We start from the raw sequence: 57,671 nt of genomic DNA, 5'->3' as shown, positions 1-57,671 counted from the left end.
GCACTGGTGGGATTCACCGGCTCCGGTGTGAAGGTGCGGTCCAACCGCGGCGTGGCGGGTATCGACGGAACGGTGTCGACAGCGATCGGAGCCGCCTTGGCTTTTGAACGCGAAACGGCGGTTGAGGGCGGAGGAGTTGGACGGACCATCGCGCTGATCGGCGACTTGACCTTCGTGCACGACAGCTCGGGTCTGCTGATCGGGCCGACGGAACCGACGCCGCGCAATCTCACGATCGTGGTGTCAAACGACAATGGCGGTGGCATCTTCGAACTGCTCGAGCAGGGCGACCCGCGGTTCACCGACGTGTCCTCGCGCATCTTTGGCACGCCACACGATGTCGATGTCGGTGCCCTGTGCCGCGCCTACCATGTCGAGAGCCGGCAGATTGAGGCCGGTGACCTGGCCGGAGCTCTGGGCGAGCCGTTCGAAGGCATGCGGGTGCTGGAGGTCAAGGCTGACAGATCGTCCTTGCGGGCGCTGCACGCTTCGATAAAGGCATCCCTGTGAGCGAAGCGAACGAATCTTCTCCTGTGAGCGAAGCGAGAATCGCGGCTGCTTGGTCTGCACTACTCGATCGCCTGAAAGTGCTGTGGCGCATCGTAGTTCCCCACCTCTCCGGACTGCCCGGTGAGAGTCGTGGCGGCAGGATCGTGCGTCGGATCCGGATCGGCATCGTGGTGGTGGCATGTCTGGTGACGTTGCAATCGGTACTGCTGGTGCTCGGCGCGTGGCGCAACGATCGTCAGATCGAACGTCACCTCGGGGTGGCTCAAGCCAATGTGCTGGACGCGGGTCCGCGGCGTTCGACCATCGAGTTCGTCACGCCAGACCGGGTGACATACCGCCCGGTGCTCGGCGTGCTGTACCCGTCGGAACTTGACACTGGCATGCGGATTTATGTCGAGTACGACACCAATGATCCTGACCTGGTGCGCGTGCAGGGCCGCAACGCCGCGCTGGCGATCATCCCCGCGGGTTCGATCGCCGTACTCGGGTGGCTGGTGGCCGGGGCCGCGCTCGGCGCATCCGGGTGGGTTGAGCGACGCCTCGATCAGCGGGCGAGCATGGCGTGATTCAAGGCTGGACGAGTTTGTCCAGCCAGTCGCCGTCGTCGACGTCGAGTTTCTCGTCGGCTTCCAGGTCATAGACCGTTGGCGTGCCGATCTGCATCGGGTCGATCTCGAAGAGGAGCTCAAAATTGACCTCTTCCATGTCGAAGATGTCGACGGCCTCGTCTTGGCGTGCGATGTTGTCGGCGACGGGGCCGGGTAGTCCGGCGTTGACTGCCATGTCGTGGAGTTCCTCTCCGGTGAAGTCAGGTCCGCCGGCCTGTTGGTTGACCCAGAGGTCCTCGACGAAGCGCTGGAACTGCGCGCCGGTGGCAGCCGCCCCGCCAGCGGGTTCCGCTGCCAGGAACAGAGCATTGGCGACCTTCGATGAGTATCCGTCGTAGTCGTCGTCCAGGAATGTCAGCGGTCGGTAGGTGACCTGGAGTCTGCCGACGGTGACGTAGTGCGCCAGTTGGTCGCCGAAGTCGTATTGCAGTTCGCCGCAGTGCGTGCACTGCGGCTCGGCGAAGATCTCGATCTGGACGGGAGCGTCGTCGAAGCCCGCGACTATCCCGTACCCGTCCGCGCTCAGGACGAGCGGCGCCTTGGCGGGGTCGGGAAGGGCGGTGCCGATGACCTTTTGGGAGCAGCCGACGGTGGCCAGGAGCAGTCCCAGGAACCCAACGAACAGCGCCGTCTTGGAAATCCGCATATCGAAGAATAACTCTCCGCACCCGGCAATTCGTGTGGCATATCCCTGTCGGCAACCTCGCCGTCAGGTGGCGATGTCACTGTCGCGTCATGAGGGTCGCGATCGTCGCGGAATCATTCCTTCCGAATGTCAACGGCGTCACCAATTCGGTGCTCCAAGTGATCGAGCATTTGCGTCGCACCGGTCACGAGACTCTGGTCATCGCCCCGGATACGCCGCGCGGGCAGCCCGCCGCCGACCGGGTGTACGAGGGGATCCGGGTGCACCGGGTGCCGTCGAGGATGCTCCCAAAGGTGACGTCGCTGCCGCTGGGTGTGCCCCGTCCGCGGATGGTCAGCGTGCTAAGAGGTTTCGAACCCGACGTGGTTCATCTGGCTTCCCCGGCGCTGCTGGGGTACGGAGGGCTGCACGCCGCGCGGTACCTGGATGTTCCTACGGTCGCGGTGTTCCAGACCGATATTGCGGGCTTTGCGAGTAGCTACGGCATGGGGATTGCCTCGCGTGCGGCGTGGGGGTGGACCCGGCAGCTACACAAGCGCGCGGACCGTACCCTGGCGCCGTCCACTTCGGCCATGGAAAACCTTTCTGCGCAGGGCATCCCACGAGTCCACAAGTGGGCGCGCGGGGTGGACCTCAATGGTTTCGCGCCCTCGGCCCGGGACCTTCGGCTGCGCCGGTCATGGTCGCCCGACGGTAAGCCGATCGTCGGGTTCGTCGGGCGCCTGGCCCCAGAGAAGCATGTCGAGCGGCTCGCGGTGCTCGGTAGCCGCGACGACCTCCAGCTCGTGATCGTCGGCGCGGGGGTGGATCGGTCCAAACTCGAATCAGCGCTGCCTCGGGCAGTTTTCACCGGCGCCCTCTACGGAGAGGCACTGTCGACTGCGTACGCCAGCATGGACGTCTTTGTTCATCCCGGCGAGCATGAAACGTTCTGTCAGGCCGTTCAGGAAGCGATGGCGTCGGGGCTGCCGGTGATCGCGCCCGATGCGGGTGGCCCGCGTGACCTGCTCGCGCCCTATCGCACGGGCCTGCTGTTACCCGTCGACCAGTTCGAACGTCGGCTGCCGGAATCCGTCGACCATCTGCTGGCCGAACGCCGCCGCTATTCGGTGGCGGCGCGCCGTGCCGTGCTGGGTCGAACGTGGCCGGCGATCTGCGCTGAGCTTCTCGGCCACTACGACGCCGTGGTCGGTGCCCGCCGACTGCGGGCCGCCTGATTGCAGTCCTCGATATCGCCTTGCAGTCCTGGGTATCGCCGCGCCTCGGCCGACGCAGCGATGCCGCGGCCGCAGTCCTGATACGTTCGGCTGCGTGAATCGCGCTTCGCTGGAGAAGAATCCCCATGAGGTGGCGTCGATGTTCGACGGTGTCGCGCGCCGCTACGACTTGACCAACACCGTGCTCTCGCTGGGGCAGGACCGCTTCTGGCGTCGCGCCACGCGCGAGGCGCTGCGGATCGGGGCCGGCGACAAGGTGCTCGACCTGGCGGCCGGGACCGCGGTGTCGACCGAGGAGTTGGCCGCCTCCGAAGCGTGGTGCGTGGCTGCCGATTTTTCTGTCGGCATGCTGGCCGCGGGCGCGGGCCGCGACGTGCCGAAGGTGGCGGGCGACGCGACCCGGCTACCGTTCGCCGACGGCGTGTTCGATGCGGTGACCATCAGCTTCGGTCTGCGCAACGTGGTCGATCACCGAGCGGGTCTGCGCGAGATGGCGCGGGTGACGCGCCCGGGCGGACGGCTGGTGGTTTGTGAGTTCTCGACGCCCACCAACGCGCTGTTTGCCACCTTGTACAAGGAGTACCTGATGCAGGCGCTCCCGCGGCTCGCTCTTGCGGTGTCGTCCAACCCGGACGCGTATGTGTATCTGGCGGAGTCGATCCGAGCGTGGCCGGATCAGCCGGATCTGGCGCGGCGTATCGGGGAGTCAGGCTGGACTGACGTGGCGTGGCGCAACCTGTCCGGCGGCATCGTCGCTCTGCATGCCGCCACCAAGTAGGTTCCCAGGAGCGCGCGTGTGCCCGCCCGGCGTCGTGCACTTGCGCGCTCGCAGCACCTGAAACCGGCGTTTCTGCATACGAAGGGGCACTACGGTCACAACCATGGGCTACGGACGTCACGCTGATCCCGATTCGACGCTGGGCACCGACCCGCGAGCAGATCCACGGATGGTTCAGGCTTTCGCCAGGTTCGGACTGGAAGGCCGGATGCCTTCGAGCGGACTGACGGTCGACTCGCCACTGTCGGAGCGGCACGCGTTCGCAGCTATGAGCGAAGAAGGTATCGGCGCGATCTTCGACACGCTTGTCGGCGAGGTCGCCGCGCCGGCCGGGGTTTCGTCTACCACGACGAACATCATCGGCGTCGATGGAAACGACATCACGCTCTACATCACCCGCCCCGCCGCCACCGAGCCGATGCCTGCGGTGGTGCATCTGCACGGTGGCGGGATGGCGATCAACACCGCGGCCGACCTCTGCTACATCCGGTTGCGCGAGCATCTCGCGGCGACAGGGCTCGTTGTGGTCGGCGTCGAATTCCGCAACTCCAGTGCCGCATTGGGCGCGTACCCGTATCCGGCCGGGCTCAATGACTGCGCGTCGGCCACCCGATGGGTCAGTGCCAACCGTGACGAACTCGGCGTCACCCACCTCGTCGCCGCCGGGGAGTCCGGCGGCGGAAATCTCACATTGACGTTGGCGCACAAGGCGAAACGGGAAGGGTGGATCGACGAGATCGCCGGGTTCTATGCGCAGTGCCCGTTCATCTCGAACCGGTGGCTGGAACACTGCGACGATCTGCCTTCGCTTGAGGAGAACGACGGTTACTTCATCAGTCGGGAACAGGCGGCGTTGCTCGGATCGCTTTACGACCCCGACGGTGCGCACGCTGGCGACCCGACGTGCTGGGCCGCGATGGCCACCGATGAAGAACTGTGCGGCCTTCCGCCACATGTGATTTCGGTCAATGAACTGGATCCCCTGCGAGACGAGGGCCTGCTGTACTTCCGCAGGTTGTTGCGTGCGGGTGTGCCCACCATGGGTCGCGTGGTGGCCGGCACCTGTCATGGTGGGGATCTGCTGTTCGGCAGCGCGATGCCAGAGGTGTTTGGTGCCAGTATCCGCGACGTCAGCGGGTTCGCCTACTCGCTGGCCTGACCGAAACGTTCGTCCCGCTCGGCGCGGGCCAGCGGGCGGATTTGCACACCGGATTCCGGCGCGCCGCTGCACAGACACGCGCGCTCGGCGAAAGAACGCGCGGGTCAGCTGAATGGGCGGCGGTCGTCGATGCGGCCCGACAGCCGGCCTGCGACGCGCCAGGCCCGAGCCACCATGTCCTCGTCCTCGTCGGTGACGAAGTTGCCCATCACCCGCACCGCCACCCGCATCAGCGCCGATGACCGCATCGCCAACGGTCCGGTCGCCGGAAGGAACCGCGGGAACGTCAGCAACAGCCCCAGCCGGCGGGCAATGGAGAAGCCGCGGGCGTAGTGCTCGTGCAACACGGCCGGCCAGGCGCGCGAATAGTCGTCAAGCCCCAACAGCTCGGCGGCCAGCCTGCCGGTCTCCAACCCGTAGTCGATGCCCTCGCCATTCAACGGATTGACGCATGCCGCAGCATCGCCGATCAGCATCCAGTTGGGGCCGGCCACTCCCGATGCGGCACCGCCCATCGGCAGCAGCGCCGACAGCCCGGCCCGCGGTTCGCCCTGGAAGTCCCACTCGTCGCGACGCAGCGCGGTGTAGTGGTTCATCAATGGACGCAGGGCGGCGTCGGAGGGACGCTTGTCGGTCGCCAGTGCCCCGACGCCGATGTTCACCTCACCATTGCCCAGCGGGAAGATCCAGCCGTACCCGGGCAGCACCGCGCCTTCGGGCGAGCGCAGTTCCAGGTGCGAGGTGATCCACGGTTCGCTGCTGCGCGGGGTGGCGATGTAGCCGCGGATGGCGACCCCGTAGACGGTCTCCCGGTGCCATTGCCGACCCAGCGCGCGACCCAGTGGCGAGCGGGCGCCGTCGGCGACGATCAGTTTCTCGCACCGGATCGTCTCGCCGGACTTCAGCACCACCGCCGAGACTCGGCCCGACGAATCATGTTGTACATCAACGGCCTTGGTGCCAAGCTGCATTTTCACGCCGTCGTCGACGGCCACCAGACGGATACGTTCGTCGAGTTCGGTGCGGGGCACCGCGCTGCTGGTCGGCGGGAAGGAAGGCCCTGGCCACGCCACCTCGACGTCAGCTCCGAACCCCGACATCCGCAACCCGCGGTGCGCGATCCTGCCCTCGATCCAGGGCCCCAGCCCGAGGCGCCTGAGCTCGGCGATCGCGCGCGGTGTCAGCCCGTCGCCGCATGCCTTGTCCCGGGGGAACCGGGCCGAGTCGATGACCAGTACGTCGCGACCGGAGCGCGCAGCCCACGCCGCCGCCGACGATCCGGCGGGCCCGGCCCCGATGACAACGACGTCAGCGCTGTTGGAGCCCTGCCCCTCGGGCGTGGGCCCACCTCTCCCCGAACCATCCATGTCTCCCAGTATGTTGGCAGTGTGAGGACACCGGCGAACGTGGTGGCGGGAGTGGACTTCGGGGACGCCCAATTCGCCCAGCATGTCCGGGACGAAGTGGCCCGCATCGAGGCACTGATATCCGAGGAGCTGGGTCGAGCAGACTCCCTGATGTCCGAAGCCGTCCAGCATCTGTTCCAGGCGGGCGGAAAGCGGTTTCGGCCACTGTTCACGGTGCTGTCTGCCCAGTTGGGGCCCGAACCGGACGCGTGGGAGGTGGCAGTCGCGGGCTCGGTGATCGAACTGGTGCACTTGGCGACGCTGTACCACGACGACGTGATGGACGAGGCGCAGATGCGTCGCGGTGCCCCCAGCGCCAATGCGCGCTGGGGCAATAACATCGCGATCCTGGCGGGCGACTATCTCTTCGCGACGGCGTCACGGCTGGTGTCGAGTCTGGGTCCGGAAGCGGTGCGGATCATCTCCGATACGTTCGCGCTGCTGGTGACCGGCCAGATGCGGGAGACGCGCGGAGCGGTTGACCAGGTCGACTCGGTGGATCACTACCTCAAGGTCGTCTACGAGAAGACGGCCTGTCTGATCGCAGCCTCGGGCCGGTTCGGTGCGACCTTCTCGGGCGCGGATGACGAGCAGATCGAGCGGTTGGCTCGGCTGGGCGGCATCGTGGGTACGGCTTTCCAGATCTCCGACGACATCATCGACATCGACAGCGATGCTGATGAGTCGGGCAAGGTGCCGGGGACTGATCTGCGCGAAGGTGTGCATACGCTGCCGGTGCTGTATGCGCTGCGTGAGACCGGACCGGGCGCCGAACGGTTGCGCGAGTTGTTGGCGGGTCCGGTCGAGGACGACGACGACCTGGCCGAAGCGTTGCTGTTGCTACGCGCCTCGCAGGGCATCGAGAAGGCCAAGGAGACGCTGGCCGAGTATGCCCGGCAGGCCGAGCGGGAGCTTGCCCAGCTGCCTGACGGGCCCGGGCGCCAGGCGTTGGCCACGCTGGTCAACTACACCGTCACCCGGGATGGCTGAGTTTTCCCCAGGGGCCAGGAACCTGCGCGGCCGGCCCGGGCGTTGGCTAGAGCGATGACCCTTTCAGGTTTGGTGAGTCGGCAGCTTGTTCAAGTCGGCAGCTCTTCAAGGAGGTGAGCCACGATGACTTGGCACCCGCATGCCAACAGGGCCAAGACGTTCCTGTTGTTGATGGTGTTCTCGGGTCTGATCGTCGGTGTCGGCGCTATGTTCGGGCGCAGCATCATGTTCCTGGCGGTGCTGTTCGCCATAGGCATGAACGCTTATATTTACTTCAACAGCGACAAGATGGCCCTGCGGGCGATGCACGCCCAGCCCGTCACCGAGATGCAGGCCCCGCTGATGTACAAGATCGTGCGCGAACTCGCCACCACGGCACGTCAGCCCATGCCCCGGCTCTACATCAGCGATACTGCAGCGCCCAACGCGTTCGCCACCGGCCGCAACCCGCGAAACGCCGCGGTGTGCTGCACGACGGGCATCCTGGGAATCCTCAACGATCGTGAGCTTCGGGCCGTGCTCGGCCATGAGCTGTCTCATGTGTATAACCGCGACATCCTGATCTCCTGCGTTGCCGGCGCGATGGCCTCGGTGATCACCGCCCTGGCCAATCTGGCGTTTTTCGCGAGCATGTTCGGCGGAAACCGAAGCGGCGGCGCTAATCCTCTCGCAATTCTGTTGGTTTCGTTACTGGGCCCGATTGCCGCTACGGTCATCCGGCTCGCGGTGTCACGATCGCGCGAGTACCAGGCCGATCAGTCCGGGGCCGAGTTGACCGGCGACCCGCTGGCGTTGGCCAGCGCGCTGCGCAAGATCAGCGGAGGGGTTCAGCAGGCGCCGCTGCCGCCGGAGCCGCAGTTGGCCGACCAGGCGCACCTGATGATTGCCAACCCGTTCCGCGCCGGGGAGAAGATCGGCAAGCTGTTCTCCACGCATCCGCCGATGGCCGAGCGCATCGCGCGGCTTGAGGAGATGGCGGGTCGCGGCCCCGGCCTGTATTAGATGCGGCCCCGGCCTGTATTAGATGCGGCCCCGGCCTGTATTAGATGCGGCCCGGCCGGCATACGGCCCCGGGGCTGTGTGTACTGCACCTCCGAGAGGTACCGCTTAAGGTGTGGTCCGTGCTGATCAGAATTCTCGCCGGGGTGGCCGCCGCGGCGGCAGGTCTGGCCCTGCCCGGCATCGCGGCGGCCGACCCGCCGCCATTGCCCGACGTCAATGCGCTGCCGCCGGTGAACCCCATGGACTTCGCTGTCCCGGACGGTGCTTGGTACTCGTTCGGCGCCCCGCACGGTCTGACGTGCGTGATGGACCGGCAGACCGGCGGCTACGGCTGCAGCGGCCCATTGCCCGGGGCGCCGGGTGGCGCCAACTTGGTGACGGGCTGGGCGGGCGGAAGCCCGGGGTTCGGCCACTCCGATCGCCCGCTGTATGGCGCTGTCGAGAATCCACGCGCACTTCCGCCCAACACGCGGATGAGCTTCAGCACCGTCAGCTGTGGCACCGATGGGGTCGTGACCTCGTGTATCAACACCGCCGACCAGTCCGGCTTTGTCATCAGCCCGGGTGGCAGCTTCACCTTTTGAAACAATGCCGACCGTTGTGACGACATCTAGTCTGTGATGGTGCTGAGCAGAATTCTCGTCGGCAGACTTATCGGCTCTGCGTGCCTGGCCGCAGCCGGCGTCCTCACTGTGTCGGGGCTAGCTGCGGCCCAGCCCCCTCCGCCACCCCCTCCGCCGCCGGTTCCTGACATCAACGCGTTGACGCCGGCCAACCCGCAGAACTACGCGGTTCACGACGGCTCAGCCTACGTCTTCGGCTCATCGGGGCTGACGTGCATGCTGCAGCGCTCCGGTGGCTACGGCTGCAATGGTCCGATCCCCGGGGGGCCGGACGGCGCGAACCTGGTCGGCGGCACCGCAGGTGGAGTGCCGGTGTTCGGGGTTTCGCCCGCCCCGATGTACACCGGCCCGGTCAACGAACTGCCGCCCAACAGCCGCCTCAGCTTCGGCACAGTGAGCTGCGGTGGCGACGGCATGATGACTGCCTGCGTCGACAGTCGAAACTTGTCGGGGTTCGTCGTCAGCCCCGCGGGCTCCTACGTCCTCAATGAGCTCAACCCGCTGCTCGCCCGGCCTGAGGGGACCAGTCCCTACATCAACTGACCGGACGGGCCCCGCTGGCTGGTCTGGTCTTCGCTCAGAAACCGGAACCGTGAACTTCGTGGCCGGGCTTCTCGGCGACCAGCCCGCGGTAGGCCTGCTCCACGGTCGACCCGTGGTTGACCACGCCATCCACCTCCCGGGCGATGGGCATCGTGATCCCGAACTTGTCGGCGAACTCCATGATCACGCTGGCCGCCTTGACGCCCTCGGCCACCTGGTTCATCGCCGCGATGATCTCGTCGATGGACTTGCCCGAGCCGAGCTGTTCTCCGACGTGACGGTTGCGGCTGCGCTGGCTGGTGCAGGTGACGATCAGGTCGCCCATGCCGGCCAGCCCTGCGAACGTGTCCCGGTTGCCGCCCATGGCCACCCCGAGCTTGGACATCTCGGCCACGGCGCGGGTCATCACCATTGCCCGGGTGTTCTCGCCGATGCCGAGCGAATAGCCCATGCCGACGGCGATCGCGTAAACGTTCTTCAGCGCCCCCGCCATCTCAACGCCCAAGACGTCGTCAGTGGTGTAGGTCCGGAACCGTTTGGTGCGGAAGAGCTGTGCGAGATTGGCCGCCAGACTCTGGTCGGGCATCGCCAGGACGGCGGCGGCGGCGTAGCCTTCGGCGACCTCACGGGCGATGTTGGGTCCGGCCAGGATGCCGGACGGATGGCCGGGCAGCAGTTCGTCGACGATCTGGCTCATCCGATAGTTGGTGCCCTGTTCCAGGCCCTTCACCAGTGACACCACCGGAACCCACGGCCTCAGCTCCTTGGCCAGCTCGGTGAGCACCCCACGGAAACCGTGCGAAGGAACGCCCATGACGATCACGTCGGCGCACGCCGCGGCCTCGGAGAAGTCGTTGGTGGCCTTCAATGAGTGCGCGAGCTCGACCTCGTCGCCCAGGTACCTGGAGTTGCGGTGGTGCTCGTTGATGTCGGCAGCGGTTTCCTCGGAACGAACCCATTGCAGGGTCGGCCCGCGCCGGGCGCAGATCGAGGCGACGGTGGTGCCCCAGGACCCGCCCCCGAGGACGACGACTTTGGGATCACGTTGCGCAATTGCCATGCAAATCACATTAGGTCGATGCCCTCGGCTCGAGGGCCGGTTTGGCAATGGTTGACCATCCGAGTTGGGGGACCGGTTTCACCATCCGAGTTGGGTAACGCCGCGGCGGAAAATCGGCATGCGTGCCGCCGTGACGTTACGCAGATCCGAGGAGCCCTCAGCGATAGTTGACGAACTGCAGCGCGACGTCGAGATCGGCGCCTCGCAGCAGTGCCTGAATGGCCTGCAGATCGTCGCGTTTCTTGGAGCTGACGCGGATCTCCTCGCCCTGGATCTGCGCCTTGACGCCCTTGGGGCCCTCGTCCCGGATGAGCTTGGTGACCTTCTTGGCGTCCTCGCTGCTGATGCCCTGCTTGATGCTGCCGATCACCTTGTAGGTCTTGCCGGATGGCTGCGCATCGCCGGTGTCGAACGCCTTCATGGAGATGTCCCGGCGGATCAGTTTCTGCTTGAAGACGTCGACGGCGGCCTGCACTCGCTCCTCGGTGGAAGAGGTCAGGATGATGCCCTCCTCGCCCTGCCAAGCGATCGTGGTGTCGGTGCCGCGGAAGTCGAAGCGGGTGGCCAGTTCCTTGGCGGCTTGGTTGAGTGCATTGTCGACCTCCTGGCGGTCGACCTTGCTGACGACGTCAAACGATGAATCCGCCATGGGACTCGTTCCTCCTCGGGTGGTGTTCGTGCTTGGCTCCATCTTCGCCGCAGGTCGCGGTGAGAGCCAAACCGCCCCGGGCTGGGGCTCAACCCCCCGCCGGTTTGTGCCCGAGGCCTGTCCTCGTTGTATCCTGCTGAGCGCCACATGCAGCACCCAGGCAGGTTGCCCGAGCGGCCAATGGGAGCGGACTGTAAATCCGTCGGCTTACGCCTACACAGGTTCGAATCCTGTACCTGCCACGCACGTCAGAGCGCTATAGAGAAGTTCAGCGTCAGCGATGCGCGAGCACCGCGGTGGCCCCGAGCTCTGAGCTACTCGCCGAAGGGGTTGGGGTGTCTTGGGGTGGCGTTGTCGCCATGCGTCCGGTCGGGCGGCGCGTCTCATCCGGTCGCGCGGCGGGTCATGGCGATCTTGACGGTGTAAGCAACCGCGCTGACCGCGAACATCGCCGCGGTGAGCAACAGCCACCGACCGAGGAACACCTCCTGAGTCTGTCCCGTCGCGTTGAAATAGGTCCGAGCGCCCTGCTCGATGATGCCGGGAAGGAACACCACCAGCGTCAGAGCCGAACCCATCAGTGGAACGCGCAGGTAGTTGAGCACCGGCACGCTTGGCGAGGCGGGTTTGGGCTCGCGTCGAGTTGACGTGAGCAGTCGGTCGACAAGCGAGTAGGCCGGGAACAACACCAAGTCGTGAATGATGATCGCTGCCGCGAACCAGACAGCGATCGACTGCCACCAGACGCTGGTATTCCACAGCGTGGCCGGCTTGATGGTGACGATGATGTACCCGAACAACGCGAAGCAGGCGATCAACGCCAGCAGGTGCAACGGGTGTGACCCGTAGATGCGGCGGAACCTTTCAACCCCGGACCCCATGTCAGTTCGCCCGAAAGTCGATGGAGGAAACCCACTTGGTGTTGTGCACACCGGGTAGGGCCGGGACGATGATCCGCGCCGGATAGCCGTGGTCAAGTGACAGCTCCGCGTCGTTGACTCGGAGCGCCAGCAGGGAATCGGGGTCGGTGACCTGATTGCTTTGCAGGGTGGCGCGGTTGAAGGCTCCGTAACGCTCCACCGATTTCACTTTCGCCGATGTGGGTGATGGAACCCCGGCGATTTCGGCCAGGTCTCGTAGCCGCACACCAGTCCAGTTCTCGGTGGTGGACCAGCCTTCCACGCATGCGATCGGCAGCCGTGCGGTGTGCTGGGGCAGGGCCTGCAGCGCGGCCCGATCGAAAGTCACCGGTGACGGGCCGCCGAGTAGCGTCAGCCGCCAGTTCTCGCCGGTGTCTTCGGGGGTGATGCGGGCGGCCGCCGCGGTGCGGTTGACCTGAAAATCGTTGGGCCCGTCGCCGCGGCTGCGGCCGCGGGGCAGCAGCAAGGCCGCCTGCCGGGTGACCCCGCCGATCGTCTGGCCTGCCGTGAGGACGGCCATCAGCACGGTTCCCCCGCCAACCAGTGCGAGCGCCCCGCGCCGGCTGATCGTCGGACGGTCGGGGTTGGCTGCGACCAAACCGTCGGGCTCGAATGGTTCAGGCTTGGTGTCGGCCCGCCCGGTGCGCAGCACACTGCGCATGGACATCGACCGCAGACCCGTCCACATCTTTGGCAACTTGATGGCGACGTGGATGACGAAGCCTGCGATGAACACCCACGCGCCGTAGTAGTGAGCTGTGTAAAAGCTGAAGCCGAATATGTAGTCGTATTGGATGTTCAGAACACCGGTGACGATCTCGAACAGAATGCCGCCGACCAGCATCAGCAGCGAAACCCGTTCCAGCACCTGCGCGATTGACCGCGACGGCGGCCAGGAGAACAGACGTGGAATCACCGACCACAGCTTGGCCAGGACCACGGGGATCAGCACCAGGCCCAGCCCGACGTGCAGGCCCTGGGTGAGCCGGTACAGCCAGGACGGGTTGGTGGGCCAATCGAAGGTGGGCAGTTTGAGCCAGCCGACATCGCCCGGGATGGCCTGGCCGAACTGCGGGCCGTAGGCGATGTAGGACAGCAGCCCGGTGATGATCACGATGGGCAGAGTGACCAGCAGCACGAAGCCGAACACCGAGGTCAGCCACGGCCCACGCAGCGGGCTGCGCCAGCGCTGGAGTTGCTCGACGCCGGGCGGCGGATGTTTGTCGAGACCGCGCCACAGCCGGGCTGGGAAGCCGTAACCGGCATCAGCTGGTTGCTCTTCCCCGGCTGGCTCGCGGGTGCTCGGTTCCATAGTTTTCCATCAGAACACGGACGGTGCCGGTATGTGTTTCGTTTACCCGTGTTTGTCGGCGGACCGACGTACCCGTATTCGGGACCACCCTCGTCGTTGCGAACACGTTCCGATTCCGGCAACTCCAGCGGTAGACGGGCCCATTGTCAATGCGCGGGAATTGGACGCCATCGTTGCGTGGCGAACTTCGTCGCGTCCAACATGTCGCGTTCTACGCGTCGTGTCCTACACTGCGTCCATCGTGCGGCGTCTACCGACGGGGGATTGATCGCCATGGCGAACGGTGTCGCAGCCACTACGCAAGATTCGCACGATTCCACGGATGGACCGGAGCGCGCCAGTGGCCGGCGTATCGTCGCCGGCCTCGCGCTATCGCTGCTGAGTGCCGTTCTGCTGGTGGTGATTTGGCAACCGTTCGGAAACCTGTGGTGGCTGACCGTCGTCGCGTTTGTTCCCATGTACGTCGCCCAGTACCGCGTCCTACCGCGGCGCTGGAGTGCGGTTCCAGTGGCCCTGGCCTTCACGGGCTACTACCTGGCGCTGTGGCTGCTGACGGCCTCGGTGATATCGACGGGTGTCATCATTGCGGCGGTAATCGGCTGCGGGGTAATCGGCTTCGCGATTGGAGTGTTTCTTCGGCCATTCGCGGAACGGACCGGCTACCGATGGTTTGTTGTCCAATTTCCGTTGATTTGGGTGGCCCTTGACCTCCTGCTGCAGAACAACGAGATTCTCGGGACCAACTCGTGGATCGGCTACCGACTCGGCGGGGTACCGCAACTTGTCCAACCGGTCAGCATCACCGGTACACCGGCTCTGAATCTGCTTCTCCTGGTCATTAACTCGGTGATAGCGCTGGTGGTCCTCGCGCTGCTGGACCGGCGTCGCCCGGGGCCGGCCGATGTGCCCGTGCCCCGGCGGGTGCTGCTGTGGTCGGTGGTCATTCCCGTTGCGGTGACGGCAATCTGGATTGCGTGCAGCCTTTGCATCTTCAACGACGTCTCGGCGCGGATGGGACCCAGCGTGCGCGTCGCAGCGGTGCAACCCGGCCTGGACAACGCAACACCCGGGACCCTCATCTCCGCGGGCAACACCTCGCCCGAGCGCAGTGAAGACCAGCGCGTCCAGGACCAGATCGATCAGCTGAGCGGCATGACTCGTCAGGCCGCCGGTCAAGGTGCGCAGGTCGTCGTGTGGCCGGAGGAGACGCTCAACTACGACCCTCGGACGAAACACACAGAGTGGATTCCCGCCCTTGTACGTGAGACGGGTGTGTATCTGGTCATGGGCTTCACGCCCGATGCGTCAAACGGCACGGCGCCCAACACTGCTCTGCTCTGGAGCCCGGACGGGAAAGTCGCCGCGCTTTACCTCAAGACCAAGCGAGTATTTGCCGAGGGGGAAGCCTTCACGCCCGGCACCGTCTACCCGACCGTGAGGACGCCAGTGGGCGTGCTGGGCATGATCATCTGCTTCGACATCGACTTCCCGGACGGGCCGGCGCGGCGGGAAGTGCTCAATGGCGCCCAACTGATCCTTGCGCCTAGTATCGACTTCGCCTCGATCGCCGACGTCCGTAGCGCCTCGACGGTCTTTCGGGCCATCGAGAACCGGGTCGCCATGGTGAAAGCCGACGTCGCCTGGGACTCCGTGCTGGTGGCTCCGAACGGCCGGATGCTCACCCGCACCGCCATCCCTTCCGAACGCGGTGGTCAGGCGCTCCTGGTCGGCGACGTGCCGCTCGGCCCGGTCAACGCACCGTTCACCCTGTACGGGAACACCCCGTTCCAGTGGCTGGTCTATGCAGCAACGCTGGTGATGATCGGCGCCGCGGCCAGCTCGTGGCGCCGCCGGGTGACCGCGGGAAAGCGGACCGCAACGTAGTGTCTCTGGGTCAGTTTCGCCGGGGTTGGTTTCCCGGATCAGTTTCCTGCGTCAGTTCCCCGGGCCAGCTTCGCGAACTTGCCCGAACTCGAGACGTCCCTTCTCGGTTGTAGGGCCAGATTTCAGGCTTGGGGCCGGATCCGGCCTCCCACTCCGCCACCGGCGGCGGCAGGCGTGATCGCGGGTGTGTCACGATGTTGGCTGTGGAACGCCTGTTCAATGCTGTCCTGACCCTCAAAGAGCGCGGCCTTCTCCCCGATGCTGTCCTGCGGATGCTGATCCGGTGGATGTGCGCCAATTGGGTCACGACGTTCGAATGTGGAGGCGACGCCGAAAAGCAGGCGTTGTACAAGAAGAAGTATTTCGACAAGCTGCGCAACAGCGCCGGCGCCACGCACCAGGCCGATGCCAATATCCAGCACTACGAAGTGCCCACCACCTTCTTCGAACTGATGCTGGGACCGCACCTCAAGTACTCGTGCTGCCTGTTTCCGGAGCCCTCGACGAGCCTCCCCGACGCCGAAGTCGGCATGCTGGACGCTTTTCTCGAAGAACATCTGAAACTCAGTGAGCTCGTCAAGGAGCGCGGGCCGATTCGGCTGCTGGACCTTGGCTGCGGCTGGGGTTCCCACGGCGGCCACATCCTGGACAACTATCCAGAAGTGCACGTCACCTTCCTGTCCAACAGCGACACGCAACAGGACTTCATCAGAGCGCGAAATCACAGGCACGCAGGCAGATTCACCAATATCAAGGCGGACGCAAGCACATTCGACGACGCCTCGTTCCGCGGCGCCTTCGATGTCATCGTCTCGTGCGAAATGCTCGAGCACATGAAGAACTACGAGATGGTTCTGGGGAAGCTGAGCTCGTGGCTGAAACCCGACGGTCGAATGATGGTGCAGATCCTCGGCAATCGTCGGTTCGCCTACGACTTCAAGACCACGGACTGGATGGGGAAGTACTTCTTCGCCGGCGGCACCATGCCGAGCAGGGACTTGCTTGAGCACTTCCTTCCGGCGGATTTGAAGCAGACCGCTGTCTGGGACATCAACGGGCGCGATTACAGCAGAACTCTGGAAGCGTGGCTTGCCAAGCTCGACGCGAACACCGAGGACTGCCTGCGCGCCCTGGAAGGTGGCCCGACATCCGCGTCGGTGGCTCTCCAGCGCTGGAGGATGTTCCTGCTGTTCTGTTCGGAGGTCTTCGGTTACGGCGACGGCAATGAGTGGATGGTCTTTCACTATCTGTTCGAGAAGGCTCCCGAGACAGTGTCGTCCGACACACCGCCAGATTTTTCACCGACGGCGCCGCAGGGGTAAACTAAAGTCACAACTCGCCTGAGCGCGCTGTCGCCATAGCCTGCGCAGGCCTTATGAGCACCCGCTCGATATGAGTAGCCGCTCGATCGCATCGATGCGATGGCATGGAATTCGTTCCACAGCCCCGGCCTATGGCCACCGTCACACTATTGTCCGTTGGGAGTCCGCATGCGTGCCTTTTCAGCCGCTGAACCATCCCTCGAATCGCGCTGGCCCGCTGACATGATGACAGTGCTCTACGGCGCGTTGGCCGCGCTCGTTGCCGGCCTTGCCCTTGCTGCGGCGACTAGTTGGTCCGTGCCGACCATTCTTTCGTCCGCGCTCGCCTTCGGCGTGCTGGTCGCTGTGTCGGTTCGGCTCACCGCCCGTGGACCGATCCGCGGTTGGCGGGCCGTCAGCGGGCGGGCCGCGATTGCGGTTGCGGTCGGAGTCCTCGTCGGAGAGATCGCCGCACTCGCTGTGTTCGCCGGAGCGATCGACCGCAGTTTGGACGACGCAGCGGCAAGATCTGCCGACGCCGTACCGGCAGTCGCGCAGGCAGCGGACGATCTGAGCCAGAGTCGCACCGCTCGAACCGACCTCGACGTCGCGGTTGAACAGTCCCGGGCAAGGCTCGACGAGGCGCTGGTGGTGGCTCGTTGTGAGTACAACCCGACCTCGGCCTGCCCGCAGACCCGCATCACCGGAACGCCCGGACTTGGGCCCGAAACCCGAACCGCGAACGAGCTTCTCGCCGATGCGCGCCAGGATCTCGACGATTCTCTGGGCGCGCGTGAGCGCCGGGCACCAGAATTGGACGCGGCCATTGCTGTCGATGAACTCGAGCTCGCGAACGCGCGTACAGCCGCCACCACCAACGCAGATCGAGGCCTGGGCGCTCGGTGGGTCGCGATGAATGACCATACGTTGGCCAGCCCTGACCCGTTCGTACTGCGACTGTTCACGATCGCCTTCTCGGTGCTGTTGAGTCTGCTGCCGCTGATCCTCACACTGTGGCGCGGCGAGACTGCCCAGGATCGGCGCGCCTCCGCACGCGCGGAGCGTGAAGATGCCGAACTCAAGGCTGACACTGCGATCGCCGTCAAGCGCAGCGAGGTTCGGCAGACCGCCGAGATTCTCTGGGCTGAACAACAACTGGCCAGCGCGCGGCTCGCTGTCGAGGCTCAGCATGAGATCGACCGAGCGCATCATCGCCGTCGCGTCACGCAGGCCCTCACGGGTGGCATCCCTCCGGCACTGCAACCAGGGGAGGCACTGCAACAAGAGGAGATCGCGGGCCCGGTTGGCGGGCAGCTGTCCGAACCAAAAGCGTTGGACGCCAGAGCGGCGGCGCTGCCGTCCGGCGAAGAAAAACCTCTGCCGGCCCGCGTCGAGTCCGAGGTCGCCAAGCGTGGTCAGCCGCCGGTGATCCCCTCCCTGCCCGACCTCGGTAGGTCAGCCGCTCGCTGGATTCGCCCGCTCGTACCCCCGATCGTGGCCAAAGCTATCGACACCACCACTCACCCCGTGCGTACCGCGCGCCAGGTGTTCGAAGAGGTCGAGGAGATCCACTTCTCGCTGCGGCGCACGCACTCAGTGAGCGTGCATTCCACGGACAGCCCACCCGACGGCCCGCCCGACAGCGCCCAGTCGCCGCAAGCGCTCGACTTCAGCGGAGACGATGAGCGCACGAGGGGACGGGTCGAGTCCGCGGTCATCCGCGATGATCTCGCCGGTACGTCCGGCGAAGGTCCCGCGGCTGGGCTTTCGAGTGGTGCACGGGACATTCCGCTTGGGGCCAGAGACAGCCGCGCGCTGGCCGAACCCGCAGGCTCGCGACAGCTTCCGTCTGCGGATTAGCCGCCTAAGCTCGGGTTCTCCCGCTAGGTACCGCTTGATTCGGGCCGGAGTCTTTCGCGCGGTTCAGTGAGCTGCCGCTCGCCTTCAATGACGGCAGCCACCGCGTTGATCAGCGACAGGTGCGTGAAGGCCTGCGGGAAGTTACCCAGATGGCGCCCACTGCGGGGGTCGATCTCCTCGGCGTAGAGCTGGAGTTGGCTCGCGGCCCCCAGGAGCTTGCCGCACAGGGCGCGGGCCCTGGGCAACTCGCCGATCGCCACCAGGGCAGATACCAGCCAGAACGAGCAGATGGTGAAGGTGCCTTCCTCGCCGTCCAGGCCGTCCTCGGTGTCCTCGACTCGGTACCGCAGCACCATGTCGTCTTCGGTCAGTTCGTCGATGATCGCGTGCACGGTGTTGCGCACTCGTTCATCGTTGCCGGGGAGAAAGCCCAATAGCGGGATGAGCAGCACCGAGGCATCGAGGGCCTTCGTGTCGTAGTGCTGGGTGAAGACGCCGCGCTCGTCGAGGGCATTGGAGAGCACGTCGTCCCTGATCTCCTCGGCAGCGGCGCGCCACCGCGTGGACAGCGCGTCCTCTCCGCGTCGATCCGCGATCCGTGCACCGGCGTCGGCGGCCATCCAGCAGGCGACCTTTGACGACGTGAAGTGCTGGGCGCCGGAGCGGACCTCCCAGATGCCCTGGTCGGGCTCCCGCCAATGCTCCAGGGCGCACTCGACCTGAGTCTGCACAATGCGCCACAGGCGATCCTCGACACGGTGGGCTCCGGTGTGCAGGTCGATCGCCCTGACGATCGCACCCCACACGTCGTGTTGGCGCTGACTGTAGGCCCCGTTGCCGACCCGTACGGGTCGAGCACCCTCGTAGCCGGACAAGTGATCCAGCGTCGTCTCGGTGAGAATCCGCTCCCCACCGACGCCGTACATCAGCTGCAGATGTCCGCCCGCAGCGTCGGCTATGTCGGCGATGAAGTTGAAGAAATCGTTGGCCTCCCAGTCCAGTCGCAGAGTGTTGAACGCCCACAGGGTTGCGACAGTGTCGCGGATCCAGGTGTATCGGTAGTCCCAGTTGCGTTCACCGCCAGGGGTTTCGGGCAACGACGTTGTCGCGGCGGCCGCAATGGCGCCCGTCGGAGCGAATGACAGACCCTTGAGCGTCAGCGCACTGCGCTGTAGGTGTCCGCGCCACCGATGGTCGGGAAACCTGCCGCGATCCAGCCAGTGCTGCCAGTGATGACAGGTCCATCGCAAGGCGTCGGAAGCCTCGGCAAGAGTCCGGGGGGGCTCGTGGTCGCTCCAGGACAGCGCGACGAAGCGGCGGTCTCCCTCTTTGAGTAACGTCCGCGCGGTGGCCGACGTGCCCTCGAACCCGACGTTGAGGTCGGTCGTCAACCGCAGTTGGAGATCGTTGGCCTCGACCTGGACGGCATCGGAGCTTCTCCGTGACCTCTGGGTGGCCGTAGCGACGGCCGCGGTGTATCCAGCGTTGGAATACGCCCACTCCACCGGGGTTCGGCCGTAATCGAACACCGGACTGCACTCCATGTTGACCTGAACCTTGCCGTTCACGCAATGGATCTCACGGAGCAGCACATGGGACGCCTCGTAGTCGGTCGGAGCGCGATGATGTCCCGGCGACCGCTCGGTGGTGTGGTGCCAGGGGCCGATCAACAAGACGTCGGTAACGACGAGCCAGCCGCCGGTGGTCCACCAACTGGTCTCTGTCACCAAGGTCCCCGGGATGTATCGGCGGGCAGCGGGAACCGACACACCGGAAGGGGCCACCCGAAACCGGCCGGCATCACGATCCAGCAGTGCACCGAAGACGCTCGGCGAATCCATCCGCGGCAGGCACAACCATTCCACTCCGCCGTCGGGCGCGACCAAGGCCGTTGTGTCGCAGTCGGAAAGAAACGCGTAATCCTCGATAGGCGGGAAATGGCTGTATTCGGGCGCGTCACCCGCACCAGGGGATTCGATCACGTGATTCACCGACTCCTAAACTCGCTGAACCGCAAATGCTTCGCTAGTTCGCGCGGCAAGTCAATGGACAGCACCCTGGGACAACGCGAATGCGGTGTCGTACGCGTCGAAGACCGCCTGACGCGAGTATTTTTCGGAGAAATGAGCCCGGGCGTCCGACGACGTCTCGGCGTTGCGTGCCTGATCGGTCAACGCACACAGCAGGTCGGTGATCTCGCTGGGTTCGTCACCGACCAGGATTCCGGTCCCCGGCCCGCTGGCGATACCTTCCGCGCCAACGGTTGTGGACACCACGGGAACGCCCCGTCCCAACGCCTCGATCACCTTGATTTTAATGCCTGAACCGAAGCGAAGCGGGTTGAGCACCGCAGTCGCCCGACCGAGTGCCTCACCAAGGTCCGGTACGTACCCGTCGACAGTGACGCTGTCGGACAGTTTGGCGCTCAATGCCAGCACTTCGGCTCCCGGGTCGCATCCGATCACCCTCAGGCGGGCGTCCGGACGCCGGATCAGCATCGTCGGCCAGATGCTGCGCAGGAACCATCGCAGTCCGTCGTCGTTGTGCGGCAGCGACAACAGGCCGAGGAACACGAAGTTCGGCGTCGCCTGGTTCAGTCGCTGCGGCGGGGAAGGGGCAGCCAGCAGCGGTGGTACGCACGTAACGCGTCCAGGCGCCACGGCAGCCCGCCGCGTCAGTGAGGCTGCCTCCTCGGCGTTGAGCAGCAGGCACCGGCGGAAAGCGCGCGCCGCCCGGTCCTCACTACGCTGCACCAGCGACCGTTCGAGGCGCAGCAATGCGGTCTGGCTCCAGCGATTGGCCCCCAACGGCTGAAGTTGCGTCGGGATATGTTCGGCGAATGCACCCAGCGGACTGCTGTTGACGTCGGGAAAGCGCTTGACCGCCTGCAACATCCGATCGTAGCGCTCCGAAAACAGATCGTCGAGATAGCAGATCTGTTGTGCGGCAACGTGGGTGGGCGCGTATTGCGCCATTCGGATGGTGTCGTACACCTGCAGCTCTGGTCGGATGACAGCCATGACGCGGGTGATCTCGGCCGCGGTACGCCGGGAACCCAGGAACGCCTCCTGCAGGGTGGCTCGGCCGGTCAGCACTTTCGTAGCGATGTTGGTGAGCACCTCGACCCGACTGGGGCCGGGAACCACGCTCAGGGGCACCGGAAATTCGTGCTTCGGCGCGGCACCAACCTTGATGTAGTGCACCTCGTCTGGACCGTAGCGCTCGGCGAAGTAGTCGAGGAAACCGGCAAGAACGATCTTCTTGCCAGAGTCGGTCGGGTATGGATCGACGGCACTGACGAGCGCGACTGACATCTGATCTTCCTTCCAGCCGGTGCTCAATGCCGTGCCCGACGCTAGCCAGCGGGTTTGAAGTTACCACCGGGGACCGCGCGCAGCGCAGACTTGGCGATCCGCGCAGCCTGGAAAGTTGGCGGTTTGCGCTGTGCCGGCGATGGGGTCGGCGTTGACGATGCTTCGTCACTTGTCTCAACCGTGTCACGGCCGGGACTGTGTCGAACTCCTGCTACTAGTCTTTAGCGCAGCGCGACTCCGCACGTCTGCGTCCGAGACGCTGTGGAGCCGAGGGTTCCGGGCAGCCTCGATGGCAGCGAGAGCGAGAGAAGGAAGGGAGGACCATGACCAGGGGCCGACTGATCGTTCTCCTTGTGGCACTGGTCGGTGCAGTCATCGGTGCGGTGCTCGGCGCGCTCCTGACCCCGCACTCGAGCCGCTATGAGGCCTGGGCGAATGTCGTGCTCGTTCCGCCGACCAATTTATCTTCGGGCGAAGCGTCCAGTTTCTGGGAGGTGCTTTCCAACGGACAGATCAGCCGCACGGCGGCCATCCTCTACTACGACGAGCGTTGGCTGCCCTCGGCGGCCGAAGCTGCCAATATCCCGAAGAGCGAGCTGACCGTCTCCGCTTACGCGCTGCCGGAGACCACGATGCTGACGGTCTTGGTTGAGGCGAGCTCTTCGGCTGCTGCCGAGTCGGCACTGAACGACGTGTTGACCACGGCCACTCCGGAAGTGAGCTCGGTTCTGGCGCCGTACTTCGTCAAAGTGCTGTGGCCAGAGAAGGGTAGTCCGGTGCCGGTCGCCGGCCCCGGAAAGACGCAGTTCGCGGCCGCCGGAGGTTTGGGTGGCCTGTTGGTCTGCGGGGGCTTGGCTTGGCTATTGCTACGACGGCGTCAAAGGCAGGCCGAGGACCCGGGAGCCGAGGACCCGGGAGCCGAGAACCCGGGCGAAGCCGAGAACCCGGGAGAAATCGACCCGGGAGAAATAGCCGAAGAGACCCTGCCCCGGTGATCGTCGGGGCGGCTCGGCCCACGAAGCCGGCCAATGAGGGCCCCGGCCTCCTTGTCGGCGCCGGAATCGCCACTCTCGGTGCACTCCTCATGCTGGGGTCGCGTAACCCCGCCCTACTGTTAGTCGCGCCACTTGGCGGAGTCGGACTGGTTTTCGCCGCACGGCGTCCGCTTCTCGCGGTGATCATCATGGTGGTCATCGAGGTCAGCAATGCCTCCGGGGTGCTTGGGCCCCGGGGAATCCCCTTGTTCCAAGCCTCGATGTTGCTCGGTGTGCTGGCCGTGGGATTCGCCCTGCGCGATCCGCAGGCCAGGAGCCGGCTGAACGCCTGGACTGGAATCTGCGCCGGCTTGTTTGCGTTCTACATGGCCACGCAGGCGGTGGCCATGATCGGAACTGTCGACATGGCGGCGTCGATGGCCGGCATGTATCGCCAGAGTGTCGACATCGTCTTCATAATGGTGTTGCTGGTACTGACACAGATGACGGCGCGGCCCTGGGCGGTGGCGGCCGCCGTCGTCATTCCCCTGGCGGCGCTGTCCGTACTCACGGTCATCAACGAGGTTGTCTACGGCGGCGCAGCGTCATTCGGCGGTTTCTCCACCGTGACAACCGCTTCCGGGGAGCTCATCACCACGTTGCGCTATGGCGGTCCGACGCCCGACTCGAACTTTTGGGGCCGCCACCTGATTCTCGGGCTGCCGTTTGCCTCCGCGCTGCTGGTTCGTGCGCGGCGATCGGGCCGCCGGCTGGACACGACGGTGTGGGCGCTGGCGATTCTGTGCCTGACTGCGGGCACCTATATGACCCAGTCTCGCGGAACCTTCATCGCCGCCGGACTTGCCTTTGCCGTCTGGATCATTTGCTCCGGGAGGTCGTTCCGGCGCAAGAGCTTGGCCTATTTGCCGCTTGCTCTTGCGCTCTTCGCGGTACCCGGTGTCGGAAATCGTCTGGTGGCGACGGTCCAGGACCTGACGCAGGCCGCTGTGAACTACGGTATCGACCCTTCGGTCCTCGGGCGACTCGCGGCGCAGCAGCAGGCGTGGACGATGTTCCGCGAGCGACCGTACTTCGGATTCGGTCCAGCGACCTTCGAGGGACAGGTGATCGAATTCGCCGGCCGGGTGCCCGTCGCTGTCCGGATTCCCACCGACTCGCCGCACAATCTTTATGCCGAGTTCGCGGCGGAATCCGGGTTGTTCGGACTGTTCGGCTGGGCGGTAGTGATCCTGGGATTCTTGACTGTCGCAGTGATGCGGATCGTCGAGCATCCCAGCTCCGGCGACCGGGTCTTGGCCGCCGCGGCCTGCGCGGCGATCGTTGCCTGGTCGTTCGCCAGCATCGCGCTGCACCTGGCCTACTTCCGCACGTTCGGCGTCGTCTTGGCGCTGGCCGGGGCGTCGTCGTGCTGGCCGGTATCGGCTAGGGCCATTCGAACTTTCCGACGGGGTGTCGCAGTCTGGTTCACAGCGATGGTTCTCGGGTTCTCGGTGTTCTGGGTTTGCCAGTCCGTGATCGGCTGGCCGGCGGTTACCGCCACCCAGAAAATGACGCTGGTCCCGGTGGGACCATACGACGGTTGGTATGCCTACGCACTGGATGTGCGATCCCGAACGGAGGTTTTGCCCACCTTCGCGACGTTCATGACGACTCGGGGGTCGCCTGTTGAGATCACGGCCGACCCGGTCCGCGGAGTACTGACCTTCACCAGCACAGCAGATGTCGCAGACGAAGCACGCGACGGGCTGCAGCTTGCCGTCGCGCGCGCCGACACGGCACTCACCTCAACTGTCGGCTACCAGCAGTACTCGTTGCAGCCGGTGGGCAGCATGAGTATTGTGCCGTGGCATCAGCAACCGTGGTGGGCCAAGTTTTTCTCCGGCGGTGCCGGCGCCGGAACTGTACTGTTCGTTGGCCTGGTGCTTCCTCGGGTGGTTTGGAGGCGGCGCGCCGAAGGCCCCCCGCACCGGCCCTCGATACCGGAGTTGACGTCGGTCTGAAAGCCGCTGACCCGGGAGCTGAGCTGCCGTCCGAGTATGATGGCGGTGAGTTGGTGCGGAACCCTTGACTCGGTGCCAGGGACGCGTCGGCGGTTGGTCGAGCCAGCTGAGTCACGGGCTGGACGCGGCGGTACCGAGAGAATCATCAGGTCGGTGCCGCGCCGAAATACATTCAGGCGACGTGACCGAAAGACGTGACCGAAATAAGGGAACCGATGGCTACTACCGGCAAGCGCGGGCGGGTGCGAACCCCGCGCTGGACGTGGCGGATCGGTGTGGTGCTTGTCGGCGTCACCGCCATGGTCGTCGGAGCGCTGGCCGCAGCGGGCCAACCGTCGCACGTCAAGATGCTGGCCAACCCGTTTGCAGAGACCAGCCCATGGCGGACATCCATTTCGCCGAACCCAACGATCGATCCCAACAGCGCGTCGATGATCGCGGCTGTGCAACCCGAGCGCGCCCTGTTTGCCAACCTGGTGGAATTCGGGATACCGATTCACCACAAACGTTGGGACACGCCAGCTCACGATGTGGGCTGCGTCGATTTCGACTGGGGCACCTGTCCGTTTGACCTTCAACCGGTGTTCATTCCGGACGGCGCGCATCCCAATTCCGGTTCAGATGGCGTGCTGGTGATCGTAGATCAGGGCAGTGGCAAGATTTTCGAGTTCTGGCAGGCGGTGAAGGGCGCGGATGAATGGTCGACGAGCTGGGGCGCGGTCAACAACCTCTATGACTCAGGCTGGGGCGGCGCGGCAACCGGCGCAGGTGCCTCCCGGCTGGCCGGCGTTATCCGCGTTGCGGAGATCGCCGCGGGTGAAATCCCGCACGCGTTGGCGCTGCAGACGAACAATGCGTGCCCGACGTTCCGACCGCCTGCAACGAAGAGCGATGGAAGGTCGACGCGTGATGACTGCATCCCCGAGGGCGCCCTCCTTCAGCTGGACCCTTCGCTGGATTTGGGCGAGCTGGGTCTGACGCCGGGCGAGCTCGCGGTGGCGACCGCGATGCAGCGCTACGGCGGCTACGTCATGGATGTGGGGGGTGCGCCGCTGAGCGTCAGTTTCGAACTCGACAGCCAGGCCGCCCCGGGCACGGTGGGAGCCATCTATGAGGCCGCGGGCTTCCGCTGGGATTACGATGCGATGGAGCATATTCCGTGGGAAAAGCTCAGAGTGTTGAAGTGAAGCGATGCCCTCGCGCGCTTGTCGAATTCCGCCGTAGAGCCAGGTAGTTCAGCACAGATCATCGGTCCGGCTGCGGCCAAGCTACTGCTATCTTGCAGAAATGAGCTTTAAGCACACCGCCTTCGACGCCGTCAACCGAAGGCCGGCTCGTCGGCTCATCGGCCTGGCCGCCTCCGCGGTTGCATCCGTTGCGGGTGAACGTGCCCGGATCACCTACGATTCCGCATCTGGCGGTTGGCTGAAGCGAACCCCCGGCGGCGCCATGCTCATGCCATACCCGCGCGGCATGGGTGTCGAACAGTGCGTTGATTTCACCCGAGACGTGTTCCTGCGCGAATATGCCCCTGGCCCAGGCGATGTGGCGCTCGACATCGGGGCGGGAATCGGGACGGAGACCCTTCCGTTCTCCGGCATGGTGGGGGATTCGGGCAAGGTCGTCGCTGTGGAGGCTCACCCCGCGACATTCGACATGCTCGAGCGGACGTGTCGGCTGAACGACCTACGCAACGTCGAGTTGATCCACGCCGCGGTGATGGACTCCGACCAACCGGTCATGATCAGCGACCTGCGGGAAGGGTTCTGTCAGGAAAACCGGATCGGCGCCGGGGGGATCGAGGTCCCTGCCGTCACGATCTCCGATCTGGTAGCCAAGCTGGAGTTGAAGCGTATCGACTTCCTGAAGATGAATATCGAAGGGGCCGAGGTCGGCGCGCTCCGCGGAGCGCTCGACGTGTTGCCCATCGTCGGACATGCCGCGATCGGGTGCCACGACTTTCTCGCCGATGAAACAGGCGACGAGTCCTACCGCACGATGGACGCGGTTCATGATCTTCTGGTGGATGCAGATTTCACCGTGACTCGGAATGCTGAAGACCCACGTCCATGGGCTGCCCATTACCTCTTTGCTTCCCGCTGAGATTTGCTTCCCGCTAGGTCGTTGCAGCCGCATACGTCCTCTCGCCATGGCAGTCGCGTGAACTGAGGCACTGAGTCTGCGCGATGCGTTTATCATGTCCCAGGAATCGCATCATTCCCGGGAGTTCCAGATCACGCGGTTTTCATCGGACGAGAGTTCACACGTGACCGCAGATCGCCACCAACCCGCCGACGGGGAGTCCCCCTCCGTGCTGTCTGCGCGGGAGAGCGCAGCGGACTCGCCTCCCTCGACGGGGCGTCAAGCCGCATGGAACTATCTGGTTTTCGGGCTGAGTAAGAGCTCGACGTTGATCATGACAGTCGTCGTGGCGCGGTTGCTCGTGCCCGCCGATTTCGGGCTGTTCGCTCTGGCATTGCTGGTCGTCAACCTGTTCGACTATATGAAGGATCTCGGGGTAGGAGCTGCGCTTGTTCAGCATCCCGGGAAATGGAATCGACTCGCGCCAACCGGCTTGACCCTCTCGGTGATATTCGGCGTGGTGTTCGGCGTCGCGCTCGCTGCTGCCGCGCCCCTGGGCGCCGAGCTGCTGGACCAACCTCAGCTGACGCCGCTGATTCGGGTGCTGGCCATCGGGCTGGCCATTTCAGCACTCGGCGTGATCCCGGCTGCTCGATTGCGCCGTGATCTCGACTTCCGGAAACGAATCTGGCCGGAGTTCCTGGGTGCTGCCGTCAAAGCCGCACTCACCATCGGGTTGGCCACTCAAGGCGTCGGGGTGTGGAGTCTGGTCTACGGTCAGCTTGCCGGGACCGTCGTCACCACCGTGCTGTATTGGCGGGTGGCTCGCACCCGCGTCGAATTCGGTTTCGACAGGCACGAAGCACGGGGCCTCGTCCGCTTCGGAGTCGCGCTCACCGCAGCCGCGTTGTTGGGCTTCGCGATCTCGAATATCGACTACCTTTTCATCGGGATCCGGCTGGGAGACGAGCAACTCGGCTATTACACGCTCGCCTATCGTCTCCCCGAGTTGCTCGTGCTCAATCTGTGCATCGTGATCAGTGAGGTGCTGTTCAGTTCGCTGTCGCGACTGCAGCACTCTCGCCAGTTGCTGGCCGACCAATACCTCAAGGTAACCACTGCGGCGGTGGCACTGAGCGCTCCGATCGGCGTTACCCTGGCCGCTGCCGCACCCGCGGTGATCGGCACCATGTACGGGGATCAGTACGCCGATGCGGCGCCGGTACTTGCGATCTTGTCGATCTATACGTTGGTCTACTCGGCATCGTGGCATGCCGGCGATGTGTTCAAGGCCATGGGACGAGCATCGCTGATGATAGCGACAACCGTGGGACACCTGGGCCTGATGATCGCTCCGATCTGGTTCGCGGCGGGCCACAGCATCGTCATGGTGGCCCTGGTACTGCTGGCGGTCGAGACCGTGCCCTTCGTCGCGAACATGTTGATCGTGCGGTCGGTGGCGGGGATTCCCGCGGCTTCGCTGGCGAGGGCGGTGCTTCGTCCGATGCCGGCGGCGGCGTTCATGGCGGTGGTGATGCTCGGCTTGGGCAGACTGGTGGGCGGGCTACCCGACCCGCTGATACTCCTACTCACCGGCTCGGCCGGGCTGCTGGCCTACATCGCCGCGCTTCGAGTGACCGCGTCCGAACTGTTCGCTGCGGGGTTGGCGGCAGTACGTTCCGCGCGCGGCCGAGTCGCTGATCCATCGACGGCCGACGAGGATTCTGTGGAAGAGCCCTCCCCGGCCGCCGACGCCGGAGGTATGACCTTCGAGGGAAACGGTTCGCCGCGCTCCCGTTTCGGAGCGACTACCCTCGCCATGATCGGCGTGTCGCTCGGCGTTGTCCTCGCGTATTGCCTTGGCAGGCTGCGGCGGACGTCCCGCCGTGGCGACACCGCCGACGATCCGTCCGGAATCGGGCCTGCGGAGTTGAGTCAAACACCGGAGCAGCGATGAAAGGGCAAGACAACATGTCCGATCCGACCCGGGTGCTGATGATCCTGGACTCGTTCAACTTCGGTGGAGCCGAGAACCTGATCGCCGAGTTGGGCCGTTATCACCCAGCAGCACTGGATGTTTCAGTAGCGAGTCTGGCGTCAGCGAGCCAGGACCGAAACGCCATGCTCGACCGGCTCACCGAAGCGGGTCTGCAACCTGAGTACCTGTCGGTGGACAAACTCCTCGACCCGGCGGGGTTCTTCGGGCTGGTGCGAACGTTGCGGCGCGCTCGGGTGGATGTTGTGCATGCCCACCTGGGCTACGCCGCTACCCTGGTCCCAGTTGCCGCGCGACTAGCCGGCAAGCCAGTGGTAGCGACCCTGCACCTGAGCCCCCAGCGGCACTCCAGCCGCCGCGAGTGGTTCAAGGAGCGCCTTTCGGTGCGGATCCCGGCCCGGCTGGGCCGGCTGGTGCTCGTCTCACAGCATGCGTTCGACCAGTACGCGCTCGTGCATGGACCGGCGCGTGCGAGCTGGCGGATGATTCCCAACGGGGTCGATGTGGAGCGGTATACCGTGCGTGCTGGTGCCCGCGCATCCGAGCCCCCGGTGTGGGCTGTCGTCGCCGCGCTGCGCCCAGACAAGAACCATGTGGACCTGATTCGGGCGTGGATCGACGTCGTGGCGGTTCACCCCGGTGCGATCCTGTTGGTGATCGGTGACGGCCCGAGTCGCAGTGATATCGAACAAGCTGTGACGGCAGCAGGATTGGGCGAATCGGTAGAGTTCCTCGGTCGCCGCGAAGACGTGGCCGAAATCCTTCGTCGCGTCGACGGCGTCGTATCGGCATCTGTGGACGAAGCACTGCCGACGGCGCTGATCGAGGCAGGTGCTTCGGGGCTTCCGGTCGTGGCTACCGACGCGGGCGGAACCCGTGAGATCGTGGTCGACGGGATCACCGGCCGCTTGGTTCCGATCCGCGACGTCCCCGCCCTCACCGACGCGCTCTTGGACACGATCGGCGATCGCGCGCGGGCGGCGGCATACGGCGCCGCGGGGCGCGCCCAGGCTCAGAAAAAGTACTCCATGGCCAAGTGGGTAGACCGACTTGGACTGCTGTACCAGGAGGCGATCAGCGGCACCCCGTCAGCGTCGCTGACCGTAGCCCATGTCATCCATTCCCTAGGCCCGGGTGGAGCTGAGGGGCTGCTCGTCGAGTTGGCCAGGGCCGCAACGGCGGCGGGGATTCGTTTGATCGTCATCGGCCTGTCCGATGAGCAATGCGCTGCCGGGGTGGACAACCGGGCGGTACCACCGCTGCGCGCTCTCGGCGCGACGGTGTACGAAATGCACACGGGTCGTTACGACGTCACCGCGGTCTGGCGGCTGGCCGGCTTGCTTCGGGACGAGCACGTCCACATTGTGCATACCCATCTCAAGCACGCAGATGTGGTCGGCGGTATCGCGGCGCGGTTGGTGGGTGTTCCGTCGGTCTCGACGCTGCATGTGATCGACATCCCGACCTCGCGGATGCATCGGGCGCGGGTCAAGATTGGTCTGTTCGCGCGTCGGCACTTGTCCAGCACGGTGATCGCCCTCTCCACTGCTCAACGTCGTTGGTATGCCCAGTACTCCGGTGATGATTCATCAATTATCGTGTTGCCCAATGGGATTGGTGATCCAGAGGTAGTGGACGATTCGTCGGCGATTCGCGCTGAGTTGCGGGTGCCCGACGGGGCGTTGTTGGCGTCGTGCGTAAGCCTGATGCGGCCGGAGAAGGGGCACGCGGACCTATTGGAAGCCGTCCGCCTGCTCCCCGCCGACCTCCCTCTGGTGTTGGCTCTGGCCGGTGACGGACCGCTGCTGGAGAGTTTTCGCTCCACTGTCGACTCCGACTCCGCGCTGCGTGAACGGGTCCGTGTCCTGGGTTTCCGTAGTGATGCGGCGGACCTGATCGCCGCTTCCGACTTCGTCGTCCATCCTTCCCTGGAGGACGCCCTGCCGACCGCGCTGCTCTCGGCGTTGGCCGGTGCCCGACCGATCGTCGCGACGGATGTCGGGGGCATCCCTGACATCGTGGCGCCAGACTGCGGATTGTTGGTCGAAGCCGGCCGCCCTGCTGAGCTCAGTGCCGGCATCGCGAAGATGGCCTCGATCGCCATCGATGACCCGGCTGCCTTTGCCGAAATGCGCCGAGCCGCGCGAGTGCGATACGAGAGTCATTTCAGCTCCGACATCTGGGTCAAGAATCTGGGCGCGGTATACGAACGGGCCATCGCTGCCCGAAAGGAACGAGGCAGGCCACATCACCGGGACCCACGGGGTGATCTGACGGAGAAAGGCGTCGTTGTGCGTCCGCGACGAATCGCACTCGTGGAGTTCGCCCCCTCCGGAGGGCTGTTCCAATTCTCTCTTCAGCTCGGCGAGGCGCTCGCCCGATCCGGTGTGGACGTCGAACTGATCACTGGCCCCTCACCCGAGCTGACCTCTCGGGAGCCCGGGTGCCGGGTGCGCGCCGTCTTACCGACCTGGCATCCCGCCGCCGGGGCAGACGCCCCCCAGTGGTGGCGCCGGGCCCGCCGGGGGGTTCGGGCCGGGCAGTACAGCTTGGCCTGGGCAGTCCTACTGGCGCATCTCCTCCGTACTCGACCCGACGCGGTCATCTGGTCAGCGTGGCGGTTCCCGATCGACGGCTGGGGAGTGCATTTGGTACGCAAAGCCCTCCCGAACGCGGTCCTGGCGGCTGTCGCGCACGAGCCGCGTCCGGTGGTCGAACAGCCTGGCCAAGATTCCCTGTACAAGACCTCTAGCACCACCGACCGCGCACTGAGCACCGCGTACGCCGACCTGGATGTCGCATTCGTCCTCGGCGAGAAGGCGAAACAGATCCTGACCGCGACCTGGCCGATTACCGCTCCGGTTCACGTCATCCCGCACGGGGACGAGGGCATCTTCGCCAACGCTCCCATCCCGGGTGCGGAAGCCACTGGGCCCGTGGCACTCTCGTTCGGCCTGATCACCGCGTACAAGGGCATCGACACCTTGTGTGAGGCGTGGCCGATGGTGCGGGCTGCAGTCCCAGACGCCGAGCTGGTCATCGCTGGTGCGCTGAGTCAAGACATCGACGAACTCGTACTGCGGCAACAGGTTTCGAACCTCGCCGGCGTGAGCCTGCAGATCGGGTACATTCCGGTGGCCGAGGTGTCGTCGTATTTTGCTCGGGCCCGTTGTGTCGTGCTGCCGTACAAGCGGAGTAGTCAATCCGGGGTCGCCCACTTGGCGCACACCTTGCGCAGACCGGTCGTCGCGACCCGCGTCGGCGACATTCCCGCTGTCGTTCGTGACGGGGAATCCGGACTGCTGGTCGCCCCTGAGGATCCCGAAGCGCTCGCCGCGGCGGTGGTTCGTCTCCTCGAGGACCCACAATTGGCGCGCACCCTGGGTGAGACGGGTGCGCAGGACCTCAGGTCGGCAGCTTCGTGGGACGATGTCGCTGCGCGCCTCTACCAGGGGTTACCGATATTGCGCAGTCAGTAGGACGCCCGGCTCACGGATGCCGGAACCCCGGTCAGCCCAGCCGGCGGAAGTATTCGACGGTGCGCCGAACGCCCTCGATGAGCGGTACCCGTGGGGTCCAACCCAGCACCTCCTGGGCCTTGCTGCCGTCCAGTGAAGATCGCTCCAGATCGCCGAGGCGCGCGGGTGCTAGCTCGGGATCATCGGGCGCCCCGGCGGCTGCAGCCACCGCGGTGTGCAGAGCCCGGTCTGTGGTTTCCACTCCGGTGCCGACGTTGAACCGCTGCCCGCCCCCGGCCGGGCCCGAGGCCCGCACGAACGCGTCGACCACATCGTCGACGAAGACGTAGTCACGGGTGTTGGACCCGTCGCCGAACACCTTCGTGGGAGCACCAGACAGCAGCGCTTTGGCGAAGATCGCGACCACCCCGGCCTCGCCGTGCGGGTCCTGGCGTGGGCCGTAAACATTGGCCGGTGCGATGTGGGAGCAGTCCATGCCGTAAAGGTGGCGGAAGGCGTTCAGGTAGATCTCGCCGGCCAGCTTGCCCGCCGCATACGGTGAGGCGGGATCGGGCGGCGTCGTCTCGTCGGTCGGATAGCTCTCCGGTACGCCGTAGATCGATCCGCCCGAGGACGTGTGAACCACCTTACGAACACCGGCACGGCGCGCTGCTTCGGCCAGCCGCACCGTGCCGACCACATTGGTCGAGGCATCGAATTCGGGATCGGTCACCGAGCGGCGTACGTCGACCTGGGCTGCCAGGTGGTACACCAACTCGGGCTTGCGGGCACCGAGCAGTGACCCCAGGTCGTGGCTCATGAGGTCGGCTTGGACGAACTCGAATTGATCGTGACTGTGCGCGTTTTCGAGGTTGGCCATCTGGCCGGTGCTGAGGTCGTCGATGCCCACGACGGCGTGTCCATCGGTCAGCAGGCGGTCGACCAGAGTCGAGCCGATAAAGCCGGCAGCGCCGGTAACGAGTGCCTGCATTCGGGTGACTATACCGAGAAGTTGACGCTAAGACTGCCCGTCACTGTGTCGGCCCACATCGCCGCCGTCGGGCGGTGTTCGCCTGGCTCGCCGCCTGAAAACAACGGCGCCGATGGCGACCGCCGCAGCAACCAGACCGCCGGCGATCGACCAAAGCAGGATCGAATCGCCCGTTGAATTCGAGCCCTCCTGCGTTGCACTCGATCCCGGTGGGCCGTAGACGCTTTCCGGGGTGCGTCCCTGAACCAGGGCGGGCTTGCGGTCGGCCACCTTGACGACTGCGCTGCCGCGTAACTGCGACCACCCCAGCTCGTCACCGTCCAGCGACCGCAGCAGCTCGTCGAGCTGGTCGGGCGCCTCATTGGACGTGGCAATCAGTAGTGAGCGTTGTCCGTCGAAAACTGTTTGCAGCGAACCGAACCGCACCTCTGCGTCGAGGGTCAACGTGGTGTCTGGCTCATCGGGATTGGAGCCGGCCAGAGTGAGGACCTGTTTGTCGGCGCTCACCGGCAGCGTGATGGACGTGTCGGTCCAACCGTCGGGACTGACGAGGATTGCCGGATCGTTGCTGTCGATTGCGTGGCTGATGGTTGTCACCGCGGTCTGCAGTGGCACCGCGCTCAGCTTTTGCAGTCCCACCGTAATCCGCGTCGCGCGCGCGGTGTCTGCGAAGCTGTTCGCACCGATACCGACCTGCATCCGCGGCATCAGGGCCTGTGGCAGTGAACCGAACCCCGGCGGGATCGGCGGCTTGGCGGGACTGCTCTCAACCACGCTATTGCCCGCGATTCTCAACGTGATCGGCCTGAACTCGTTGCAGCGCCCGGTATCTCCGCTCGTGTTGACCATGATATCCAGGCTGGTATAGCGGAAGATGAGCCGGTCGGGAATGTCCACCCAACGGTCGATCGTGCCGCCCCCATCGGTCGACCAGGTATCGATCACCTCACCGCCGACGGAGGCAGTCAGTTGGGCGCCCAAAGCGGCCGGAACGGGGGTGTGGGAACCCAGCAGGTGTACCCGGAATCCCTGAGTGGGGTGGCCGAACTGGGTCTGATCCAACGCGATATTCACCTGCGGCGCAGGCCCTACCGAGGTCAGACCAGGCTGCCTCAGCTGCGCCAGCGTCGCGGAGTTGCCGGGTAGCCACGGGTTCGGGTGCAGCTTGTCGGCGATTGCTTTTCTACTGACCGCCATTCCCAACGAGCTGTCGGTAAGCAGTCGAGTTTGGTTCGTCAGCTTGTCCGGTGGCCCGGAGATGAAAAGTTCGGGAACACCGGCGTCGCCCATCAGCGACAGTCCTTCGTCCGGACCCTCTTTGATGATGATCTGGCGTTCCATCGGCAGCGACGGGCCATCGAGTGTCGTCGCACCGTCGGCAAGCGGAACGAGGGCGATTCGGGGGGCCTGACTCCGATAACGGCTGGCCAAGGCAGTGGCAAGCTGCACCGCGGCGTCTGATTCGGCTTGTGATGGCGTCGAGGGAACGGCGATCGTCACGGCGCGCAGAATCGACGGAAGGAAGTCGGCGACGGTGGTTGGAGCGACTTCGATGCCCGCGTAGGTGACCGAACCGCGGATGAGGTTCACCGCGGCGGAGTCGTCGAGACAGTAACCGTCTTCTGGAAGAGCGGTCAGCTTCAGAGTCATGGTCACCGAACCGTTGACGACGTTGACGCCGTCGAGGGGGATGATGAACGGGGCCAAATCCGCCAGAGGTAATCCAAGCCTGCTGATGATCCGATCATCTTGCATGACGGTCAGGATTCCGGACCGGAGGTTGAACGGGAAGTCAAGCGTGGTGTTCAGCGTCACGGGCACCAGTCCGGCGGGTACCGGAAACGACAAGGTGGTCGAGCTCGTCTCTCCATAGAAGGACAGAGTGGCGCCCGAGCCCAGATCGGCCAGCGACAGCGTCGGAGCATCGAGGAGGGCGCCGTCGTCGGCTGCCGCGCACGGAGCCGCCACGACGAGCATCGCGGTGACCCCGAGGAGCGCTCCAAGGCGGCGCAGCAGTCTCCATCTCATCGTCTGAATCGTAGGCAGTTGAGCCTCCTCGTCATCGCCAAACGCCAGAACGCTCCGCCCGCGCTCCGCCTCGGTCTACCGACTCATAGCCCACGATATGGGGCGTCGGAATATAGAAAATGGCAGCTGAGCGAGGATTGTCGGTGCTGTCTCACGCTAACCGGTCCGGCTCTGGAAAGTCACTTGCATCGCAAGTGTCGGGCAACTTCACTACCGGTAAATCCACATTCCCCGACAGTCCATGATCCGATGGCTGTTCTGTCCGTTGTGGTTTAGTTGTAACCGCCTCTTGAGGTAGATCGGGGAATGGCGAATGGGCGAACTGATTCGCAACGTGGGGAAGAAATTGCCGGACTCTGCCCGGAGGCGGATGAATACCGCGCGGCAGTTGTTCGGTTCACCGTATGCGCGGACACGCCTGGGTCTGGGTATCCGGCCATTGAGCTACCAGTGGAGTTATGACCGTGGCCTGGAAATCGCGCGGTTCTACCTGGAGAGCAAGTTTCTTCCTGAGTTCGCCGCAGACATCAGTGGTCGGGTCCTGGAGTTCTTTTCGGACGACTACATCCATCGCTTCGGTGACCCGACACAGCTCACCCAGATCGATGTGCTGAACCTGGAAGACGGGATTCCCGGGACCACCGTCCAAGCCGATCTCACCAAGCCCAACGATATTCCCGACAACACCTTCGACTGCATCGTCTGTACTCACGTGCTGCAACTGATCGATGATTTCGATGCCGCGGTCGATGACATGTACCGCATCCTCAAACCCGGCGGAGTGCTGCTGGTCGCAGTGCCGCACGTGAGCATGTGTGATTCGGAGGCGTACACAGATTTCTGGCGCTTTACCCGACTGGGGTTGCAGATGGTCATGGAGCGAAACTTCGATCCCGCAGATATCGAGATGCGAGCCTACGGAAACTCACTCACCGCAGCCGGTGAGATCCGTGGCCTTTGCGCACACGAATTCACCCGCCGAGAGCTGGACCATCACGATGAGCGATTCGCGGTGGAAATCTGCGCGCGTGCGGTGAAGCGCAGCTGAGAAGCAGCCCTCACCAGACCGGCCTAACGATCAGCGCGCTGAGCGTCCTCGACGTGCTCGACCGGCACGTGATTGGCTGGGCCATGCCGAAAATCGAAGTCGGTGACGTTGTCACCTCGCGTGAACTCTCGGATATCCACGATGCGACCGTGCTAGTGCCCGACCCGGCCCGGATGGTGCACCTGCAGTTCCGTCGCTTCGCCGGTTGTCCGATCTGCAATCGGCACATGCGCTCGATCAGCCAGCGGCACGACGAGATTGTTGCCGCGGGTATCCGGGAAGTGGTGGTCTTTCATTCGAGCGCCCAGGCGTTGCGCGAGTTTCAGGGGGAGCTGCCCTTTGCGACGATCGCCGACCCCGGCAAAAACTTGTACCGCGAATTCGGTGTCGAGTCCTCGCCCAAAGCGTTGGTGAATCCGCGGACCTGGTCGTCGGCCGCGCGCGGCATGAGAGGTCTCAGCTCGATGCGTGGCGCGGCGGGGGTCGGGGAAGAACACCTCGGGTTGCCCGGGGATTTTCTGATCGGGTCCGACGGTCGGGTGCTCGCGGCCAAATACGGTCGGAACGCCGACGATCAGTGGTCGGTGGACGAGCTGCTGGGTCTGGCCGGCTAGATCCGGTCGGCTGGGTCTGGACCCGCACCATCGGGTCAGGATGGGATTCCGGCGGGTCAGTATGCGAGGTCGGCGCCAAAGCCCCACGGCATCCGCGAGAATCCACCCATGGACGTCAACGAAGTGCTTCTGCCCGGTGTGGGGCTGCGATATGAATTCGACAACTCCGCGGGCGACCGCATCGGCGTGATCGCCAAGCGGGCCGGGGACTTCGAGGTGGTGCTCTATGCGGCCGAGGATCCCGATGCCGCCCAACCGCTCTTCCACCTCAACGTGGAGGAGGCCGAGGCGCTGGCGCAGATCCTGGGAGCCCCCCGCATCGCCGAGCGCTTCGCCGACCTGACCCACGAGGTTCCCGGGCTCGATGCCGGCCAGGTGGCCGTGGAAGCCGGCAGCCCCTACGCCAACCACCCCCTGGGTGACGCCCGGGTGCGGACCCGCACGGGTGCCTCCGTCGTCGCGGTCGTGCGCGACGAGGAGGTGTTGCCGTCGCCGGGGCCGGCCGAAGTGCTGAACCCGGGTGACGTTCTGGTCGTCATCGGGACCGCCACTGGCATCACACAGGTTGAGAATATTTTCGAAAAAGGTTGAGCAGGTGCATGATTCGGTTTCTCTCCTGCTGCAGATCGGCCTTCTGCTGGTCATCCTGACCATCTTGGGCGGGCTGGCACGGCGCGTGTCGCTGTCCCCGATCCCGTTGTATCTGCTGGCCGGGCTGGCGCTGGGCGACGGGGGATTGCCCCTGGTGCCCTCCGCCGTCGACTTCATCCAGACCGGCGCGACGGTCGGCGTCGTCCTGCTGCTGCTGACCCTGGGCCTGGAGTTCTCCGTCACTGAGTTCGCCGCCAGTATGCGCAAACATCTGCCGTCGGCGTGGGTGGATCTGGCGCTCAACGGCACCCCCGGAGCCTTGGCCGGATGGCTTCTGGGACTTGATTTCGTGGGGATCCTGGCGATGGCCGGAATTACCTACATTTCGTCCTCGGGGGTGGTGTCGCGACTGCTGACCGACCTGCGCAGGTTGGGTAACCGCGAAACCCCGGCCGTGCTCGCGGTGCTCGTTCTCGAAGATTTCGCCATGGCGGCGTATCTGCCCCTGCTCGCGGTGCTCGCTGCCGGTGGCGCCTGGTGGCACGCGGTGGTCGGGATGGCCATCGCGATGGCGGCGCTGGCGGTCGCGTTCGTGGCGTCGTACCGCTGGGGACATATGGTGGCTCGCCTGGTTCCGCCGGACTCCGAGTTGGTGCTGTTGCGCGTTCTCGGGGTGGCGCTCATCGTGGCGGGTCTGGCTGAATACGTGCACGTATCCGCTGCAGTCGGCGCGTTTCTGGTGGGCCTGACGCTGACCGGCGAGTCGGCCAGCCGCGCCCGTGAGGTGCTCAGTCCACTCCGCGACTTGTTCGCCGCGATCTTCTTTGTCTCGATCGGGCTGATCGTGGAGCCGGTGTCACTGATCCCGATGCTCCCCGTGGCGGTGGCGCTGGCCCTGGTGACTGCGACGACCAAGGTCCTCTCGGGGATGTACGCGGCGCGCCGGGAAGGCGTTGGCCGGGCCGGCCAGCTACGCGCGGGCACCGCGCTGATCGTGCGCGGGGAGTTCTCGCTGGTGATCATCGCGCTGGTCGGTACGGAGATCCCGGTTATCGAGTCCATCGCGATGCCCTATGTGTTCGTCCTGGCGTTCCTCGGTCCGGTGGCCACCGTGCTCAGCGGTCGGGCCGCACCCAGTCGGACATCGCCGCGCGTCGTCCGGCGCGCGAAGAGACCGCCGAACCCCGGGGACAGCGGTCGGCCGGCCGCTGATACCGATTCAGCGGTGTGACCAAGCGGTCTCGGGCTTCTCGTCACGAACCCGCAGCGCCGCGGACAGTTGGTGGATCTGGTCTCGGAGCTCCTCCATCTGGGCGGCCGTTGCAGCGCGGTTCGCGGAGTCCCCTTCGGATACCCGTTCCACGATCCACGACGCCACCGTCGCGGTGATGACACCGATGAGGCTGATCCCGCCGATCATCAGCAGCGCGGCGATCACCCGCCCAGTGGTGGTTACCGGGTAGGTATCGCCGTAGCCCACCGTGGTGACCGTGGTAGCCGCCCACCAGAGGGCGTCGCCGAAGTTGGTGATATTGGTGCCAGGCGCGGAGCGCTCGGTCTGCAGCATCGCCAACGACGCGACGTAGACGAACAACAACGCACTACCTGCGGCGTAGACGGCGACCCGACCGCGGATGGCATCGCCGCCGGCCCGTTGCACCACTTTGATCAGGACTAGCAGCCGCAGCAACCTCAGCGGGCGCAGGAACGGGAGCGCCACGATTGCCAGATCGAATAGGTGTGTGAAGAACCACCGGCGGCGCTGCGGCGCGAGTGCCAGGCGAACCGCGTAATCCACCAGGAAAACCACGTAGAGCAGCGTCATCGCGGTGTTGAGAAGGGTGTTCACTGCGTGGGCTGGATTAGCCAGAACCTGGTAGGAGTACATGACCAGGAAGGCCACCGCCACCGCGGCCAACACCCACTCGCTGCGGGATTCCCATTGCTCGAGCCGATCGGCTGAACCCATCAATCGCTACCCAACCTTCCCATTATCGGAGCGCTACGACCGCGCCGCTGGTGTCGCCGGCAAAGGACGCAGGCGGCGGATGACGGTCAGCCTCCACATTTTCCGGTGGCCACAGAACACCGCAGCCGCCGAATCTCTGCGCGCCGTGCCTGTCGCGGAGCGCCGGCATCCGTGGCGTCGGGCCCAGCAAACCTGAGGTCGCACACCCGACTCAGCCGGGCTGCGAGCGCATCAACGCATAAACCCAACCACATCGACGTGGCGAACGCTAACGTCGGTGACGCTATGGATGTACTGCGTACCCCTGACGCCCGCTTCGCGAACTTGACGGGCTATCCGTTCGCACCGCACTACGTCGACGTGATGGCCGCCGGCACCGACGCGTTGCGAATGCACTACGTCGACGAAGGACCGCCAGACGGCGCGCCCATCGTGCTGCTGCACGGTGAGCCGACCTGGAGCTATCTGTATCGCACGATGATCCCGCCGTTGGCCCAGGCCGGCTGCCGGGTGCTGGCACCGGATCTGATCGGGTTCGGCCGCTCGGACAAGCCAGGCCATATCGATGACTACACCTATCTGCGCCACGTTCAGTGGGTCACGTCATGGTTCGAGGCATTGGACCTGACCAACGTCACCGTCGTCGTGCAGGACTGGGGCTCATTGATCGGGTTGCGGATCGTCGCCGAGCAGAGCGCCCGGTTCGCCCGGGTGGTCGTGGCCAACGGGTTCCTGCCGACTGCCGACCATCCGGTCCCGCCGGCTTTCCGGATCTGGCGTGCGTTCGCGAAGTATTCACCGTGGCTGAGCGCCGGCCGCATCGTCGGCGTCGGGACAGTGACCCAGGTACCCGCTGCGGTGCGAGCAGGCTATGACGCGCCATTCCCTGACAAGAGTTACCTGGCTGGGGCACGCGCGTTCCCGCAGTTGGTCCCTACCTCGCCCAGCGACCCGGCGGTGCCGGCCAACCGCGCCGCATGGGAGGTGCTGGGCCGGCTCGACAAACCGTTGCTGGCATTGTTCGGCGCCAAGGATCCGATTCTGGGGGCCGCCGATCGGCCGCTGATCGAGCATGTCCCAGGCGCGGCGGGCCAGCCACACGCCCGACTGCACGGCAGCCACTTCGTGCAGGAAGACTGCGGTCCTGAGCTGGCCGAACGCATACTCGGCTGGGAGTAGAGCGTCACCGCTCAGTAATAGTGACCTAGGTCACAAAAGGCGAAAAATGAGCGTAGCCTTAGGTCATCTCTCCACGAAAGGAGAACCGATGAAAGGCGCGCACCACGACCCAGTGGATCATGCCCGTACGACTCTTCCGCATTCAGGTGAATCCTTTATCGACACCCTCTGGTTGCCCGGACTGATCCTCATCGGTGTGGGCACCGTGCTGATCGCCGCCACTGTCGCGGCCACGGCGTACGGGGAAAGCACCGTGTCGATAATCCTCGGCCTGATCGCCGGGGCGCTTGTCACCGCCGGAGCGCTGCTGGTCTTTGTGGAACACCAGCGGGTGAAGCGGGTGGAACGGCAGTGGCTGGACGAGCATTCGAGTCCTCGGCACCTTCGCGCCGGCTGAGAACGGCCGGCGGCGCGGCCCCCAGAACATCCGCCGGAGGTCGTTTCGCTCGACTGCGAACCGGGTAATTGCTTGACTTCCGGCGGTTGCGCACGGTCCGGCCCCCGATGTCGGTTGCAAACGGTAGTGTCAGCGGTCAATCGCAATCAGATCGGGGGGTCGATGACTTTCGTGCTCGGTTTCTCGATGACCTCCTCATCGGTGCGTTGGGTGCTCGTCGAAGGCGCGAAGGGCGAGGGGGCGACCGTTGACCGGGGCTCGCTGCCGGCCGGCACCAACCAGGAGTTCGACGCTGACGAACTGCTCAGCTCGTTGTTGGACAAGGCTGGAGATCAGCAGGTGCACGCCATCGGGCTCACCTGGACCGGCGCGGCCGAGGAGACTGCCAACGCGGTGTGGCAAGCCCTGACCAATCGTGAGATAGAGAACGTCATCGCGGTCTCCGACCTTGAGGCTGCGGAGGCATTGACCTGCGGCATCGCTGACATTTCCGGGTACGAGCGGGTCGTCGTGTGCGTCGCGGAGCCCGATGGCGTGATCGTCGCTGCAAACTCTGCGGACGGGGTGACCGCCGACCGGGTTGACCCCGCGGCGCTCGGCGACGTCGACGACTATTCGCCCGACGCCGTCTTCGTGGTCGGTTCCGGCGACGTGGCCGGCGTGGTGGACGTTCTGAAACAGAGCACTGATGCCCGGGTCATCTCCGCCGACGAGGCTGACCTGGCGCTGGCCAAGGGATCGGCGCTGGCATCGGCCTCGGCGGTGTCGCTCCTGGACGCCCAGATCACACCCGCCCGCCATGAGCTGTCACCGACGGCGACGCTGGCCTCGGTGCTCGTCGCGGCGGTCCTGACCTTCGTCGTCTCGCTGTCGGTGGCGCTCGGCATGTCCCTGGTGCCCGACAACGAGGCTCCGCAGATGGCGCATTCGGAGGCGTCGGTGCCCGAGTCGACCCCGGCTCCCCCTGCGTCGCCGGCCACAGCGGCTCCGCGCGCTCCGAAATCGGCCGAGCCCCGGACTCCCGAAGTGCCTGCGTCGGCCGAACCCGTCGCTGTCGCGGTCCCAGTCCCCGATGCGGCGCTGATCATCGACCGTCCCGAAACCCCAGTAGTGGTGCCGCCGGAGTTCCTGGACGATCCGCTCGCCGCGCCGGGCTACACCGCGCCCGCTCCGGCAAATATCCCGCCGGCGCCGGCCTATGTGCCGCCCGCTCCGCCACCCAACTTCCTACCGCCGCCCCCGGCTCCGCCCTACGTGCCGCCGGTGTTTCCGGCCGGCGAGATGCCCACCGCCTCAGCGCTACAGGAACCGCGGCTGCGTGATCGGATCATCGAGAGGATCCCGGTGCTCAACCGGTTCCACGAACCGGAGCCCTACGGCCAGTAATGTGTGCCGAAATGGCATCGCAGCAGCGAGAGTTCGTTCGTTCGCAGATGGTCGAGGAGACGATGTGGCACACCCCAGCCGACGCGCGGCCTGCCGAATTGCCGCCGTCTTATCGATGATCGCGCTGTGCGGCTCCGCGAGTGGGGTTGCGGCATCGGCAGTTTGGGCGTCGCCGGACTCCCCCCTGCAACCGCAGTGTGGTCCCGACCCGGTGACCCTGATCGACCCATGCGAAATTCTGCCCCCGCCCGTGGGGGGCGGGCAGGCTGCCGGCCCCGCCGCGGAGATCCCGTGGGACCTAGTCGACAGCGTGCTGTTCGGCTAAGCGCAGATTCGGCTTAGCTGCGGTAGCGCCGTTCTCTGCCGTCGCAGCTGCGGCCCTGGCAATGTGTTCCAGACCTGCAGGGGAAGCAGTTGCAGCCGCAATCGCTGGCACGGTGGCGGTGGTGTAGAGCCATGACAGTCTCCTTCACTGGATACCTTCTAGGTTAGCCCTGCACACCCGCCCGCGTTGGGGTATCCGAGCGCTTGCATGCGACGGCCGGGTAAACATGAGGTAGCTTCAAGCGACATACCGATTGGCCGCAGCCGAGGGGAAGACCGGTGAATGCGACACCGTTCGGGCACTACCAGCTTCAGAAGCTGATCGGCCAGGGCGGCATGGGTGAGGTCTATCAGGCCTTCGACACCAAGACCGAGCGTGTTGTCGCGCTTAAGGTGCTCCCGCACCGCATGGCAGTGGACGAGACCTTCCAGGCCCGGTTCCGGCGTGAATCGCAGGCGGCGGCGGGCATCAACGACCCGCATGTGGTGCCTATTCACGGGTACGGGGAGATCGACGGCCGGTTGTATCTGGATATGCGGCTCATCGAGGGCCGCAATCTGGGCACCATGCTGACCGAAACGGAGAAGCCGCTGGGTGCGGCGTTCGCGGTCACCATCGTGGAACAGATTGCGCATGCGTTGGATGCCGCGCACAAGGACGATCTGATCCACCGCGACATCAAGCCTTCCAACGTCCTGATCACCGGACGTGACTTCGCCTACCTGATCGACTTCGGGCTGGCGCGCACCGCTGGCGAGGAGGGGCTGACAACCGTCGGTAGCACTTTGGGCACCCTTGCCTACATGGCACCGGAACGCTTCGAGGCCGGCGAGGTCGATGCCCGTTCCGACATATATGCGCTGACCTGTGTGCTCTACGAATGTCTCACTGGCTCAAGGCCTTACCCGGCCGACACGCTGGAGCAGCAGATCGCAGGGCACATGGTCTCCCCGCTGCCGCGCCCGTCCGACAGCGACCCGCGGCTGGCGGCATTCGACGAGGTCATCGCCAAGGGCATGGCGAAGAAGCCCGCCAAGCGGTATCAGAGTGCCGGTGAGCTGGCCGTGGCAGCGCGTCGTGCGCTCAATGCGCCGGTTCGCCGGGCCGGCAGTAGATCCCGGCACTCGGCTCACCCCAAGCGCAAGCGGCCGGCGAAATTGCTAGCGGCATCGGGGGCCATCCTGGTGGTCCTGGCTTTGGCCGCGGGGGCTCTGTGGCAGTGGGCGCCGTGGCGTGACAGCGGCGGTGATCTGCCCGGCGGGGCGGTCGAGTCGATTGCCGCGACCGTGCCCGCGGACATCCGCGAGACTGGCCGCCTGGTGATCGGGGTGAACGTGCCGTACGCCCCGATGGAGTTCAGGAATGCCGACGGCCAGCTGGTCGGCTTCGACGTCGAGCTGATGAACGCGATGGCCGAGGTGCTGGGCCTGGTGCCGGACTTCCGCGACTCCTCCTTCGACGCGATCCTGCCGTCGGTGCAGGACGGGGCTGTTGACGTCGGGGTGTCCTCGGTCACCGACACCAAGGAACGGGAGGCGTCGGTGGACTTCGTCACCTACTTCGAGGCCGGCACCCAGTGGGCGAAACGATCGGGTACCGCTGCGAACCCCAACTCACCATGCGGCGTCAGAGTCGGTGTGGCGGAAGGGACTTTGCAGGCAACCGAGCAGCTGCCGCGCAAGAGTGATGAGTGCGTGGCCGCGGGCCAGCCCCCGGTGGAACTCATCGTATTGTCCAGTCAGGACGAGGTGACCGACGCGCTGATCGCCGGCGAGGTGGACGCGATGTCGGCGGATTCGCCGGTGACGGGGTTCGCGATCAAGCTCAGCGGCGGCGAGCTCGTTTCGGCGGGGGATGTGTTCGATTCGGCTCCCTACGGCTGGCCCGTCGCCAAGGGCTCGGAGTTGGCGGAGTCGCTGCGGCTAGCGCTGGAGCACCTCATGGAGAGCGGCGAGTACCGGGCCATCGCCACGATGTGGGGTGTCGAGCGCGGCATGATCGACAGCCCGGTGATCAACGGCGCCACCAGGTAAGGGCTGGCCCCCTACCCTGAAGACGTGACTTCAACGTCCCTGCCGCCCGGCCCCCGACTGCCCCGCGGGGTCCAGGCCGCGCTGTTGCTGCGGTTCGGGCCGCGTTTCCTTGCTGCGTGCCGACGTCGCTACGGTCCCACATTCACCTTGCGGGTCACGTCGATGGGCACGCTGGTCTACCTCACCGACCCCGCCGACATCAAGACCGTGTTCAGTGGCGATCCGCGCATTTACCATGCCGGTGAAGCCAATTCGATGCTCAAGGGGCTCCTCGGTGACACCTCAGTACTGGTGATCGACGAGGACGTGCACCGTGTCCGGCGCAGACTGATGCTCGCGCCGTTCGCCCGCGACGCCGTCGCGCAGCAGGTTTCGGTGATCGCCGAGATCGCCGCGGACAACATCGCGGGCTGGCCCGTCGGCACGACCTTTCCCGTCGCGCCGCGGATGTCGGAGATCACCCTGGAGGTCATCCTGCGGACCGTGATCGGCGCCAGTGATCCCGCCCGGCTCGCCGCGCTTCGCGAGGTGATGCCGCGGCTGCTCAGCGTGGGACCGTGGGAGACGCTGGCGCTCGTGAACCCCAGCCTGATGGACCGGCGCCCGTGGCGCGGGTTGCGGGACGCTATCGCTGAGGCCGACCGCTTGCTGTACGCCGAGATCGCCGATCGCCGCGCCGACCCAGACCTGAGTCAACGCACCGACGCGCTGGCAATGCTGGTCCAGGCAGGTGGTGATGCCGCTGCGATGACCGACCGGGAACTGCGCGACCAGTTGATGACCCTGCTGGTTGCCGGGCACGACACCACCGCGACCGGGCTGGCGTGGGCGCTCGAGCGGCTGACCCGGCATCCGGCGATCCTGGCCAAGGCGGTGCGGGCCGCTGATGAGAGCGATGACGACTACCTCGACGCGATCGTCAAGGAGACACTGCGGATCCGCCCAGTGGTGTTCGACGTCGGGCGGATTCTCAAGGAGCCCGTCGAGTTGGCCGGTCACCGGTTGCCCGCCGGAGTGATGGTGATACCGGGCATGGTGGTGGTGCATGCCAGCGAGACCCTGTATCCACAGGCGGACCATTTCGACCCCGGCCGGATGCTCGACGCGACGCACAGCCCGTCGGTGTATCTGCCGTTCGGCGGCGGTAACCGGCGCTGTCTGGGCGCCACCTTCGCGATGGTCGAGTTCCGGGTCGTGTTGCGCGAGATACTGCGCCGCGTCGACCTGGAGACGACGACTCACGCGGGGGAGCGCAGGCGCCTCAAGCACGTCATCTTCGTGCCACACCGGGGCGCGCGGGTCCGCATTCGGTCGCGCCGGGCCGCACCGGCCCGCGCCGAGTAACAGGCGTCGTCGTGTTCTGCGCCCGGGTCCGCGCATACGGGCCGAGGCATGCTCGCCGTTTCTCGAGGAGCAGGTGGGTGTAGTCTGAGAGGTAGGCTAAGTTCGCGCCGACAGTCGAATGCGACAAATTCCGACGTGAAATTGCTTCAGCCCGCGACGCGATTCTCTTCGCGCGGACAATGTGGGGGGTACGCCTCGCACCACTCAAGGACGTTGCTTATGGATTCGTCTGATCTGTTTTCACATCGTCAGACGCCACATGTCTCTCAGACCGGCCCGAAATCCCAAGAGCCCGTGCAGGCTCCTGTCTTCTCCGATCAGCCCAAAAAAACCACCCCTGCTGATTCGCCATCCCAGTGAACGGGCTAGCGCGGTCTCGCCGCGCTTCTCGACCGATCAGAGTTATGCTCGCCGGCCAGTTGGGTGGCGAAATCGACGGCGCGTGGTGGCCGCACACGGCATCGGTGGCCACCGAACTACCCGAGCTTGTGGGTGTCTTGCACCGACCGCTGGGTGAGATCATCGACATCCGCATCAATTGGTCGGTGACCGAAGGGCAGCTCGACCTGGAAACAATTGCCACCGGTGCGCGGTTGATGCGCGCCGGCGAACACCACCGACGGCCCCGACTGATGGTCGTTGTCGGCAAAGCCGGGAGCGCGAAACTGCTTGTCGTACCGAGCATGACGTCACAAGCGCTCGGATTGATGGTGTTGCGCACCGCTGCGGGGCTGCCCACCTCCGGCGGCACCGGAGACGCTCGGCTGTTCGAGACCGCCCGCGTAGTGATGCGACTTGCCGAGGCCGAGAGCTTGAAGTGGTGCGAGGCCATCAGTTCGTGACGCCCTGCGGCGTTTTTGCGATGCTTTCGCCATGTAAGAAACGCGGCAACCTACCTGCTAGGTGAGTTGGGCCGAGTACGGTCTGCCGTGCTAGCGTGACTTGGGATGTCTGTCTGACATCCATTCAGAATGACGGAAGTTGAAAGAGTATGGCACAGGGAACTGTGAAGTGGTTCAACGGCGATAAAGGCTTCGGTTTCATCGCCCCCGATGGCGGCGCAGAAGATGTGTTCGTTCACTACTCGGAAATCAGTGGGAGCGGATACCGGTCGCTCGAGGAAAACCAACGCGTTCAGTTCGAAATCGAACAGGGCGCCAAGGGACCTCAGGCGGTCGGCGTAACTGTCGTTTAGTAGGCGGCACAAACCCGTAATGTGGGCTGGTGGGATTTCCCGCCAGCCCACATCTCGTTTCACAGCGCGATGCGCGGAGATCGACATCGTGGTGCTGCTCTGTATCGATCGGGGCAATCTCCGGGGTGCGAAAAGCGCTGCCAGCACGCATGATTCAAAACCGCATTGATGGCTGCCGAACTGATCATGTGGGGGCCTCAGCGCTCCCGCTACCTCGGCCGTGCTCCCCGTCCCCAGCAGGACGGCCACCTCGCGCCCGCAGGTGCCAAGGTGTAGCCTCGAATCGATGTCTTCCCCCGTCGCTTCGCTGGGGCGGTCATGAAGCGACATGTGGGCGCAGAACTCGAAATTGCCATCACGGCACCCACGACACTGGAGTTCCAGATCGCTGTCGCACCCCATCCCCACGCCGAGGTATCCGAGTCGTTGTCGTTCCTGTTGAACGGAAAACCCGTGCAGGCCTTGGAAATCAGCGGCACGCACGGTAATCGGATCCACAAAATCGATGTGCCGGTAGGTGCCCTCGAGGTCGACTACGCCGCGACGATCAGCGGTCAGACAGACCCGGCCCCGGTGACTGAATACGATCTCTCGATGTATCTGCGGCCCAGCCGCTACGCTGAGGCGGACAAATTCTACGGCTTTGCCGCAACCGAATTCGGCAGCTATCTCGATTCGACGACCCTGTTGGAGAAGGTTTCCCGGTGGGTTGGTGCCCGGCTGAATTATGTTCCCGGTTCCAGCGATCCCATCGATGGTGCGGTGGACACGTTGCTTTCTGGTGCCGGGGTGTGCCGAGACTTCGCGCATCTGGTGGTGGCCATGCTCCGTGCCGTCAACGTGCCTGCCCGCGTGGTCTCGGTCTATGCGCCGGGGCTGTTTCCGATGGACTTCCACGCGGTCGCCGAGGCGTTCGTCGAGGGGCAATGGCGGGTGGTCGACGGAACGCTGCTGGCGCCGCGGCAATCGCTGGTGCGCATCGCCACCGGACGCGATGCCGCCGACATAGCGTTCCTCGATAACCACAAGGGCGCGATCATTCTGAACAGGCTCATGGTGACCGCGGTCGTCGACGGTGGTCTTCCCAGGGACGCGATCGACCAACTGGTGTCGATCGCCTGAGCTGCACCTATAGCTGGACTGTTCGCGTTGACGCCCGCGGTGGGCCTCATTAACCTGTAGATAACGTCGATGAGCTGCCGTTGTCTATCGATATCGGCTGGTGATCCACACCAATCTGGGTTCCCCGTAGAGCTCAGCCACTGATTAGCCGGACGCTCGACAGGACATTGCTTTGGCCATTGCCGACATCGGTGCGTATGCGCATCTGAGTGAAACCGATATCGAGGCCCTGGGCCACGATCTCGACGCCATTCGCCGTGACATCGAGGAATCGCTGGGGGCGAGCGACGCTGCCTACATACGGCGCACCATCAGGTTCCAGAGGACGCTGGATGTCGCGGCGCGGTTACTCATCGGCTGTAGCCGATCGCGGGCCGGATGGGTGGTGCGGACTGCGGCTCTGGCCTTCGCGAAGTCCGTCGAGAACATGGAGATCGCCCACAACGTCGGCCATGGCCAATGGGACTGGATGAATGACCCAGAGATCCACTCGAGCACCTGGGAGTGGGACATGGTCGGGGTTTCGTCGCAGTGGAGGTATTCGCACAACTACCGCCACCATATGTTCAGCAACGTAGTCGGCGTGGATGACGACCTCGGCTTCGGCGTCATCCGGATGACCCGCGACGAGCCCTGGAAACCCGAGCACTTGCTGCAGCCGCTGCGCAACCTGTTGTTGGCCAGCATCTTCGAATGGGGGATCGGCCTGCACGGCATTCACTCGGAGCGCGACCGACTGGCACCCGATGGCGCAAAGGTTATCGAAGCCAGGAAGGCGTTTTTGGCCAAGATCGCCCGGCAGTCGGTGAAGGATTACGTACTCGTCCCCGCCCTGAGCCGATCGCGCTGGCGCAGAACTCTGGCAGCAAACGCAGCTGCCAACCTGCTGCGTAACTTCTGGGCTTATGTGGTGATCTTCTGCGGGCACTTCCCCGATGGTGCGGAGAAGTTCTCCGCTGAGGTCCTCGAGAGTGAAAGCAGGGGCGAATGGTATTTGCGGCAGATGCTCGGTGCCGCGAACTTCAAGGCCGGTCCACTGCTGGCCTTCTCGAGCGGCAACCTGTGCTACCAAATCGAGCATCACCTCTTCCCCGATCTGCCCAGCAATCGTCTCGCGCAGATCGCGGTTCGGGTTCGCGAAGTATGCGATAAGTATGACCTGCCCTACACGAGCAGTTCGCTTGCACGCCAATACTTCCTGGTGCTGCGAACCATTCACAAACTCGCGTTACCGGACCGCTTTCTGATGGCCACGAGCGACGATGCACCCGAAACCGCTTCCGAGCGTAAGTTCTTTGCCGACACCGCACCGGCTGTCAACCGGGGTGGCGGGATGGCGGGGCTGCGTACTGCGTTGCGCGTTCGGGCGCTCAAAGGCACATCCTAGTTCCCCGATGAGGGACGGTGACGAGCCTTGGCGCGTCGCACCGCCTCGTCGACCAGTCGGCCGGCGAGGGCGACGAGTTTGACGTTCTCGGCCTGACTCATCCGCTTCAGCCGCTCGACCGCCTCTTCGGTGCTCGCGCCCGTCCGACTGCGGATTATCCCGACAGCCTGATCTATCACTGCACGGCCGGCCAGCGCTCGCTGAATATTCTCGGTCCGCTCCCGCGCGCTGTCCAGCAACTGCGCGTTGTGCACCGACACCGCTGCCGGATTGGCGAATTGCGAACCCAACTCCACGGCATGTTCGCCGAACGCGTCCCGCGTGCGGGCGTACGCATTGATCGCGCCGAGTACCTCCCCACCCACGATCAACGGCAAGGACAACGCGGAGTGCACGCCCATGCGGGCCACCCTGCCACCGAAGTGCGGCCAGCGGCCGTCACTGCCCAGTGAACCGCTGACCGTTACCCGCCCCGTCTGCATGCAGGTGATACACGGACCCTCGCGCAGGTCTTGATATTGCACTGAATCGATCTCTCCGACGAACTCTGCGGTGGCAGCGCAGGTCTGGAATCGGGGCGCGGGGTGTTGGGCTTGCATCAGTGCGATGCTTGCGCCGTCCACACCCGGGATCGCATGCGTCGCGAACCGCGCGACCTCGCCAAGTAACTCGTTCACGTCGCGGGCGTCGGCAACCAGACCGGCTATGCCTCGGAGGCCGGCCTGCAGGTCGATCTCGTCCGCCTCGCGCCGGGCGAACGGCAGATCTTCGGATGGAGCCCGACCGGGCTGGGGGTCATAATCAGCCATGCTCCTTGGCGATGATACCCGCCCGAAAATGAGCCGATGGGGTGTGGATCACCCGACCAGTGACAGCGCGTGCGCGCGCCGCAACTTACCCGATGGCGTCTTCGGGATCGTGCCCGGCGCGAGGACCACGACATTGCGGGGGCGTACCGCGACCTCGGCGAACACCTCGTGGGCGACCTGGCGCTCGATGAGGCGGACCCGGGCTCTGTCGGCGTAGTCTTTGCACTCCACTGCGACCGCGAACGTCTCCCGTGAGCGGCCCGCGTCCAGGCGCACCGCGACGGCGCACCCCGGCCGCACACCCTTGACGCGGCCGGCGGCGCGTTCGATGTCGGTCGGGTAGATGTTGCGGCCCGCCATGATGATCACGTCCTTGAGGCGCCCACACACGACCACCTCGCCGGCCTCGGTGAGATAGCCCAGATCGCCGGTGTCATACCAGCCGCGCTCGTTCTGTGCGCCGATGAATCCGGCCACAGTCGTGTACCCCGCGCTCACCGGCTCGCCGCGCACCTCGATCACGCCGACGCCGCGGGCGGGCAACTCGGCGCCGTCTTCGTCGACGACACGCAGTTCCAGGCCCGGCAGCGGCTTGCCGAGGGTGACGAGCCGGCGGGTGGAGCCCCTGGTGGCCGGTACCGCGCGGTGCAGGAGGGCGAGTAGGTCGGCGTCGACCTCGTCGATGACCATGCCCCCGCCGCACTCGGAGAAGGAAACGGCCACCGTCGTCTCGGCCATACCGTATGCCGGGATGATCGCCTCGGGTTTCAGGCCGAACGGGGCGCCGGCCTCGCACAGATCCTCGACGTCGAGCGGGTCCACCTGCTCGGCGCCGGACAGCGCCCACCGCACGGAGGACAGGTCGAACTGGCCGGGCGTCGCCTGGCGGCGCAAGCGCTTCGCCAGTAGGTTGTAGGCAAAGTTCGGCGCGGCCGTCATGGTGCCCTTGTACTTGTCGATCAGCTTGGGCCACAACAGAATATCGCCCAAGAAGTCCATCGGCGTGATCTTGACGAGGTCGGCACCGTAATACATCGGCACGGTCAGGTAACCCGTCATGCCCATATCGTGGAAGCACGGCAGCCAGCTGACGATCACGTCGGTGTCCGCGTCGAAGTCACAGCCGACGGTCATCGCGTCTGCGTTGGCGACGATGTTGGCGTGGGTGATCTGTACTGCCTTGGGGGATCCGGTGGAACCGCTCGTCAGTTGCATCAGTGCGACGGCGTTCTCGCCGGTATCGACCGGCGCGATCGGTTCGTTGCCGAGGAGCTCTTCGATGGTCAGTACCGTTATTCCCAGTCCGGTGAGCACCGGCGCAGCGGCCATGAACGGGTCGGAGATGACGACGGCTTTCGCGGCGATCATGTCGATGACGGCGGTGGTCTCCTCGGCCCAGCGCGCCAGGTCGGTGCGTGGTGTGGGCTGGTGCACCATGGTTGCGCTCGCGCCGCGCATCCAGATGCCCTGAGCTGTCGGCGCGATCTCCACGGGCGCTCCGGCTAGCACCGCGACGGCGTCACCGGGTCCGATGCCCGCAGCGGCCAGTCCGCCGGCCACCTGGCGGGCCCGTTCGTGTACCTCAGCCCATGAATGGCGGACGGGGGCGTGCGGCTCTCCGGTGTGCAGGCCCTTGGTGCTGCGCTGGGCGTTGGCGTACATGGTTTCGGTAAATCGGCTCATCTAGGTCCCTAGTTGCATGGGTGGGAAAGCGCCTGTATCCATCGACTCGGAAGGTCCCTACCGGCTTGGTAGCCGGCTGCCCGCCAAGCGCCCGTCGAGGCCCGGATCGTGACTGCCCGGGAAGAATGCGGCAGGAACCTGCGACACCAAACCCCGACCAAGGGGACAGAGACCAAGGGGGAAAGAGACCAAGGGGGAAAGAGACCAGGCGAGACAGGGGGAAATGTGGATGGTCGGCTGACGTCAAGTTCTCGGCAGGGACGACAGATCGCCACCGTGACGTTTCCGTAAGGCTGGGATACCAACCCGGTCTTAATCCTACAGCGTGGCCTGCCGACGGCACCGCCTCAACACACGTCAACCCCGTCGGGGAGCTCGTCAACGGGTCGCGGATGCCCCGCGCGTCCGTCTCATAGCCGCAGCGACGCTATCGGCACCGACGCAGGGTAAACTTCACACGGCCCGCCGCGTTCTCGCCACGGCAACGCCGACCGGCCAGTACCCACTTCGGTTCTGGGGTGTCGACCCACCGCCCCTGCGCTGGATCGACCAAGGACATTGACATCGCCATCACCGACATCGCGGCATACACCCACCTGAGCGCGCAGGATATCGAACGCCTCGGAAGCGAACTCGACGCGATCCGCAGCGATATTGAGGAATCGCGCGGCGCCCGCGACGCCGCCTACATTCGGCGCACCATCTCGTTTCAGCGGACACTCGACCTCGCCGCCCGGCTGCTCATCGCCGGCACCCGGTCGAAGGCAAGCTGGGTTGTGGGGACCGCCGCGCTCGGCTTCGCGAAGAGTGTCGAGAACATGGAGATCGGCCACAACGTGTCCCACGGCCAATGGGATTGGATGAACGACCCGGAGATCCATTCCGCCACGTGGGAGTGGGACATGGCGGCGCCGTCGGCACAGTGGAAGTCCTCACACAACTACCACCACCACGTGTTCAGCAACGTGCTCGGCTTCGATGACGACCTTGGGTTCGGAGTGATGCGGGTGACTCGCGACCAGCCGTGGAGGCCGAAGTATCTCTTGCAGCCGCTGCAGAACCTGCTGTTGGCAATCACCTTCGAATGGGGCATCGCCCAGCATGGCATCGAAGAGGACTGCACCCGCGCTGAGAGAGTCGCACAGGCAAAGGCAGCTGTTCGCAAGATCACTCGCCAGGGGATCAAGGACTATGCCCTGTGGCCCGCGCTCAGCGTCACGCGGTGGCGGCGAACCCTAGGGGCCAACGCCGTCGCCAACCTATCGCGCAACCTTTGGGCGTATGTGGTGATCTTCTGCGGGCATTTCCCCGACGGCACCCAGAAGTTCACCCCCGAGGTCCTGCAGTCCGAGACCAGAGCCGAGTGGTACCTGCGCCAGATGCTGGGTGCGGCCAATTTCAAGGCCGGACGGCTGCTCGGATTCGCCAGCGGCAACCTGTGCTACCAGATCGAACACCATCTGTTTCCCGACCTGCCGAGCAATCGCCTCGCTGAGATCGCCGAACGGGTGCGGCCGTTGTGCGAGAAGTACGGCCTGCCCTACCTCACGGGTTCGCTTGCACACCAGTACGGTTCGACGCTGCGGATCATTCACCGGCTGGCGCTGCCAGACGGGTTTCTTCGTCGTCGCGACGAGAATGCCGCCGTGACCCGCCCCCGGGCACGCTGGCGGATCGGGGATTCGCGTCGTCGCTTAGCTTCTCCCGCGGCTTAAGGAAGCCGGTAGCCGGGGCTCACTCGCCCATTTCCCGCCGCCAACGCTGGCTGAAGTCGCTACGTGCGATGCCCCGTCGAATGTAGCCGCGTCTCACGCCATCCCGGCCATCGGTGGAGCAGTTTGTCTGCACCCGTGGTTCCCCACGAACCTGGCTGGTAGATCTCTGCCGGAAGCGGTGAATCGATCAAGGGCGCGACGAAGCGCCAGGTTTCCTGCTACTTCTTCTCTGCGTGGCCGCCGAACTCGCTGCGCATCGCCGAGAGGATCTGGTCGGTGAACTCACCGAGCCCTCGTGACTCGAACCGCTCGTAGAGCGAGGTGGTGATGACCGGCGCGGGCACGCCCTCATCGACCGCGGCGAGCACCGTCCAGCGGCCTTCGCCGGAGTCCGAGACCCGTCCGCTGAAGTCGTCGAGGCCGGGGGACCGGGCAAAGGCATCGGCGACCAAGTCCACGAGCCATGACCCCACCACCGATCCGCGCCGCCACACCTCGGCGACTTCGCCGACGTCGATCGAGTACTGGTAGGCCCACGGGTCGCGCAGCGGCGTGGTCTCGGCATCGACGGTCCGGTCGGTCTTGCCGGCGTCGGCGTGCTTGATGATGCTCAAACCCTCGGCGATCGCGGCCATCATGCCGTACTCGACACCGTTGTGAACCATCTTGACGAAGTGTCCGGCGCCGCTGGGGCCGCAATGCAGGTACCCGTCCGGCGACGTGCCGTCGTTCCTGGTTCGGCCCGGGGTGGGCTCTGCGCTGCCCTGCCCGGGTGCGATGGTCTTGAAGATCGGGTCCAGGCGGGTCACCACCTCGGTCTCGCCGCCGATCATCAGGCAGTATCCGCGATCCAGGCCCCACACCCCGCCGCTGGTCCCGCAGTCCACGTAGTGCAGGTTCGCGTTAGCCAACCGCTGGGCGCGGGCGATATCGTCGCGATAGTAGGAATTGCCGCCGTCGATCACTGTGTCGCCGGGATCGAGCAGCGGAACCAGTTGGTCCAGTGTGGAATCCACGATCGCGGCCGGGAGCATCAGCCACACCGCTCGAGGCTTCTCCAGCTTGCTGACGAAGTCCTGAAGCGAGGACGCGCCGACGGCGCCCTCGTTGGTGAGTTGGCCGACCGCATCGGCGTTGACGTCGTAGGCGACGCAGCTGTGCCCGTCGCGCATGAGCCGGCGGACCAGGTTGGCCCCCATCCGGCCCAGTCCCACCATGCCGAGTTGCATCGGGTTGGTAGTCGCCATATCACTCCATCGTTGGGCCGCAGGGGCAGCCGTCGGGCTTGAGGGTCCGCGTGCTCTACCCTGCCCGCTGCGGCGGGCAAGTTCCGGGGTTTGCCGATGTTGGGCCCTGCGAGTCTTAGATGTTTGGCTAATAACATTGTTGGGCAATGATTCTGGGAACGTAGTCCGACTCGCCTCGCCGCGCTGTAGCTTCCTCGCTATGTAAGGATGAGATCTGTGCTTCTTCGCCTCGCAGTGACGGTGCTTGCCGCCATGTCCCTGGTGTGGGCAATGCCGCCCACCGCCTCGGCTGCCCCCTGCCCCGATGTCGATCTGGTGTTCGCGCGCGGCACCGGTGAACCGCCCGGTATGGGGCGGGTCGGTGACGCGCTGGCCGCCACCCTTCCGTCGGTGCTCGGCGGCAGGACCTTGGGGACCTACGCGGTGAGCTATCCGGCGAACCGCAACTTCCTATCGACCCGGGACGGCGCTGACGACGCGGCCGAGCACGTCGCGTGGATGGCCGAGAACTGCCCCGCCACCAGAATCGTGCTGGGCGGTTTCTCGCAGGGCGCCTCGGTGATGTCGATGCTCGCGGGGGTGCCGCCGGTCGGGGATCGGATCGGCAGCATAGGTTCGGCCCCTCCGCTTGATGCGGCGCTAGCCCGAAACGTGGCTGCGGTCGCGGTGTTCGGCAATCCTGGCCTGCGATTCGGCAATCCGTTGTCGAGCACCGGGCAGTTCGCCGGCCGTGCGATCGAGTTGTGCAGCCAGGGGGACCCGATCTGTTCGGCGGGCCGTGATCGCTCGGCTCACAGCAATTACGAGATGCCGCCGTATCCCGGTCAGGCGGCGGCTTACATCGCCGGGTTGGTGTGATTCGATTCGGGCGTGCTCTGGGCGGACCAGCCCGACGGACCTCACCGGAGTTGTTCGGCGGTGATGGTGCGCCGCGGCGCGACAGTGGCGCGGCACCGTACTAGGTGGCGTGTGGCCGCCATGGCGTTCTGCGTCCGAACAGTTCAGCAGGTCTTCCTCGGGCACCGACGGACATGGTGCCGGTGGGCCGCAGTTTGGATTTCATCTCGCGGCGGAACCAGTCGCGGTCGACCTTGTGCCCGGCAACCGCCTCGTGGAGCAGTCGCAGTTCACGCATTGTGAAGGTTTTTTCGAGCAGGCCTTCTGGGTCGGGTTCCTTTCCGTAGCAGTCGCGGACATGGTTCACTGCGGCGTCGATGATGAGCCGGTGATCGTAGATCAGTCGTCCCGGACTGTCCACGGGGACGAGTCGGGTTTGGGTCGCCAATCGGGACGCCAGCCTTTCGGGGGGTACCACCGCCCAGTGGGCGACGCTGAGTACCCAGCCGCGGTCGTCACGGTCGGGCTCGTCGAACACCTGCCATTGGTGGGGCGATACTCCGCTGACGCCGGCCTTGTCCAGCAGGCAGCGTCTGACGGCGTCGGCCAGTCGCTCGTTGGGGTGCAAAAAGGTGCCCGGCAGGCCCCACCCCGACGTGTTGGCGCGCTTGACTTCCAGGACCATCAGACCCCGGTCCGGATCGGCGGTGAGCAGCGCGGTGTCCACGGCCAGCGATGGTCGGGGGTAGTCGGTCAGAGCCTTGCCGGAGGAGTCGCGGAATTTCTTGTCGGACACAGCCGGTAGCCTATCGCGAACACAGGGGTTAGCGTTGATAGTGCGCTAAAGAGTCGGCGGGACTGTTGGTCGGCAGTGTGGCGATCGACGGGGTGAAGTGGAAGGTGAGCGCCCCGCGCATCACCGTGACCGGTGGGGCGCCCTAGCTGGCTCCGCCTTTGTCCGGCAGGACTTGATGCTCCTATTCGTGTCAAGCGGCTTTGAGCCAGTTTCTGTAGGTTTCTGCGAATTCGTCGTCGCGCTGTAGGCCGCGTTCGATGCGGGAGATGACGGTGGGCCAGAGGCCGAAGTGGTTGGCGGCGGCGGTGACGGTGATGTTCTTGGTTTGCCGGGTCGTGCGCAGGTCTGCGTACTCGGGTACGGCGATCGGGCGGGTCAACAGTTTGAAGATTTCCCGGGCTATGGCTCTCTTGAGTTTGCGCAGTACCTCCATCTTGCTCTTGCTGTCGCCGTTGAGCAGCTGACGCTTCGCGTAGTCCTTGGTCGGCTGATGGTGTGACAGGCGCACCAACGCGATGCGATGCAACGCATTGTTGGCGGCCCGGTCACCGCCGCGCGAGAGTCGATGTCGGATGGTCTTACCCGAGGACGCCGGCACCGGGGCTGCTCCACACAGTGCGGCGAATGCCGCCTCACTGTGCAGGCGGTGCGGGTTGGCCCCG

At 65.2% G+C, this 57,671-nt stretch carries 48 protein-coding genes, 1 tRNA gene and 1 pseudogene (1 of these 50 running past the window's edge); 34 read left to right on the top strand and 16 right to left on the bottom strand.

The window, feature by feature from the left end; all coding sequences use genetic code 11:
• Nucleotides 1–510: the 3' end of a 2-succinyl-5-enolpyruvyl-6-hydroxy-3-cyclohexene-1-carboxylic-acid synthase gene (gene menD, locus ACPGXI_RS09130; protein WP_526652012.1), read on the top strand. Its footprint begins 1,170 nt before the window's first position; only the last 510 of its 1,680 coding nucleotides appear in the window; the start codon falls outside the window, past its left edge; the stop codon is at nt 508–510.
• A gap of 38 nt (nt 511–548) precedes the next feature.
• Nucleotides 549–1,076, top strand: a complete 528-nt coding sequence (locus tag ACPGXI_RS09125; protein ID WP_526652024.1) for a DUF3592 domain-containing protein — start codon at nt 549–551, stop codon at nt 1,074–1,076.
• Between the two features lies 1 nt (nt 1,077).
• On the opposite strand, the gene ACPGXI_RS09120 is transcribed toward ACPGXI_RS09125, so the two are convergent.
• Complete coding sequence (locus ACPGXI_RS09120; RefSeq protein ID WP_526652010.1) at nt 1,078–1,764, bottom strand: DsbA family protein; 687 nt, start codon at nt 1,762–1,764, stop codon at nt 1,078–1,080.
• A gap of 89 nt (nt 1,765–1,853) precedes the next feature.
• Between ACPGXI_RS09120 and ACPGXI_RS09115 the strand changes: the two genes are divergently transcribed.
• The 3 genes from ACPGXI_RS09115 (at nt 1,854) to ACPGXI_RS09105 (ending at nt 4,918) form a co-directional block, all read left to right on the top strand.
• Nucleotides 1,854–2,981, top strand: coding sequence for a glycosyltransferase family 4 protein (locus tag ACPGXI_RS09115; RefSeq protein WP_526652008.1), 1,128 nt, complete (start codon nt 1,854–1,856; stop codon nt 2,979–2,981).
• A gap of 94 nt (nt 2,982–3,075) precedes the next feature.
• On the top strand, nt 3,076–3,759 hold the full coding sequence (locus tag ACPGXI_RS09110; RefSeq protein ID WP_526652006.1) for a demethylmenaquinone methyltransferase: 684 nt from the start codon (nt 3,076–3,078) through the stop codon (nt 3,757–3,759).
• A 103-nt stretch (nt 3,760–3,862) separates the two neighbouring features.
• The gene (locus tag ACPGXI_RS09105; RefSeq protein WP_526652004.1) at nt 3,863–4,918 is read left to right on the top strand and encodes an alpha/beta hydrolase; all 1,056 of its coding nucleotides are present in this window, start codon (nt 3,863–3,865) and stop codon (nt 4,916–4,918) included.
• A gap of 104 nt (nt 4,919–5,022) precedes the next feature.
• On the opposite strand, the gene menJ is transcribed toward ACPGXI_RS09105, so the two are convergent.
• Nucleotides 5,023–6,285, bottom strand: a complete 1,263-nt coding sequence (gene menJ / locus ACPGXI_RS09100) for a menaquinone reductase MenJ (RefSeq protein WP_526652002.1) — start codon at nt 6,283–6,285, stop codon at nt 5,023–5,025.
• 21 nt (nt 6,286–6,306) lie between these two features.
• On the opposite strand from menJ, the gene grcC1 reads away from it, so the two are divergent.
• The 4 genes from grcC1 to ACPGXI_RS09080 all read left to right on the top strand — a co-directional run bounded on the left by grcC1 (nt 6,307) and on the right by ACPGXI_RS09080 (nt 9,482).
• Nucleotides 6,307–7,314: a nonaprenyl/(2E,6E)-farnesyl/geranylgeranyl diphosphat synthase gene (grcC1, locus tag ACPGXI_RS09095; RefSeq protein ID WP_526652000.1), complete on the top strand. Its 1,008-nt coding sequence runs from the start codon at nt 6,307–6,309 to the stop codon at nt 7,312–7,314.
• A gap of 123 nt (nt 7,315–7,437) precedes the next feature.
• Nucleotides 7,438–8,316, top strand: a complete 879-nt coding sequence (gene htpX, locus ACPGXI_RS09090; protein WP_526651998.1) for a zinc metalloprotease HtpX — start codon at nt 7,438–7,440, stop codon at nt 8,314–8,316.
• A 119-nt stretch (nt 8,317–8,435) separates the two neighbouring features.
• Nucleotides 8,436–8,900, top strand: coding sequence for a hypothetical protein (locus ACPGXI_RS09085; RefSeq protein WP_526651996.1), 465 nt, complete (start codon nt 8,436–8,438; stop codon nt 8,898–8,900).
• Between the two features lie 36 nt (nt 8,901–8,936).
• The gene (locus tag ACPGXI_RS09080; protein ID WP_526651994.1) at nt 8,937–9,482 is read left to right on the top strand and encodes a hypothetical protein; all 546 of its coding nucleotides are present in this window, start codon (nt 8,937–8,939) and stop codon (nt 9,480–9,482) included.
• Between the two features lie 34 nt (nt 9,483–9,516).
• Here ACPGXI_RS09080 and ACPGXI_RS09075 read toward each other — a convergent pair whose 3' ends face one another.
• The gene (locus tag ACPGXI_RS09075; protein WP_526651992.1) at nt 9,517–10,542 is read right to left on the bottom strand and encodes an NAD(P)H-dependent glycerol-3-phosphate dehydrogenase; all 1,026 of its coding nucleotides are present in this window, start codon (nt 10,540–10,542) and stop codon (nt 9,517–9,519) included.
• Nucleotides 10,543–10,699: 157 nt separating this feature from the next.
• Nucleotides 10,700–11,191, bottom strand: coding sequence for a YajQ family cyclic di-GMP-binding protein (locus tag ACPGXI_RS09070; RefSeq protein ID WP_526651990.1), 492 nt, complete (start codon nt 11,189–11,191; stop codon nt 10,700–10,702).
• Between the two features lie 159 nt (nt 11,192–11,350).
• Between ACPGXI_RS09070 and ACPGXI_RS09065 the strand changes: the two genes are divergently transcribed.
• A tRNA-Tyr gene (locus tag ACPGXI_RS09065) sits at nt 11,351–11,433 on the top strand.
• Nucleotides 11,434–11,574: 141 nt separating this feature from the next.
• On the opposite strand, the gene ACPGXI_RS09060 is transcribed toward ACPGXI_RS09065, so the two are convergent.
• Entirely contained in the window at nt 11,575–12,072 is a 498-nt protein-coding gene (locus ACPGXI_RS09060; protein ID WP_526651988.1) for a hypothetical protein, read from the bottom strand.
• Between the two features lies 1 nt (nt 12,073).
• Nucleotides 12,074–13,423, bottom strand: a complete 1,350-nt coding sequence (locus ACPGXI_RS09055) for a molybdopterin-dependent oxidoreductase (protein WP_526651986.1) — start codon at nt 13,421–13,423, stop codon at nt 12,074–12,076.
• A 273-nt stretch (nt 13,424–13,696) separates the two neighbouring features.
• On the opposite strand from ACPGXI_RS09055, the gene ACPGXI_RS09050 reads away from it, so the two are divergent.
• The 3 genes from ACPGXI_RS09050 to ACPGXI_RS09040 all read left to right on the top strand — a co-directional run bounded on the left by ACPGXI_RS09050 (nt 13,697) and on the right by ACPGXI_RS09040 (nt 18,468).
• Nucleotides 13,697–15,307 carry a nitrilase-related carbon-nitrogen hydrolase gene (locus tag ACPGXI_RS09050; protein WP_526651984.1) on the top strand — a complete coding sequence of 537 codons (1,611 nt, stop codon included), beginning with the start codon at nt 13,697–13,699 and terminating at the stop codon, nt 15,305–15,307.
• A 203-nt stretch (nt 15,308–15,510) separates the two neighbouring features.
• On the top strand, nt 15,511–16,629 hold the full coding sequence (locus tag ACPGXI_RS09045) for an SAM-dependent methyltransferase (protein ID WP_526651982.1): 1,119 nt from the start codon (nt 15,511–15,513) through the stop codon (nt 16,627–16,629).
• 168 nt (nt 16,630–16,797) lie between these two features.
• Nucleotides 16,798–18,468 carry a DUF4407 domain-containing protein gene (locus ACPGXI_RS09040; protein ID WP_526651981.1) on the top strand — a complete coding sequence of 557 codons (1,671 nt, stop codon included), beginning with the start codon at nt 16,798–16,800 and terminating at the stop codon, nt 18,466–18,468.
• Nucleotides 18,469–18,491: 23 nt separating this feature from the next.
• Here ACPGXI_RS09040 and ACPGXI_RS09035 read toward each other — a convergent pair whose 3' ends face one another.
• Together ACPGXI_RS09035 and ACPGXI_RS09030 are read right to left on the bottom strand one after the other, a co-directional pair.
• Nucleotides 18,492–20,450: a glycoside hydrolase family 15 protein gene (locus tag ACPGXI_RS09035; RefSeq protein ID WP_526651979.1), complete on the bottom strand. Its 1,959-nt coding sequence runs from the start codon at nt 20,448–20,450 to the stop codon at nt 18,492–18,494.
• 60 nt (nt 20,451–20,510) lie between these two features.
• Nucleotides 20,511–21,782 carry a glycosyltransferase family 4 protein gene (locus ACPGXI_RS09030; RefSeq protein WP_526651977.1) on the bottom strand — a complete coding sequence of 424 codons (1,272 nt, stop codon included), beginning with the start codon at nt 21,780–21,782 and terminating at the stop codon, nt 20,511–20,513.
• A gap of 323 nt (nt 21,783–22,105) precedes the next feature.
• On the opposite strand from ACPGXI_RS09030, the gene ACPGXI_RS09025 reads away from it, so the two are divergent.
• The 6 genes from ACPGXI_RS09025 to ACPGXI_RS09000 all read left to right on the top strand — a co-directional run bounded on the left by ACPGXI_RS09025 (nt 22,106) and on the right by ACPGXI_RS09000 (nt 32,334).
• Complete coding sequence (locus ACPGXI_RS09025) at nt 22,106–22,777, top strand: hypothetical protein (protein WP_526651976.1); 672 nt, start codon at nt 22,106–22,108, stop codon at nt 22,775–22,777.
• Nucleotides 22,774–24,777: an O-antigen ligase family protein gene (locus ACPGXI_RS09020; RefSeq protein ID WP_526651974.1), complete on the top strand. Its 2,004-nt coding sequence runs from the start codon at nt 22,774–22,776 to the stop codon at nt 24,775–24,777. The genes ACPGXI_RS09025 and ACPGXI_RS09020 overlap by 4 nt, the downstream gene beginning before the upstream one ends.
• A 215-nt stretch (nt 24,778–24,992) precedes the next feature.
• On the top strand, nt 24,993–25,964 hold the full coding sequence (locus ACPGXI_RS09015) for a hypothetical protein (protein WP_526651972.1): 972 nt from the start codon (nt 24,993–24,995) through the stop codon (nt 25,962–25,964).
• A 100-nt stretch (nt 25,965–26,064) separates the two neighbouring features.
• Nucleotides 26,065–26,880, top strand: a complete 816-nt coding sequence (locus ACPGXI_RS09010) for an FkbM family methyltransferase (protein WP_526651970.1) — start codon at nt 26,065–26,067, stop codon at nt 26,878–26,880.
• A 163-nt stretch (nt 26,881–27,043) separates the two neighbouring features.
• Nucleotides 27,044–28,816 (top strand): lipopolysaccharide biosynthesis protein, encoded by a 1,773-nt coding sequence (locus tag ACPGXI_RS09005; protein WP_526651968.1) that lies wholly within the window; start codon nt 27,044–27,046, stop codon nt 28,814–28,816.
• Nucleotides 28,813–32,334: a glycosyltransferase gene (locus ACPGXI_RS09000; RefSeq protein WP_526651967.1), complete on the top strand. Its 3,522-nt coding sequence runs from the start codon at nt 28,813–28,815 to the stop codon at nt 32,332–32,334. The genes ACPGXI_RS09005 and ACPGXI_RS09000 overlap by 4 nt, the downstream gene beginning before the upstream one ends.
• Nucleotides 32,335–32,365: 31 nt before the next feature.
• On the opposite strand, the gene ACPGXI_RS08995 is transcribed toward ACPGXI_RS09000, so the two are convergent.
• Entirely contained in the window at nt 32,366–33,304 is a 939-nt protein-coding gene (locus tag ACPGXI_RS08995) for an NAD-dependent epimerase/dehydratase family protein (RefSeq protein WP_526651965.1), read from the bottom strand.
• Nucleotides 33,305–33,331: 27 nt separating this feature from the next.
• Complete coding sequence (locus tag ACPGXI_RS08990) at nt 33,332–35,332, bottom strand: hypothetical protein (protein WP_526651963.1); 2,001 nt, start codon at nt 35,330–35,332, stop codon at nt 33,332–33,334.
• A 313-nt stretch (nt 35,333–35,645) separates the two neighbouring features.
• Here ACPGXI_RS08990 and ACPGXI_RS08985 point away from each other — a divergent pair, with 313 nt between their 5' ends.
• The 4 genes and pseudogenes from ACPGXI_RS08985 to ACPGXI_RS08970 form a co-directional block, all read left to right on the top strand.
• Entirely contained in the window at nt 35,646–36,380 is a 735-nt protein-coding gene (locus ACPGXI_RS08985; RefSeq protein WP_526651961.1) for a methyltransferase domain-containing protein, read from the top strand.
• Nucleotides 36,381–36,463: 83 nt separating this feature from the next.
• Nucleotides 36,464–36,994, top strand: coding sequence for a peroxiredoxin-like family protein (locus tag ACPGXI_RS08980; RefSeq protein ID WP_526652022.1), 531 nt, complete (start codon nt 36,464–36,466; stop codon nt 36,992–36,994).
• Between the two features lie 108 nt (nt 36,995–37,102).
• Nucleotides 37,103–37,585 carry a cation:proton antiporter regulatory subunit gene (locus ACPGXI_RS08975; RefSeq protein ID WP_526651959.1) on the top strand — a complete coding sequence of 161 codons (483 nt, stop codon included), beginning with the start codon at nt 37,103–37,105 and terminating at the stop codon, nt 37,583–37,585.
• A gap of 4 nt (nt 37,586–37,589) precedes the next feature.
• Nucleotides 37,590–38,723, top strand: a pseudogene (locus ACPGXI_RS08970) (cation:proton antiporter); the annotation flags it as partial.
• Nucleotides 38,724–38,804: 81 nt separating this feature from the next.
• On the opposite strand, the gene ACPGXI_RS08965 reads toward ACPGXI_RS08970, so the two are convergent.
• Nucleotides 38,805–39,554 (bottom strand): ion channel, encoded by a 750-nt coding sequence (locus tag ACPGXI_RS08965; protein ID WP_526651957.1) that lies wholly within the window; start codon nt 39,552–39,554, stop codon nt 38,805–38,807.
• A gap of 285 nt (nt 39,555–39,839) precedes the next feature.
• On the opposite strand from ACPGXI_RS08965, the gene ACPGXI_RS08960 reads away from it, so the two are divergent.
• The 9 genes from ACPGXI_RS08960 (at nt 39,840) to ACPGXI_RS08920 (ending at nt 49,922) form a co-directional block, all read left to right on the top strand.
• A complete protein-coding gene (locus ACPGXI_RS08960) occupies nt 39,840–40,733 on the top strand; it encodes an alpha/beta fold hydrolase (RefSeq protein WP_526651955.1) in 894 nt (297 codons plus the stop codon).
• A gap of 88 nt (nt 40,734–40,821) precedes the next feature.
• A complete protein-coding gene (usfY, locus tag ACPGXI_RS08955) occupies nt 40,822–41,130 on the top strand; it encodes a protein UsfY (protein ID WP_526651953.1) in 309 nt (102 codons plus the stop codon).
• Between the two features lie 162 nt (nt 41,131–41,292).
• The gene (locus tag ACPGXI_RS08950) at nt 41,293–42,516 is read left to right on the top strand and encodes a DUF7159 family protein (protein ID WP_526651951.1); all 1,224 of its coding nucleotides are present in this window, start codon (nt 41,293–41,295) and stop codon (nt 42,514–42,516) included.
• A gap of 603 nt (nt 42,517–43,119) precedes the next feature.
• Nucleotides 43,120–44,874, top strand: a complete 1,755-nt coding sequence (gene stpK7 / locus ACPGXI_RS08945; RefSeq protein ID WP_526651949.1) for a serine/threonine protein kinase StpK7 — start codon at nt 43,120–43,122, stop codon at nt 44,872–44,874.
• A 24-nt stretch (nt 44,875–44,898) separates the two neighbouring features.
• Nucleotides 44,899–46,218, top strand: coding sequence for a cytochrome P450 (locus ACPGXI_RS08940; protein ID WP_526651947.1), 1,320 nt, complete (start codon nt 44,899–44,901; stop codon nt 46,216–46,218).
• A 404-nt stretch (nt 46,219–46,622) separates the two neighbouring features.
• Nucleotides 46,623–47,060 (top strand): DUF5994 family protein, encoded by a 438-nt coding sequence (locus ACPGXI_RS08935; protein ID WP_526651945.1) that lies wholly within the window; start codon nt 46,623–46,625, stop codon nt 47,058–47,060.
• A gap of 149 nt (nt 47,061–47,209) precedes the next feature.
• On the top strand, nt 47,210–47,413 hold the full coding sequence (locus tag ACPGXI_RS08930) for a cold-shock protein (protein ID WP_526651943.1): 204 nt from the start codon (nt 47,210–47,212) through the stop codon (nt 47,411–47,413).
• A 318-nt stretch (nt 47,414–47,731) separates the two neighbouring features.
• Entirely contained in the window at nt 47,732–48,535 is an 804-nt protein-coding gene (locus ACPGXI_RS08925; protein WP_526651941.1) for a transglutaminase-like domain-containing protein, read from the top strand.
• A 172-nt stretch (nt 48,536–48,707) separates the two neighbouring features.
• A complete protein-coding gene (locus ACPGXI_RS08920) occupies nt 48,708–49,922 on the top strand; it encodes a fatty acid desaturase family protein (RefSeq protein WP_526651939.1) in 1,215 nt (404 codons plus the stop codon).
• Here ACPGXI_RS08920 and ACPGXI_RS08915 read toward each other — a convergent pair.
• Together ACPGXI_RS08915 and ACPGXI_RS08910 are read right to left on the bottom strand one after the other, a co-directional pair.
• Nucleotides 49,919–50,731, bottom strand: coding sequence for a GAF domain-containing protein (locus ACPGXI_RS08915; protein ID WP_526651937.1), 813 nt, complete (start codon nt 50,729–50,731; stop codon nt 49,919–49,921). The genes ACPGXI_RS08920 and ACPGXI_RS08915 overlap by 4 nt on opposite strands.
• Before the next feature lie 48 nt (nt 50,732–50,779).
• On the bottom strand, nt 50,780–52,414 hold the full coding sequence (locus ACPGXI_RS08910) for a fatty acyl-AMP ligase (RefSeq protein WP_526651935.1): 1,635 nt from the start codon (nt 52,412–52,414) through the stop codon (nt 50,780–50,782).
• 563 nt (nt 52,415–52,977) lie between these two features.
• Between ACPGXI_RS08910 and ACPGXI_RS08905 the strand changes: the two genes are divergently transcribed.
• Nucleotides 52,978–54,129 (top strand): fatty acid desaturase family protein, encoded by a 1,152-nt coding sequence (locus tag ACPGXI_RS08905; protein WP_526652020.1) that lies wholly within the window; start codon nt 52,978–52,980, stop codon nt 54,127–54,129.
• 218 nt (nt 54,130–54,347) lie between these two features.
• Here the strand turns inward: ACPGXI_RS08905 and gnd are convergent, their stop codons facing one another.
• Nucleotides 54,348–55,358 (bottom strand): phosphogluconate dehydrogenase (NAD(+)-dependent, decarboxylating), encoded by a 1,011-nt coding sequence (gnd, locus tag ACPGXI_RS08900; protein ID WP_526652018.1) that lies wholly within the window; start codon nt 55,356–55,358, stop codon nt 54,348–54,350.
• 270 nt (nt 55,359–55,628) lie between these two features.
• Between gnd and ACPGXI_RS08895 the strand changes: the two genes are divergently transcribed.
• Complete coding sequence (locus ACPGXI_RS08895; protein WP_526652016.1) at nt 55,629–56,234, top strand: cutinase family protein; 606 nt, start codon at nt 55,629–55,631, stop codon at nt 56,232–56,234.
• Between the two features lie 100 nt (nt 56,235–56,334).
• Here ACPGXI_RS08895 and ACPGXI_RS08890 read toward each other — a convergent pair whose 3' ends face one another.
• Both ACPGXI_RS08890 and ACPGXI_RS08885 read right to left on the bottom strand, forming a co-directional pair.
• Nucleotides 56,335–57,009: an NrtR DNA-binding winged helix domain-containing protein gene (locus tag ACPGXI_RS08890; protein ID WP_526651933.1), complete on the bottom strand. Its 675-nt coding sequence runs from the start codon at nt 57,007–57,009 to the stop codon at nt 56,335–56,337.
• Nucleotides 57,010–57,199: 190 nt separating this feature from the next.
• On the bottom strand, nt 57,200–57,671 hold a 472-nt coding region (locus tag ACPGXI_RS08885; RefSeq protein WP_526651931.1), incomplete at its 5' end, for a transposase.

The sequence above is a fragment of the Mycobacterium sp. genome (genome assembly GCF_049608025.1).
Taxonomy (GTDB): Bacteria; Actinomycetota; Actinomycetes; order Mycobacteriales; family Mycobacteriaceae; genus Mycobacterium.
This window is presented reverse-complemented; position numbering and strand designations above follow the sequence as displayed.

Bases quoted from the DNA above. Each gene is read 5' to 3' on its own strand.
- ACPGXI_RS08990 (WP_526651963.1), bottom strand. From the start codon at position 35,332: ATGAGATGGAGACTGCTGCGCCGCCTTGGAGCGCTCCTCGGGGTCACC.
- ACPGXI_RS08895 (WP_526652016.1), top strand. From the start codon at position 55,629: ATGTCCCTGGTGTGGGCAATGCCGCCCACCGCCTCGGCTGCCCCCTGC.
- ACPGXI_RS08925 (WP_526651941.1), top strand. From the start codon at position 47,732: ATGAAGCGACATGTGGGCGCAGAACTCGAAATTGCCATCACGGCACCC.
- ACPGXI_RS09075 (WP_526651992.1), bottom strand. From the start codon at position 10,542: ATGGCAATTGCGCAACGTGATCCCAAAGTCGTCGTCCTCGGGGGCGGG.
- ACPGXI_RS09120 (WP_526652010.1), bottom strand. From the start codon at position 1,764: ATGCGGATTTCCAAGACGGCGCTGTTCGTTGGGTTCCTGGGACTGCTC.
- usfY (WP_526651953.1), top strand. From the start codon at position 40,822: ATGAAAGGCGCGCACCACGACCCAGTGGATCATGCCCGTACGACTCTT.
- ACPGXI_RS08935 (WP_526651945.1), top strand. From the start codon at position 46,623: ATGCTCGCCGGCCAGTTGGGTGGCGAAATCGACGGCGCGTGGTGGCCG.
- ACPGXI_RS09055 (WP_526651986.1), bottom strand. From the start codon at position 13,423: ATGGAACCGAGCACCCGCGAGCCAGCCGGGGAAGAGCAACCAGCTGAT.
- ACPGXI_RS08980 (WP_526652022.1), top strand. From the start codon at position 36,464: ATGCCGAAAATCGAAGTCGGTGACGTTGTCACCTCGCGTGAACTCTCG.
- ACPGXI_RS09025 (WP_526651976.1), top strand. From the start codon at position 22,106: ATGACCAGGGGCCGACTGATCGTTCTCCTTGTGGCACTGGTCGGTGCA.
- ACPGXI_RS09070 (WP_526651990.1), bottom strand. From the start codon at position 11,191: ATGGCGGATTCATCGTTTGACGTCGTCAGCAAGGTCGACCGCCAGGAG.
- ACPGXI_RS09000 (WP_526651967.1), top strand. From the start codon at position 28,813: ATGAAAGGGCAAGACAACATGTCCGATCCGACCCGGGTGCTGATGATC.
- ACPGXI_RS09115 (WP_526652008.1), top strand. From the start codon at position 1,854: ATGAGGGTCGCGATCGTCGCGGAATCATTCCTTCCGAATGTCAACGGC.
- ACPGXI_RS09040 (WP_526651981.1), top strand. From the start codon at position 16,798: ATGCGTGCCTTTTCAGCCGCTGAACCATCCCTCGAATCGCGCTGGCCC.
- ACPGXI_RS08960 (WP_526651955.1), top strand. From the start codon at position 39,840: ATGGATGTACTGCGTACCCCTGACGCCCGCTTCGCGAACTTGACGGGC.
- ACPGXI_RS09060 (WP_526651988.1), bottom strand. From the start codon at position 12,072: ATGGGGTCCGGGGTTGAAAGGTTCCGCCGCATCTACGGGTCACACCCG.
- htpX (WP_526651998.1), top strand. From the start codon at position 7,438: ATGACTTGGCACCCGCATGCCAACAGGGCCAAGACGTTCCTGTTGTTG.
- gnd (WP_526652018.1), bottom strand. From the start codon at position 55,358: ATGCAACTCGGCATGGTGGGACTGGGCCGGATGGGGGCCAACCTGGTC.
- ACPGXI_RS09015 (WP_526651972.1), top strand. From the start codon at position 24,993: ATGGCTACTACCGGCAAGCGCGGGCGGGTGCGAACCCCGCGCTGGACG.
- ACPGXI_RS08950 (WP_526651951.1), top strand. From the start codon at position 41,293: ATGACTTTCGTGCTCGGTTTCTCGATGACCTCCTCATCGGTGCGTTGG.
- ACPGXI_RS08985 (WP_526651961.1), top strand. From the start codon at position 35,646: ATGGGCGAACTGATTCGCAACGTGGGGAAGAAATTGCCGGACTCTGCC.
- ACPGXI_RS08930 (WP_526651943.1), top strand. From the start codon at position 47,210: ATGGCACAGGGAACTGTGAAGTGGTTCAACGGCGATAAAGGCTTCGGT.
- menJ (WP_526652002.1), bottom strand. From the start codon at position 6,285: ATGGATGGTTCGGGGAGAGGTGGGCCCACGCCCGAGGGGCAGGGCTCC.
- ACPGXI_RS09050 (WP_526651984.1), top strand. From the start codon at position 13,697: ATGGCGAACGGTGTCGCAGCCACTACGCAAGATTCGCACGATTCCACG.
- ACPGXI_RS09010 (WP_526651970.1), top strand. From the start codon at position 26,065: ATGAGCTTTAAGCACACCGCCTTCGACGCCGTCAACCGAAGGCCGGCT.
- ACPGXI_RS08975 (WP_526651959.1), top strand. From the start codon at position 37,103: ATGGACGTCAACGAAGTGCTTCTGCCCGGTGTGGGGCTGCGATATGAA.
- ACPGXI_RS08965 (WP_526651957.1), bottom strand. From the start codon at position 39,554: ATGGGTTCAGCCGATCGGCTCGAGCAATGGGAATCCCGCAGCGAGTGG.
- ACPGXI_RS08915 (WP_526651937.1), bottom strand. From the start codon at position 50,731: ATGGCTGATTATGACCCCCAGCCCGGTCGGGCTCCATCCGAAGATCTG.
- ACPGXI_RS08910 (WP_526651935.1), bottom strand. From the start codon at position 52,414: ATGAGCCGATTTACCGAAACCATGTACGCCAACGCCCAGCGCAGCACC.
- ACPGXI_RS09080 (WP_526651994.1), top strand. From the start codon at position 8,937: ATGGTGCTGAGCAGAATTCTCGTCGGCAGACTTATCGGCTCTGCGTGC.
- ACPGXI_RS08995 (WP_526651965.1), bottom strand. From the start codon at position 33,304: ATGCAGGCACTCGTTACCGGCGCTGCCGGCTTTATCGGCTCGACTCTG.
- ACPGXI_RS09030 (WP_526651977.1), bottom strand. From the start codon at position 21,782: ATGTCAGTCGCGCTCGTCAGTGCCGTCGATCCATACCCGACCGACTCT.
- ACPGXI_RS09105 (WP_526652004.1), top strand. From the start codon at position 3,863: ATGGGCTACGGACGTCACGCTGATCCCGATTCGACGCTGGGCACCGAC.